A 56441-nucleotide genomic window follows, 5' to 3' on the forward strand; every position below is an offset into this window, starting at 1 on the left:
CTGCTCCTCGGCCTTCGCCTTGGACTTGGAGCCCTCGTGCAGGCCGACGCGCACATCGACCCCCGAGTCGCGCAGCGACAGCGCGTGCGCGTGGCCCTGACTCCCGTAGCCGATGACCGCGACCTTGCGGCCCTGGATGATGGACAGGTCGGCGTCGTCGTCGTAGAACAGCTCAGCCACTTCGGGTCTCTTTCCTTGTCATGGTGTGACGCTGCGGAATCGGGGGTGGCGCGACCGCCCCGCTCCGTCAGCGAAGCGCGGGCAAAGGACGGCGGCCGCCCCAGGACATGTGGTTGTCGGTTCCGGTGCCGGCCGTTTCACACGGTGGAGCGGTGTCGGCAGCCAGCGGGGTGCCCCCCAGAGGATCAGACCACGCAGGTGTAGGCCGTGGGCCACCGGGTGGGTCGATCGAGCTCTGCGGCGGCCGCCGGGCCCGGTGGGGGGCGCACAGGAGGCCCGACCTCGACCCGCGGTGGATCGAAACCCGGCCCGTGCATCCGCGGAAGCCCGGGAGCTCAACACGACTGTGACCCAGGCGAAGCGCTCGGCCGGGCCCCGGCCGAGCGCTTCCGCGAACTGCGGGCGACCTGATTCGCCACCTACGCGCCGAGACGATCGACCGTGGATCGGGCTCATACGGTGAGCGTCTCGGCCGCGCGGTCGAAGGCGGCGGTCAGTGACCGGCGCCCACCGGCAGGTCCTTCTGCACGCCCGGGTCGCCGGCGTCGGCCGTGAAGTCGGCCTTGGTGGTCTCGTCCACGCCCTCGGGGGCCTTGAGGGCCCGCAGGACGAGGGTGAGGACCACGGTGACCACGACGTTGAGCACGAAGGCGGTCAGGCCGATGTAGCCGATCTGGCCGATGACCGGGATGGTGTCGGAGGAGCCGCCGAAGTGCTTCTGGGCCGGGCTGGCCACGCCGTAGGCGACCCAGGTGCCGTAGGCCATGCCGACCGCCCAGCCCGCCAGCAGCGCCCAGCGGTGGAACCAGCGGGTGAACAGGCCGCCGACCAGGGCCGGGAAGGTCTGCAGGATCCAGATGCCGCCCAGCAGCTGGAAGTTGATCGCGACGGTCTTGTCCATGGTGAGGACGAAGACCAGGGCGCCGACCTTGACCAGCAGCGAGACCACCTTGGAGACCTGGGTCTCCTGCGCGGGGGTGGCGTCCGGCTTGAGGAAGTCCTTGTAGATGTTGCGGGTGAAGAGGTTGGCCGCGGCGATCGACATGATCGCCGCCGGCACCAGCGCGCCGATGCCGATCGCGGCGAAGGCCACGCCCGCGAACCAGGACGGGAACATGTTCTCGAACAGCTGCGGGATCGCCAACTGGGTGTTGCCGACCTGCACTCCGGCGGCGATGGCCATGAAACCGAGGGCTGCGAGGAGACCCAGCATCAAGGTGTAGAGCGGCAGGACGGTGGTGTTGCGGCGGATGACGTCACGGCTGCGGCTGGAGAGCACGGCCGTGATGGAGTGCGGGTACATGAACAGCGCCAGCGCGGAGCCCAGCGCCAGCGTGCCGTAGGCCCACTGGGCGGTCTCGCCGGGGGCCAGGGATCCGCGGGGCTTGCCCGTGGCCGGGTTGACCTGGGCATAGGCGTCGCCGGCCTTGGCGAAGATGTCGTCGAAGCCGCCCAGCTTGATCGGGATGTAGATGATCGCCACCGCGATGACGATGTAGATCAGCGTGTCCTTGACGAACGCGATCAGCGCCGGCGCGCGCAGCCCGGAGGAGTAGGTGTAGGCCGCCAGCACGCCGAAGGCGATCAGCAGCGGCAGGTCCTTGATGAACCAGTTCGACGACTCGCCGCCGCCCACGCCCATCACGTCCAGGACGGCCTGGATGCCGACCAGTTGCAGCGCGATGTACGGCATCGTGGCGAGGATGCCGGTGACCGCCACCGCCAGCGACAGGCCCTTGGAGCCGAAGCGCCCGCGCACGAAGTCGGAGGTGGTGACGTAGCCGTGCTTGTGCGACACCGACCACAGCCGCGGCAGGAAGGTGAAGATCAGGGGGTAGACCAGGATCGTGTACGGCACGGCGAAGAAGCCGGACGCGCCCGCCGCGTAGACCGCCGCCGGCACCGCCACGAAGGTGTAAGCCGTGTACACGTCACCGCCGAGCAGGAACCAGGTGATCCAGCCGCCGAAGCTGCGGCCCCCCAGCCCCCATTCGTCGAGGTGCAGGGCGTCCTCGGCCCTGCGCCAGCGCGCGGCCAGGAAGCCCACCACCGTCACGGCCAGGAAGAAGAAGATGAAGACGGCGAGTGCGACGCCGTTGACCCCGTCCTTCACTTCGCGGCCTCCTTCCGTGCCCGCTCCTCACGGCGGACCATGACGTACGCGGCGCACGTCAGGCCGGAGGACAGGAACACCCACAGCACCTGGTACCAGTAGAAGAAGGGAATGCCGATGAACTCCGGGGTCAGCTTCGCGTACGAGCCGACCCAGAGCATGGCGACGAAGGGGATGACGAGGCAGACACCGGCGATCACACGTGTGGTGGTGACCACCGGTGGCCGCCCGGAGGTTCCGGCTTGATTTTGTGACACTACGACAATCTCTATCTATAAGAATGACGGCTTTTTCGAAGAACGAACGGCCAATCCGCGCGCGGTGGAGCGGGCGACGAGGTGACCGTCGGACGGCACTTGATCCAGATTCACGCCGAGTGAAAACGGTAGTTCGGTTCAAGGTGCACGGATAGAACATCAGAGCCAACGTGACACAGCGCCCTGGACAGGCCCTGTCCTCGTGGTCGCGGTCGCGGATTCCAGCCGCAAATCCACCTCGGTCGGGACGAGTTGCCGTCGGCGGATCGCCGGTTGGGAGGGACGCTCGTACACAGCCCGGGACGGGGAGGCGTCACTCCCGTGCGGTTCACAGTGCTGTGCCCGCGTGCGCCGGGGGTGACCGGCGTCGTGATGCCGAGGCCGCCTGACCCGACAGTCTGGCGGGGCCTGGCAGCTCACCGGAGGGGCGGTGAGGTCCGCGGGCCGGGACGACCCTCGCGATGCGCCAGGATGCGCGCGCGTATGTCAGGCACGGGCGAGTCGGCTCACCGATGAGGCTGGTCACCCAAAGGAATGACGTGGCCTCTGCGGCGTCCTCAGCAGCGGCCGACCGCAGCCCGTCCGAATACTGAAGTGTTCCACAACCTCCGGCTGAGCTGGTGTGATGGAGGGTGAGTATTGCTTGGACGATGCATGTGATGCGGGTGGTCGAGCAGCGAAGCTCGAGTAAGGCCTTGAGGGGCGGCGACGGCTGGTTCGACGAGGGCCTGGGGTACCGAAAGCCACTGCTCCCACTGACAGTCGGGGCACCCGCCCGCACCATTCCGGCGGTGCCGAATGACGAAGCCCTGGGCAGACTAACGGCGAATCATGCGTCAGCCTGTCACAGGTCCCGGAGCACGGGTGTCCTGAGCAGGTCCTCCAACCCGGCCCACTCGAAGAGGCAGGCGGCCAGCACGGCGTGATCCGTGGGGTCAGGCAACTCCCACTCGCCGTTGGATGAGCGGAAGCCGGCCTCCCCTCCCTTCTCGACAAGCCGGAGGCCGAAGGCGCGCGGCACGATCCGGACGTCGATCGCGGGTCCTTCGTACATGACCGATCGGCCGGAACGCCGGAGCGCGGACGTGCCGGTGAAACGGAGCGGTTCCCCGTCCACCTCGCCCACAAAACCCTTCCGTATCCGCCACCGGAGCAACAGTGGGTGCGCCACGAGCCGGTGGACCTTGAGCGTGGTTTCTCCTTGCCGCAGGGACACCGTCCAGCTCTCCACCGCATCGGCGTGGTCCTCCGGGCGGGTCCGCGGCCCGAGCTCCCGGATCAAGGTCGCCTCGCCACGGGGAGTGATGCACTTCGCGTAGACCTCGGCAGCGATCGCCGGGTTCCTCCACTTCACGAACGACATCTCTCGACCCACACGAAACTTGCCCATATGCCCCCCGCTGGTCTTCTTGATCCGGGCCACACCATTATCACGGGCGTTCCCGCAGAACACCGAACGCGCGTGCGGGTACGCACAGGAATCCGAGCCTCGGCGGTTCCGTGCAACCCGCTGCGTGTCCCCGAACGGCACGGGACTGGTTGCTGCCGGGTCGGGCGACTGAGGTACGCCCCGAGGCACCGTGTGCGCCAGGAGGATGATCAAGGTGAGACGATCTCGCCTTAAACCGCCGTCGTCCCCGACGCCGACGGGGAGGACGAGATCCTCGTAATGGGCGAACGCCGCTTCGGCCTCACCCTGCCGCGCGACGAGCCGTCCTCACCCTGCCTCTGATCTGCTCGGAGTGAGGTTGGAAAAGGCTCACTGGCCGGTCGCCATCATGAATCTGGTTGTCGGTCCGCGCGGGCCCGGTCCCTCGTGGTCTGCGTTCGCCCCGCCGGGATTCGGCAGCAGACCGACCGTGCAAGGGGCCACCGAACCGGTAGCCGGCCCATGCACGGGATGAGGAGGGGACAGTTGACTGCTGGCGGCTTCTCTTCGAAACGGCTCGCCCGGGTACGAGAGTTGCTCGATCTTCAGGTCGAATCCGGCCGCGTCCCGGGAGTGGTGGCCGTCCTCGCCCGCCACGGCGAGGTGCACATCCACGCGACCGGCCGCCTGGCGTTCGAGGGAGCGGGTTCGACGACACCGATGGCAGGCGACACGATCTGCCGTATGGGCTCGATGAGCAAGCCGATCGTCGCCGCGTGCGCGATGACCCTCGTGGAGGACTGCACCCTTCGACTCGACGACCCGGTCGACGACCTCGTCCCGGAGCTGGCGGACATGACCGTGCTCGCCGATCCGGACGGCCCACTGGCCGACACCGTCGCGGCGCGGCGCCCGATCACCCTGCGGGACCTGCTGACCGGCACCCTCGGCACCGGGATGGTCCCCGCCGAGCCGGGAACGGTCCCGGTCGCCGACGCGCTCAACGCACTCGAACTCGGCAACCCGCCGCCCGACGAGTGGATTCGCCGGCTCGGCACGCTTCCGCTCGTACACCAACCCGGTGAGCGCTGGATGTACGACATCGCCGCCGACGTGACGGGCGTGCTCATCGCCCGGGCCACCGGCAAGTCCTTCGAGGACGCCCTGCACGAGCGGATCTGCGATCCGCTCGGGATGAAGGACACCTCCTTCAGTGTGCGCGGCGAGGGCCTGGGCCGGCTGGCGACGGCGTACGAGCGCGACAACGCCGCCGACGGCGAGCCGGTCGTCGAAGACGCACCCGACGGACAGTGGAGCCGGCCGCCGGCGTTCGAATCCGGTGGCGGCGGACTCGTCTCGACCGCCGACGACTACCTCGCCTTCGCCTCGGCACTGCTCGCCGGTGGCACCCACCACGGCGAGCGCGTGCTCTCACGGCCGGCGGTGACACTGATGACCAGCGACCACCTGACCCCGGCCCAGAAGGCGGTCTCCGGGTTCTGGCCGGGGTACTTCGACAGCATCGGCTGGGGTTTCGGGATGTCGGTCCGCACCCGCCGCACGCACCTCGGCCCCTCGTCCGGAAGCTACGGATGGCCCGGCTTCTACGGCACGGCCTGGTACAACGACCCCGCCGAGGACATGACGGCGATCTTCGTCATGCAACGGGCACACGCCGGTGACCAGCGGCTGCCGATGTGGCACGACCTCTGGACCGCCGCCTACCAGGCGATCGACGACTGAGGCGCGGCCGCCCGTCAACGAGGCGTGGCGAGGACGTCCCGGAGCACGTCCTCGAGTGAGACGCGGGACAGTTCGCGTCGCACTGTCTCCTCGATGCCGTCGTAGACGCCTTGCATCGCCGGCTGGATGCCGTGACCGATGACGCACCCGTGGTCCGGGGTGGCTCGGTGCAGCGCGAAAAGGGGGCCGGGCTCCACCGCCTCATAGACATCGAGCAGGTTGATCGACCCCAGATCGCGCGCCAGCGCCCAGCCCGCACCCACCCCCCGCCGGGACTCCACGAGACCGGCTCGACGCAGTTCGCCCAGCAGGCGTCTGATCACCACAGGATTGGTGTTCGCGCTGCTCGCGATCTGTTCGGAGGTGGCCACATCGTTGCCCTGGCGCTGGTAGAGGCCGATCCAGGCCAGCGCGTGGGCTGCGATCGTCAACCTGCTGTTGGCGCTCATGCGCCCCTCCCCTCGACGGAAACCACTTGCGTTCGACAACGCAGTCGTAACCAGTATAGTTGCGACTGTCGTAACAAACTTTGTTTCGACAGTCCCGAGTCGATCGATGAGGAGAGAAGCATGAGCAAGCCACTCACCGGCAAGGTCGCCCTGGTCACCGGCGGATCCCGCGGGCTGGGCGCCGCCACCGTACGGCTCCTCGCCGAGCAGGGTGCCGATGTCGCCTTCACTTACGTCAGCTCCGAAAAGCCGGCGCAGGCCATCGTCGACGAGCTGCGCGGCAAGGGAGTCAAGGCCGCCGCCTTCCGGACCGACCAGGCCGATACGAGCCAGGCGTCACTGCTGATCGACGACGTGATCGCCGCTTTCGGCCGGCTGGACATCCTCGTCAACAATGCTGCGATCACCGTGGAACAGGGACGCACGGTGGATGACCCGGACGCCGACACCGCCGCTCTGGACCGTATGCACGCCACCAACTACCTGGGAGTGATCGCCGTCATCCGGGCCGCCTCCCGGGTGCTGCGTGCGGACGGCCGCATCATCACCGTGAGTTCCGGGCTCGGTTCCCGCGTCGGGCTCCCCGGCCTCGCCGACTACGCGGCCACCAAATCGGGCATCGAGCGGTACACCATGGGTGTCGCCCGGGACCTCGGGCCCCGGGGCATCACGGCCAACGTCGTGGAGGCCGGACTGATGGAGAGTGGCATGGAACCGCCGGACCCCGAGACTCTCAAGGCCCTGGTCAGCTCTCTTTCCCTCCAGCGCATGGGGCGCCCGGAGGAGATCGCCGCGGCCATCGCCTTCCTGGCAAGCCCCGCCGCCTCGTACGTCACCGGGGCAGTGCTGGACGCCCACGGCGGCTACAACGCCTGACCGGCGACCCCGCCGCGAAAAACGACCCGCGGGATCACGCCCACGGTCGGCGGCCCTGGACGCCGGTGCCACACGCACTGCCGCAACCAGCGGCACACGGCCAACCCCGCGAGCTGTCCGAGCCGACGGCGTCGCGCCCGGAGAACGTCGCGCCGACACAGTCACCCTCCGTCGGACTCCCTCAGTGCACCGTCACCGCCTCCTGGTTGTCGACGCCGACGAAGCGCGCGTGGAGCTCGCCCGGCGGGACGCCGCCGATGCTGCTCTCTGCCCGAACCCGGAACGCGCCGGTCCCCCGATCGTGATCGGGGGACCGGCGCGGCGTCTACCCTTGTGCGCTCTTCACGCCCCACGAGAGTGCGGAGCGCCCCGCGAAGCGTGCCGCTCCGCCCAGCTCCTCCTCGATGCGGATCAGCTGGTTGTACTTCGCCGTGCGGTCGGAGCGGGAGAGCGAACCGGTCTTGATCTGCCCGCAGCCGGTCGCCACCGCCAGGTCCGCGATGGTGGTGTCCTCCGTCTCACCCGAGCGGTGCGACATGACGGCCGTCCAGCCCGCCTCGTGGGCCAGCTCCACTGCGGCCAGCGCCTCGGTCAGGGTCCCGATCTGATTGACCTTGACCAGGACCGAGTTGCCGACGCCGGAACGAATGCCTTCGCGTAGCAGCGTCCCGTTGGTGCAGAACACGTCGTCGCCGGTGAGCTGACAGCGGTCGCCGACGCGGGCGGTCAGCTCGCGCCATCCGTCCAGGTCGTTCTCCGCCATCGGGTCCTCGATGGAGACGACCGGGTAGGCGTCGATGAGCTTGGCCAGGTAGTCGGCGTGCTCGGAGGGAGTGCGGCGCACCCCCTCCCCCGCGTAGTCGTACACCCCTTCGCGGAAGAACTCCGACGACGCCGGGTCCATGACCAAACCGACGTCCTCACCGGGGCGGTAACCGGTGCGCTCGATCGCGGTCATCACGAAGTCGAGGGCCTCCTCGGCGGTACGCAGCCCGGGGGCGAAGCCGCCCTCGTCGCCGACGCCCGTGGAGTGCCCCGCCGCCAGCAGGTCGCGGCGCAGGGTGTGGAACACCTCGCTGCCCATGCGGACGGCCTCGGCGAAGGTGTGGGCCCCCACGGGCGCGATCATGAACTCCTGGAAGTCCAGCGGGTTGTCGGCGTGGGCGCCCCCGTTGACGATGTTCATCATCGGCAGCGGCAGGAGATGGGCGTCGGCGCCCCCGAGGTAGCGGTAGAGGGGCTGGCGGTGGGCCGCGGCGGCGGCCTTGGCGGCGGCGAGGGATACACCGAGGATCGCGTTGGCGCCGAGTCGGGATTTCGTGGCGGTTCCGTCCAGGGCGATCAGCGCGGCGTCGAGTGCCGCCTGGTCTCCGGCGTTCCGGCCGCGCACGGACGCCGCGATCTCACCGTTGACGTGGGCCACCGCGCGGTCGACTCCCTTGCCGTGCCACCGCGCGGAGTCCCCGTCACGCAGTTCCACGGCCTCCCGGGCACCGGTGGAGGCACCGGAGGGGACAGCCGCGCGTCCCAGGGATCCGTCGGCCAGGACGACGTCGACCTCGACCGTGGGGTTGCCACGGCTGTCGATGATCCGGCGGGCGGTGACGGTCTCGATGGCGGCGTCGACTGTTCCGGCTGCCTTGACGGACATGGAAGGTCCTTCCGTTGTCGTATGCCGTGGCCCCGGCTGCGACAACGCTGGCGCTGAGCCCGACAACGACAGACAATACAGCAATGCTGCGCAGTTTTGCTGTACAGCATTGCTGTGCAGGCAAGGTGCTCAGCTCTGCTGGCCAACGAGGTAAAGTGCCCTATGCCCACCCCGGAAGCCGCCGCCATCGCCGCCGACCTGCGCACCGCGATGGGCAAGCTCACTCGACGCGTCAAGAACGAGGACCGCATTCCGCTCGGCCAGGTCGCCGTGCTCGGAGCACTCGACCGCAACGGCGCCATGACCACCAGCGACCTCGCCGCCGATCAGCGCGTACGCCCCCAGTCGATGGCCCGGGCGGTAGGGCTGCTCATGGAGCAGGACCTGATCACGCGACGAGCGCACCCCACGGACGGCCGCAAGTCGCTGGTCGAGTTGTCGGACGCCGGCCGCACCGCACTCGAAGCGGAGCGCGGCCGCAGGGCCGGTTGGCTCGCACAGGCCATCGAGGCCGAACTCACGGATGAGGAGCGGGTATTGCTGGCACGGAGCGCCGCCCTGCTGGAGCGGCTCGCCACACGCCATTAGCGCCTGCTGCGAAAATCCTCATGGGGCTCGCAGTTCCGGGTCACGTCCCGAGGATATGGGCTGTGGAGGGGAAGTACAGGCTGCAGCGCCAGACACGTCGGCGGGCACGGTTTGCCCAGGTCACCGTTCATGGAGAGCCGGCCGGCGAGCCGGGCGTCGAGATGGGTATCGACGTCTTCGGGTGGCGCGGCACGTCTTACGGGACCGCGGTGCGCGCCCACGGGGCCGGTGATGAACGGATCCAGGCAGAGGCCCGTGAAGGCGCCTGGTACGCACTCATGCGTCTTCCCGTATCGGCCCGTGGGGTGCTCGTTTCCATCGTCGAGATCGTCACGGCGCCAGCGGACACAGGCCCTGGTGACGTGAAGTTCGCTGCGGCGCATGCTGTTTGGCAAGCCCTCGGCCGCAAACCGGATCAACCTCCGCGGATCGGTGATGACGGGGATCACCTCTTTCCATAGCGGCTTGGGCCGCACCACCCGTTGATGGCCTCGACCAGCACGGTCGCCCTGTAGCGGACGAAGGGCTTGTCGTGCCTGGTGGCCACCGCACGACGGCGCGCGAGGCGGTTGATCCCGCACTCCACCGCATCGGCGTCGACCCCTGGGCGAGCCGCGCTGCTCGAGGTCGGCCATCTGGTCGTGCTGCTCCGGAATCGCGCGACGGATACCGCGTCGCCGCAGGTAGGCGCGGTTCGCCCGCCCAGGGTCTGCGGCAAGGGGCTGCGACAGCATCCGCGGAACCCGTGAAGGCGTCACGGCGGAGCCGCGGGCGCCCAGGCGCTTTCCCTTTCGGCCCATACGTCGCCGGGCACCAAGCGGTGATCGCCCCTGGGGTTCCGGGGGCGATCACCGTTCGACATGGGGCTACGGGTCAGGCGCCGACCAGTCGATGCGAGGCTGGGGAAATCCAAGGGCTCAGCCGGCACATGGAGGGTGCGCCCCGTGAACGCCGGCCGGGAACTACGGCCAGTCGCCGTCGTCTCCGCGGGACTCGTCCGCCAGCGCGAGGAGTCCCCCGAGTTGGACTCCGCCCAGGACATCAGGCTTCCCGGCTGCGAAGGACGCGGGCGCAGGAGCGGCCGGCTGACGGACACCGTTGGCCGTTGTGGACCGCAAGGCCGCCGAACCACGGCGCAGCGCAACACATCACACTCGAAGCCCGCATCCATCGGCGGACAATCTGCCGCATGAAGACCGGCCACGCGTCCCGGATGCACGTGGTGCGGCCCGCTCGTTCTCGCTCGATGTGCGCGTGACACGTCCGCGAGGGCGGCACGTTCGGCATACCGCCCGCCGCGCGAAGCCCGCAGTTTCGCGGAGCACAATCCACACCGGACCCGACGACGTCCCCCTACGGCGTTGTCCGCACCGCTCGGGTCGACTGCCGCGCGTCCCGGACAACAGGCTCATCGATGCGCCCGAAGGCATCGCGGTGGGGTGCCCCGGTCAGCCGGCCAGCTGCGGGTACAAGGAGGCGAGGTCGGCTGCCAGGCCCGCCTTGACCTGGCGGGAGAGCTCGTCGGCCAGCACTTCGTAGGCGTCGGCTTCGATCCCGTCCAGCGCCTGCTCCGCGACGTCGCTCGGCGACGCCTTCGGCGCGTCGACGTGCGCCGCCAGGTCGGTGTCCACGTAACCGACGTGCAGCCCGGTGACGTTGACGCCGCGCGGCTTCAGCTCCAGGCGCAGCGAGTTGGTCTGCGACCAGAGCGCGGCCTTGGACGCGCTGTAGGAACCGGAGAGCGCGACCCAGGAAAGGACCGAGTGCACGTTGAGCAGGTGGCCGCCGCCGTTGGCCTCGATGACCGGGGCGAAGGCCCGGGTCATCTGCAGGGGGCCGTAGAAGTTGGTCTCGAACTCGCGGCGTACGTCTTCCACCGGCGAGGTCAGGAACGATGCCGCTACGGCGCCCGCGGCATTGTTGATCAGGATGGCGACGTCCGGTGCCTGTTCCACCGCGGCGGCCACCGACGCGGGGTCGGTGACCTCCAGGGCCAGCGCCACTGCCCCGGGGTGAGTGACGGTGCGGGGGTCGCGGGCGGTGGCGTACACCTTCTTCGCCCCTCGGTCGTACAAGGACTCGACCAGGGCCCGACCTATGCCCCGGCTGCCTCCGGTGACGAGAACGGTAGAGCCTGCGATTGCGGTCATGAATCTGCTCCCAGCGTGACGTCCGACGGCGGAAACCGATCGGTTTCCACCACTGTAAACCGATCGGTTTCCATGCGGCAACACGCGGCGTAGACTCGCTTCCATGACTTCCAGCGCACCCGCCCCGTCTGTGACAGCCGCGGCGACGGCTCCGACTCGCGAGCGGCTCCTCGATGCCGCGGCCGGGCTCTTCTACCGGGAGGGCGTCAACATCGGCATCGAGGCGCTGTGCCGGGCAGCCGGAGTCTCCAAGCGGTCGATGTACCAGCTCTTCACCAGCAAGGACGACGTCCTGGCCGCAAGCCTGGACCGCGCCGGTTCCGGATACCTGAGCGGGCTGCTGCCCGCCCCCGACGCCGACCTGCCGCCGCGCGATCGCATCATGCACGTCTTCAAGCAGCTCGAGTCGCTGTCCGCGTCACCGGACTACCTGGGCTGCCCTTTCCTGGCGACCGCGTTCGAGCTCAAGGACTCCGAGCACCCCGCCAGCGTGGTCGCCCGACGCTACAAGGACGCGCTCACCGACTTCTTCCGCGAAGAGGCCCGTCGGGGTGGCGCCCACGACCCGGACCTGCTCGCCCACCAGCTCACCGTCGTCTTCGACGGCTCCAGCGCCCGCGCCATGGCCCAGGCCCGCAGCCTGGGCGGACTGGCCACTGCCACCGCCACTGCCCTGGTGGACGCGGCGGGGGTGTCCTGAGCCCTCAGTGCTGCCGGACCACGAAGGCCCGGAAGGGTCGGACTCCGACGGCCGGTTCGGACGGCTCACCGCGGTTCCTGGGTGTCAACGGCCACACCCTGACCTGCCGGCCGGAGGACGCCGCGATCCTGATGCGCGGCGTCATGCGGGCGAGGTGCCCATCCGCGATATCGCGCCGCAGCTCCTCCGGTGGGCCGCGGCCTGAACCAGGCCGCCGGTCGTTCCCGTCCGGTCTCGGGCGAGGCCGCACAGAGAGGTGTCCAGGCAGAGCCGCTCCTCCCGGCCGGTGCGGTTTGCCCCGGGTGGATCCGCCCCCGGCCGCCTGGACCAGGGCGCGTCGTCGTCCGGCTCAGGCGGCCGGGACGGCGTCGTCGGCGGAGCCGGGGACGTCGGCGCGGTCACCGGCCTTCCGTGCCGGCTTGAGGAAGAGGGCGAGGACGATGCCCACAGCGAGGGTGGGGGCGATCCACAGGTATCCGGTGGCCGTGGCGTGGGCGAAGGCGTCCAGTGCGCTGTCGCGCAGGGTCGCGGGCAGCCGGCCGATGGTGTCGGGGCGGGTGGCGTCGAAGCCGCCACCCGCCGGGAGGCCGCGGGTGCGGTCGGCGAAGCCGGTGCTGAGGAAGCTGCCGAAGACGGCGACACCGAAGGCCGCGCCGATGGAGCGGGCGAAGGTGACCACGGCGCTGGCGGCTCCGAGATCGGTGGCGGGCACGCTGTTCTGCACCGTGGTCAGCACGACCATGGGCACCATGCCGATGCCTGCGCCGGTGATCAGGAAGTAGACGCTGAGCACGAGGGTGCCGGTGGCCGCCCCGATGGTGCCCAGCAGCAGCAGGCCGGCGAGGTTGGCGAGCAGGCCCGCCAGAAGGATCATCCGCAGCCGGCCGACGTGTGCGGCCCAGCGACCGGCCAGGGACTGGCTGGCGACCAGGCCGGCGACCAGGGGCAGCATGTGGACACCGGAGAGTGTGGCCGAGACCCCGTGGACGATCTGGAGGTAGGTCGGCAGGTAGACCAGCACGGCGAACATCGCGGCGTTGGCGAAGAACCCGATCAGCGAGGAGAAGACGACGGTCCGGGAGGTGAACATCGCCGGCGGCAGGACCGGGGCGGCGGCGCGGCGCTCCACCGGCACCAGCAGCATGGCCAGCGCGACGGTCGCCGCGATCAGGCCGACGATGGCCGGTGAGCCCCAGCCCCAGCGCTCGCCGAAGGACGTGACGAGAACGAGGCCCGTGGCGATGGCGGCCAGGATGGTGGAACCGGGATAGTCGATGCGGGCCTTGGCGCCCCGGGTCGCCGCGGGCAGCGACCGCGCCGCGATGAGCAGGGCGACGACACCGACGGGCAGATTGACCAGGAAGGCCCACCGCCAGGACAGCTGGTCGGTGAAGACGCCGCCCAGTAGGGGGCCGACGATGCTGGCGACGCCGTAGACGGAACCGAACATGCCCTGGTAGCGGCCGCGTTCGGCCGGGGCGACGATGTCCCCGACGAGGGCGAAGGTCAGTACGATCATGCCGCCGCCGCCCACGCCCTGAAGAACGCGGGCGCCGATCAGCTCGGGCAGGTTCTGTGCCAGGCCGCAGAGCACCGAGGCGGCCAGGAAGACCGAGGTCGCGGCCAGGTACAGCCGCTTGCGGCCGAACATGTCGCCGAGCTTGCCCCACAGCGGAGTCGCGGCCGTCGACGCGAGAAGGTACGCGGCGCTGACCCACGCTATGTCGTCGAATCCGTTCAGGTCCTGCGCTATGCGGGGCAACGCGGTCGAGACGATCGTCTGGTCCAGGGCCGCGAGGAGGACGGCCAGGATCAGCGCGCTCATCGGCGCTGCGACGCCGCGGAGCGCGGGTGATGGGGACTCGTGTGATGTCGACATCGATACGTGCCTTTCCGGGAGTGGTGCGCAGGGACGCTGTGCCATCCGCCGTTGACCAATGGAGCCCACGGGATGGCACTACCAACACTATCTGCCACAGCAATGTAGCACTTATAGCGCAGCCCTCTACGACTGAGAGGCGTTAGATGTCATAGGTTTCACACTCGGCCGTTAGACTCCTTCCGGTGAGAGCCGACGCAGCACGCAATCTGGAAACCGTCCTGACCACCGGGGCGCGCATGCTCGCCGCCGATCCAGGCGTGAGCATCGCGAGCATCGCCACCGAGGCGGGCGTGGACCGGCGCACCGTCTACCGCCGCTTCACGTCCCGCGACGAACTCCTCGCGGCCATCTACGAAGCCCGCCTTACGGCCATCGAGCACGCCATCGAGGACGCCCGGCTGCGCGAGGCCCCCGTAGCCGTCGCCCTGCACCGCTACGTCGAGAACATCATCGCCGTCAACCGCACCTGGCCCGTCGACCTCGCCCGCATGCTCACCGACGACAGCGTCCACGCGCGCCGCGAGGCCTCGGTCCGCGAGGTCGACGCCTTCCTCGAACGCGCAACCGGCGAAGGCCTGTTGCGCCCCGGTCTCGCAGGGGGATGGACGAATGCGCTGCTGCCCCAGCTCATGCACCTGGTCGCCCGGCAACTGCCCGACCTGAGCCCCGCGCAGGCGGCGGACGTCGTCGTCGACACCCTGCTGCACGGCCTCGGAGCGTCCTGACACACCGGCTGCCGCGAATCCCCGGCAGGCGATTCCGCGCGGACGCGCCACGCCCGGGTCGCCGGACCGCGCCGCCAGCACCGCGGCGGCGGCGGCGCGTCGTCTGGCGTGCCCAGGGCCGGCCGTCTGCCGTGGCCGACTCCTTCGACGAAACGCCCGGCCAGGGTCGACCCGCTCGGCGAGGGCGGCCGGAGCCCGACCCGCAAGCGGCGCACGCCACAACTTGCGCATCCACGCCGCAAGCAAGCGCGCATGTCCCACAGGGGTGGAACCTCATTCCACAAGTGCTACAGTCGAGTGACAGATCAAAAGGGGTAGCGCAAGCCTCACCCTGTCGCCCCGCAGTCGGCACCAGAACCCCGGAGGCACTCCAACCGTTCACGGCAGGGCCTGCGCGCCGGACGGCCCGCGAAGGACGACCGGCGCACACGGGCGTGCCCAACGGCCTCCCCGCAGGAGCCCGACCTCCCCGAAACACCCGCAGGCCAAGCACCCCACCAAGGAGAGACATGCCTGTCACTACCCTTGACCCGAAGCCCGCCCTGATCGTCGTCGACCTCCAGAACGGCATCCTCAAGCTGCCCCTCGCGCACCCGGCCGCCGACATACTCGCCCGGAACGCCGAACTGCTCGCGGAATTCCGTCGCCGCGGCCTGCCCGTCGTCCTGGTGAACGTCGCAGGCGGCCCTGCCGGACGCAACGACCTCGGCGCACGCTTCCCCACACCGAGCCCGGAGTGGACCGAACTCGCCCCCGAGCTGGACGCCGGCGCGGGCGACCACTTCGTGACCAAGCACGCACGCAGTGCCTTCACCAAGACCGGCCTGGACGAGTGGCTGCGCGCGCGGGCCGTGACGCAGGTCGTCATCACCGGCATCGCCACCAGCAGCGGCGTGGAGTCCACAGCCCGCGACGCCCACGAGCAGGGCTACAACGTCACGGTCGCGCTCGACGCCGTGACCGACACCGACGGCGTCGCGCACGACCACACCATCGCCAGGATCTATCCGCGCATCGCCGAGACGGGCACCACCAAGGACATCGTGTCCGCACTCGCCGCCACGAACTGAGGTCCGCCAGAACAAATTCTGAGGCTACGTCACCAAGGCGAACCTCGAGCGTGACACAGAATGCCGGCCGGCGCGCGGTAAACGAGGCGCCGGAAGGACAACGGCGCCGCTCACCCCCTGAGCCAGCCCGTGACGGTGGCAGGTCGCGAGCCTGGCGGGGGTCGGGCCCCAGCCGCCGCAGGCGTTGAAGCAGCGTTCGAATGCGTAGCCGCGCCTGCAGCTCTTGGCATCGAACGGGAGCGACGGCTGACCGACTCCGGCGCTCCGGGACGGTCGCGCCGTTGCCGTGCCGACGGCACCAGGCCACCACCGCCCCCGACAAGCACGCCTTGCCGGCGACCTCCGTCGCCAACCCCAGCCTTCACCCCCTGCGTTCGCGTCACACCTCACCCCGTCACCTGCTTAATCGGTGATACGGCCTGTCTCGGTCTTCGCCGAACCGGGCACCACTCCCCAGCCCTCCCCTTGCGCTGCCACCTCCCGCGCACCCCGAGTCACTTGAACGGAAACCCATGAAACGAGCTCTGACCGTCCTCGCCGCCTGCGTGCCGCTGGCCGCGGCGGTCTACCTGCCGACCGCGTCCGCCGAGCCCGGGAACGGCTCCGGTGCCGCGGCGCCGACCTGCGCGACGCCGTCCGTGAAGGCCCCGGCCGGTACCGCAGTGGAGTCCGTGACAGCGGCCCGCAAGGAGGGTGGCACCGTTCACGGAAGCGGACTCCTGGGCGGCACGGTCACCGGCGTGCCCGCCTACTGCGAGGTGACGGTCACCCTGACCCACCCCGGCGACAACGACCTCGCCAACGTGCGGACCTGGCTGCCCGTCACCAACTGGAACGGCCGCTTCCAGGCCCTCGGCGGCAGTGCGTACGCGGCCGGGGACAACGGCACCGGGATGGCCACCGCGGTCAAGAACGGTTACGCCGTCACAACCACCGACGCGGGCGTCGGCGACGTCCTCGACGTCAACTGGGCGCTGAACGACGACGGGCAGGTCGACATCGCGCTGCTCAAGAACTTCGCCTCCCGTTCCCAGCACGAGGCGGCGGTCGTCGGGAAGCAGGTCGTCGGCCACGTCTACGGCAAGCGCGCCGCCTACGCGTACTTCAACGGCTGCTCCACCGGTGGACGCCAGGGCTACATGGAGGCCCAGCGCCACCCCGACGACTACGACGGCATCCTCGCCAAGGCGCCCGCCGTCAACTGGGACGAGTTCGAGGTCGCCACCCTGTGGCCGCAAGTCGTCATGAACAACGAGAAGACCTACCCGACGGCCTGCGAGTTCAAGGTCTTCACCGACGCCGCCGTCAAGGCGTGCGACCCGCGCGACGGCCTCAAGGACGGCCTGGTCAACGACCCGGCCCGATGTGACTTCGACCCGCGTCGGCTGATCGGCACCAAGGTCGTCTGCGCCGGCGAGGAGTTGACCATCACGGCCGCCGACGCGGCCGTGGTCCGCAAGATATGGGACGGCCCCCGCACCCCGTCGGGCAAGAAGCTGTGGCCCGGCGTCCCGGTCGGGGCCGACCTGTCGGCCCTGGCCGGCGTCACCGGCCCCGACGCGAGCGGCGACGTCAAGGGCGCTCCGTTCCCCGTGCCCGAGTTCTGGGTCACCACATGGGTGAAGAAGCAGCCGTCGTTCGACGTGTCGACGATCACGTACGACCGGTTCACCCAGCTGTTCCGGCAGTCCGAGGCCGAGTACGACAAGGTCATCGGCACCGACGACCCCGACCTGTCCGCCTTCCGTGACTCCGGCGGCAAGCTCCTGAGCTGGCACGGCCAGGCCGACCAGTTCATCCCGGCCCAGGGCACGGTCGCGTACCGCAAGGACCTCGAGCGGACGATGGACGGCGCCAAGAAGGTCGACGACTTCTACCGCCTCTTCCTCGCCCCGGCGACGGTCCACTGCGGCCTCAACTCGGGCGACGGCACGACCGACGACCTCGGTGCGCTGAGGACCTGGGTCGAGCACGGCAAGGCCCCCAAGACGCTGCCCGCCACCCTGGTCGACTCCGCCGGGCAGGAGGTCAGCCGTGACCTGTGCAGCTACCCGGCAGTCTCCCGCTACGACGGCCACGGCGACCCGGACAAGGCCTCCAGCTTCCGCTGCGTCGCCCCGTCCCGGCACTGACCGCTCCGCGACGGCCTGAGACGGACCGAACCATCATGCGCATACGGAGAACGGCCAGCGCTCGTCCGTGCTGAGGCCATGGCGGCGAGGGTCAGCCGCATCTCGCTGAACAGGTCCGTTCCGAGGGCGTTCCCGGGGTCCGCTTCCTTGCCGTGGAGCAGCACCGCCCCGTCCACCACGCCGGCCTGGCCGAACCCGACGACCGCCCGCTCAACCCGGCCGCCCGGGCCTTCCTCGCCCAGGTACCGGGCGGCACACAGCCTCCCGGCCACGGATGAGCACCTGCCCGGCACCGTGGAGCGCTGCCGGTGGCGACCCTCCGGGTGGAGGGGCACATGCCGTCTCGGTCTCCCCGGTGGGTTGTCGGGGACCGGCCCACCCGTACCCCTGCGAGGCCTTCCCCTCGCGCAGAGGACCGCAGCCCTCTCTGGGCCGCGGTCCTCTGCGGCACTGCCTCAGGCGGGCCACGCCCGCAGCAGCGCCGCCAGGCTCTGCACGGTGCACGCCTCGTCGCGCAACTCGTCGACCAGAGCCCGCACCTCGTCCCAGGTCGGTTTCACCTCGCGGCCGGCGGCCTGCAGATACGCCACCGTCACCGCCACGGCGACCGTCATGTTCGACCGCTCCAGCCACCGCATACGCCCTAGGGAGTGCGCCAGCGCCGCCGCCCGTGCCACCGGCCCGTCGTAGACGTCCCGGTCGAACAACTGGGCCTTGTGGCGCTCCACCGCCGACAGGGGCACGCCGAAGTCGTCGGGGGCCGGATCGCCCTCCCCCGCCTGACTCGCAACGCTCAGGATCCAGCCGAGGTCAACCGCGAGGTTCACGCACGCGCTCCTCGATGAGGTCCCCGAACTCCTCGATCACGTTCGCCGCGGACGCGAGGAACGCCTTCCGGACGGGATCGGTGTCGGACTTCACCAGGTGCTCGATGTACTCCTGGAGGGACATGTGCCGGTTCCCCGCCGCCTGGCGGGCCGCCTCCACCGTGTCCTCGTCCAGCCGGACGTTCAGCTGCGTCTTGGCCATGCAGCGATGCTAGCTCCCGCTAGCCATGATCGGTAGTGCTTCTCACAGGGTTCAGGTGTGCTCCCCCGCGCCGGACCGGCTGCCACCCACGCGCCACCTCGACGGAGCCCGGCCCGGGAGATCTCCCTCACGGTCGGGGCCCGCGGGTGCAGGCTCGGCACGGAGTCCTCGCTGACGCGCGCTACTCCTCGCCTCCCTGCTTCCGAGCGCGAGGAGCCTCACTCCGCCTCGCGGACCTCCCCGTACCAGCGCCACTTCTCCACGTGCTCCCGCCCCGGGAGGTCACCCCGCCCGGTGGCCCACAGCAGCGTCGGCCACGGCTCCTCGTCGCTCTCCACATGCGGGAAGAGCCTTCCGAGGACCAGTGCGCACAGGTCGTCGGGGGCGGTGAACTCCAAGCCGAGGCCTGCTGTGATGTCGTAAGTGTGGACAAGGGTCTCGACGATGCCCATCGCCGCGAAACCAGCCGGGTCCGAGGTACCGAAGGTGTGGTGGGCGCGCGCCGACGAGGGAGTCGTGCGAGTAAGGGAGACCTGCATCGCACCGCACGCCTCCAGGACCGTCAGCAGCCCGGACGGGCCCGCCTCCCGATCGGCCTGGAGGTTGTTGAGCGGCCCTTCGGGCCGTTGGCGGTGCATCCCGAAGGGGACATAGGTTCCGGCCGGCAGGCCGGGCGTCCCGATCTGCATCCCGTAGAAGAACAGGTCGTCCGCCAGGTGCTCGGCCGTCTCCCAGCACGTCCACTCCAACGAGCCGGCCGTCGCGTCCCACAGCTCCGCCTCCGAGGGAGCCGACCGCAGCGTGGTGAGCGCGAGTTGTACGGCGCGGGCCAGGGCGTCGGCCCAGGCGTCGTTCGTGCGGGGGGCAGACTCGTCATGGTCTTCGAATGTCATCCGGGCACCGTAACGCGCACACCCGATCGCCGCACCACAGTTCGGACGTCACCGACCGCCGCACCGCGCCGCCGCGAACGGCCGTCCGAGCACCTCGGGGCCGCCGCTCGGAAGCGGGTTGTCGGCAGACCGGTGCGCGGGCCCGCCACTTCTGCGCGGATGACGCGACGGGCCTTCGGCACCCGGCATGCGTCTTCGCCGACCTCGGAGCGCGTCGAAGGGTCGGCCAGGGGCGCGGCCGACCACGCCGCGTGGCCGGCGACCTGCCGGCGGCGAGCCTCCGCGGCCGCAGCCTGCCATTCCCCGCTCTCCCGGTGGAGGAGAACGGCCGGCCGCGCAGCCACACCGTCGTCGAATTCGTCACCGACGACGTGCCGTTCCCGGTCGACCATGTCGCCTACGAGCTGTCACGTCAGCGCGATCCACGTCGCCGTCCACCCGCAGATGCCGGCGCGCCGCGATGTGACGGCAAGCCGCCGGCGTGCCGCACGACGTGCCGGTCGAGTCGTGGATCCACGTGGAGATCGACCGTGAGACCGACCGAGACGACCTGAAGCAGATCACGACGGACCGGCGACGGGCCCTTTCCGACGTCCGGGAGACCGTCGAGGACTGGCGGAAGATGCGCGCGACGCCGCGCCGGCGCACCCTGACGTCCGCTGTCGTCAGGCCTGGAACCGGCCGTCGTGGACGGCGCGTTCACTGGCAACGAGCCACCTGATCAGGTATGGCAGCTCGTCATGTTCGCCGCCTGAAGATCCTCATCGCTGCCGCGCCGACCCGTGGAGCGGGAACTCCCCCAGCCGTGGCCCCTCCGGTACGTCCGCAGCAGGGCCACCGACTCTCTGCGCCGGGGGCTGCATATCGCCATCGCAGGTCGGCGCTTCGCCGTGCCACCGGGAGTGACCGCAGGATGCCGCCGCCAGGGGGTGACAGGCGGCCATCTCGGCTGACGGAGCGTGAGGTTCGGATCTCGGTCCCGCACGACCCCCTCCTAGCCTCATCACAAGAACGGCCCACCGGCTGACTCTCGCACCTTGGCCGGTGGGCCGGGTACGAACTTGCCCGCGCCTTGACAAAGGAGTTCCTCGTGGACGGTACACCGCACAGGGCACACCACCACCGCTCGTCGAGAGGGACGGTGATTGCGATCATCGCCTCGGCCTCGGCGAACGTCGGGTTCGCCGTGGGCACGGTCGCCGGCGCGGTCGGCGAACTCGGCGCCTACTCCGCCATCTCGGCCGGGGCCGCCGCCACTGCCACTGCTGTCGTGATCGGTCTCGCCACGGCGACCTTCATCGAGAACGGGTAGCGCGGCCGACCCGGCTCACGTGCCAGAGCGCGGAGGCATGCCCAACGCGCGTGAGCACACGGCAGGCGTCGTCGACAGGTGCAGCGGGCGGGCCCGGGCCGGCGCGGTCCCGGGCCCATGCCCGGCGTGGCGATGCGGCGCCGAGGCAGAGGCCGAAGTCCACAGCGCTGCCCGAGACTGGCGCGTCCGGGCCCCCGACCAAGGCGAGGCGGCACGTCCTCGCGCAAGCGGCTGTTGCGACTAGTTATACGTGTAACTTACGATGTGCCTTCGTCGCCTGAGGGCTGCCGTGACCGTTTCCACAGGAGGGAGGCCCCGATGAACATGATCGGAAGAAGCCGCCGCCTGTGCATCTTCGGCGACCACTCCTACCGCAGTGAGTTCTACGGCTGAAGCGTTGGTTCGCATCCATGCAACCTCGTGCACCGAGTGCACGCACCAACGTTCCCATCTCACAGCCAAGGAACCTGTCATGTCCCAGTTCTCCGCTGCGCGCTTCGCGATCTCTCACGACGACACCCGGTGGGCCGCTCGCCACATGCCGCTGCTCGCCGCCACCATGCAGACCCACTCCAGCGCCTTCGCCGGCCGGCGGATCGGCATCTGCCTCCACATCGAGCCCAAGACCGCTGTGCTCGTGTCCCACCTGGCCCAGGCCGGCGCACATGTCACGCTCACCGGTTCCCCGGGCACGACTCAGGAAGCCACCGCCGCGGCCCTGCGGGACGCGGGCGTGCACGTCGTCGGCCAGCGCTCGGACAGCCTGGAGCAGCACCGCGACAACATTGCCCGTGTGCTGGACTCGGAGCCCGACCTGATCCTCGACAACGGAGGCGACCTGATCGCAGGCGTGCTCGCACGGGGCGGTCTGCCTTCCCTCATCGGAGCCACCGAGGAGACCACCACCGGCGGCCTGCGCATCCGCTCCTGGGACACCCAACCAGGCTTTCCGGTGATCGTCATCAACGACAGCCGCCTCAAGCTGCTGGTCGAGAACGAGTACGGCGTCGGGCAGAGTGTCGTGCAAGGCTTCATGAACGCCACCAACCTCATGCTCCCCGGAGCACGGGCGACCGTCGTCGGCTACGGGCCGTGCGGCAAGGGAGTGGCCGACACCCTCGCCAAACTCGGCGCCCGCGTCTCCGTGGCCGACGTCGACCCCTATCGCGCGCTCGAAGCCGTCATGGCAGGGCATGCGACGGGAGCGCTGAACGATCTCCTGCCCGAGACCCAGCTCCTCTTCCTCGCCACCGGGCATCCCGGTGTCATCGGCGCGGCGGAACTGGACGTTCTCGCGGACGGCACGGTGATCGCCGGCGTCGGGCACATGCCCTGGGAGCTCGACACCGCGGCCCTGTCCGGCCGTACGTCGACAGTCGAGCGTCTGGGAGCCGGCGGCCACGAACGCGCCGTCCACCGTCTGAAGGACGGGAGAGAGGTCATCGTCCTGGCCGACACCAAGATGATCAACCTGACGGCCGCCAAGGGGAACCCCATCCAGGCCATGGACCTCGGACTCACTCTTCAGGCCAGGAGCCTGGCGGCTCTCACCGCGGCGGCGGAGAATCGGCTGGCCCCCGGAGTGCAGGCCGTTCCGGCGCCGATCGACCGTCAAGTGGCCACCGACCTGGTCGGCTTGCTGAGTTCCTGACCGTCCACGCTGTTCCAGGGGTTCATCGTGAGTCCACGGGTGTGGCCGCGCTCGACCCGGCGGTGGGTCCCGCGTGGGGGCGGCACCGCCACCGCTTCCGCGACCTTCTTGCTGCTCGTCGGAGCAGCAGGAAGGTCACGGTGGACTGGAAGCGCGTACGGAGTCGCCGCCGGCCGGCCGGCGGCGTGAGCGACCCCGCAGGTAGCCGTCAGGCTCGACGGGCGTAGGACGCGAGGCGATCGGCGAGCGAGATGACGAGGTCGCGCAGTTCCTCGGGGCGCTCGATGACGAACGGCCGGTCGAGGGTCGCGAGTACCCGAGGCAACCAGTCGAGCCGCTCCACCCGTAGCTCGACGCGCAACCAGCGTTCGTCCGCCCGGTCCTGGCCTGCCGCGGGCTCGGGCTCGTACTCGTCCAGGTTCGCGACACTGGCGGGAAGGTGGGCGCGGACCTGCTCAGCTGTCCCGTGGACCCGCAAGATCACCTCGTGCCGGTACTCGGCCGTGGCGAACCCTGACAACACGCGGTGTGCCGGACCGGGGCCCATGGGTGCTTCGAATGAGCCGGGCAGGGGTCTCGCGTCCGCGATGCGGTCGAGCCGGAAGGTGCGGTCCTCGCCGATCCGGGCGTCCTCGCCCGTCACGTACCACCGGCCCGAATGGGCGACGATGCCGTACGCGTGCAGCGTGCGTTCGCTGCGCCGTCCGTCGCGGTCGGTGTAGCGGACCGACAGCGGTCTGCGGTGGCGCACCGCATCGGCGATGGCGAGCAGGACCTCGGCGTCCGGGGTGTCGAACTCACCGGGCTGATCCGTGAAGGCGAGAGTCTCCAGGAGGAGGTCGAGCCGACGGGCGATGTGCTTGGGCAGCACCCGCCGGATCTTCGCCGATGCCGTCTCGCTCGCCGTACGCTCCGTCGTCGTCAGCCCTGTCCGGCGGCCGGCGACGAGTCCGAGCAAAACGGCCAGCGCCTCGTCGTCGCTGAGCATGAGCGGAGGCAGGCGGTACCCGGGGGCGAGCCGGTATCCGCCGTAGCGTCCGCGCACCGATTCCACGGGCACGTCGAGGTCGATCAGCTGCCCCACGTACCGCCGTACTGTGCGGCCCTCGACGCCGAGCCGGTCGGCGAGTTCCGCCACCGTCCGGGTGCCGCCCGACTGCAGCAGCTCCAAAAGGGTCAGTACGCGGCCGGTGGGGCGAGGCATGTTCACAGCCTAGCGCCAATACAGGACCGATTCCGTCCCCTATTTCTCCTAGCCTGCGACGTGCACACCTCCAGCACGGCACAGGAGATTTCCATGGACTTCGTCTCGATTCGCATCATCACCGGCGACGTCGCGCGCCTCGTCGAGTTCTACGAGCGAGCCACGGGGGTTCGGGCGAAGTGGGCCACCCCGGACTTCGCCGAACTCCAGACCACGGGCGCCACTCTCGCGATCGCGAGCACCCGCACCGTTCCGCTGTTCGCCCCGGGCTCCGCCCGCCCGGCGGACAACCACAGCGTGATCGCCGAGTTCCTCGTCGACGACGTGGACCGCGTTCACCAGAACCTGACCGACTTCGTCACAGACTTCGTCACCGAGCCCACCACGATGCCCTGGGGCAATCGGTCGCTGCTGTTCCGCGATCCCGACGGCAACCTCGTCAACTTCTTCACCCCCGTCACCCCGGCGGCCATCGAGAAGTTCGCACGCTGACGTCCCGCACAGCCGCTCACGCGGGAGCCCTGAGATGCCAGGGCTCCCGATGAACGCGCCGATGAGCCCCGAACAATGAGCTCGTTCCTGCGAAGACGGCGGATCGCGCTCGGGCGCTCCGGCGCAAGGGCTCGGTCGGATCTCGCCGGCCGCCACATGACGGCTCGCTCGCCCCACGCCAGGGGCCTCACCAGGGCCATCCCGGAGTTGCACCGCTCCCAGGTCCGCTACCGCTTCGTCGGCGACATGGCGAAGTTCCAGGGCTGACGCCGCCCGGCGCATCATGCCGCTCCGCACACCTGTGTGGTGCGGGTACCTGGCCGGTTCTGCGTCCGGCACCGTGGGCGTCGCCGGTGACGACGCCCACGGTGCCGGGTCTCACGACGCGGGACAGGCGGCGGTCAGGATCCGATCAACGAGGTCCACGTCTCCGCGGTGCGGAAGCCGAGGCTCTCGAAGAGACCGACCGCCTCATCGGTCGCGTGGAGGTAGGCCGTGTGCGCGCCAGAGGCCCGCCCGTCCAAAAGAATCTTCTCCACCACAACCCGGGCGTGGCCCTTGCCGCGGTGCTGCGGTGTCGTGGCGACGTTGATGACGCCGAGGTGGCCCTCGACCACGACCCCCAGACCCGCGGCCACGGCGACCCCGTCCGCCTCGGCCACGTAGGCGGTGATCCCCTGCGCGTCCAGAACAGCCGGTGTGTACAGGCTGGAGATGATCACCGGAGGTGCGCCGAACCCCGCGGCCAGCACCTGGGCGAACTCGTTGTACTCGGCACCGCTCAGCGCCCGCACCCGCACCCGTCCGCCTTCCGGCGGGAGCACGGATCCGCCCGTCAGCGGCATGACCATGAAGGGCTGCTCGGACTTGCGGGTCAGCCCGTACTCACCGGCCTTGCGCACGATCGCGTCGTCCGGGCCGCCGCGCAGGCGGATGCTCCAGGGGAACCCGTGCCGGCCAGCCTCCTCGGCGGCCACAGCGGCCAGATCTGCGCACTCCCCCGCGTCCGGCTTCCTCGCCGTGCTCATCACGACGTTCAGGGCGGGTATGTGCGAGCGGGTGAGGGCGAGGAGAGTGCCCTGGGGGCCTCTGCGGCCGGTGGCGCCGGGAACAACGCCCACCAGCTTCTCCATCGCCGACCCGAAGGCGTGCGCGGCCGCATCCGCTCGGTCACCGAGAGACTTGGGATCCATGTGAACTCCACTCACGAGGTGCTTGGACACCGGCAGAACGCCGGACGGGGAAAGAAGTGATCGCGAGGCGCCGAGCGCGACTGAGGGGAGGTCGGCTCTCGGAGGTGCCCACGGTCACGGCACTGAAGTGCTGGGCGAAGTCGCCGACGGTGAAGCCCTCCGGGATGTCGTAGGCCAGGACGATGCCCGAGGTGACGTCGCCGGGGAGATCCGTCAGTACGGCCGCGCCCGGCCACGCTCACTCGATGACGTTTAGGCCACCTGGCCGGCCAGTTCCCGCCGTGGGCGCGACGGTGGCCTCGACGGTTCGGGGCAGGACAGCCCCCTGCTCGTCTCGGAAAGCCACCGGAATCCGCAGGTGGTGGTTCAGACAGGGGGTCATGTCCGTCACTTCATTGTCTGTGCGTGCGGTCAGGGGTGACCACGGTGACGAGGGCAGGGTGGCGCGCAGGGACTGGCGGACCTTGCCCTCAGTTAGAAGTTTATCATCATCTAAAACTCGCGGTCGGCAACCCGCGCACGCCTGAGGCGGCTACCGGGGCCACGGCGAAGCGCGGAACAGATGCGGGAATCGCCGCGTCAGCGCGGTTCGCTCTCCACGACGGGGAGTGGTCCGGCGGCGGGCATCGCATGTCACCGGGCGCCTGGACATCCGTCCCGTCGCCTCCGCACACAACGAACCCACACGCGACCTCGCGTGTGGGCCCCGCGGGCACGGGTGGTCCACACCATCCCGGAACGTGCGACCGCCACGGCCCCGCATGCGGCGCAACGGGAATCACGTCGTAGCGTTCCAGCAGGCGGTAGTCCGCGCGGATCGCGGGGAGCACGAGCTCGCGGAGTTCGGCGTCGGGAAACACCTCGGCCTGGCTGTCGCCCATGCGGTGAGTTCCGCGCTCAGCTCATCTTCGCCGGCCTCCGCCGGCCCCGGCTGCCTCTCCCGGCCCGGCCGGGGGCGGCTCAGGCCGAAGAACGCCGCCTCCAGTCCTCGTCCAGACGGTCGGCCAGGCCGGCGGCGGTGAAGGCGGCCTCCAGGTCGTCGCGACCCTCGGTGAAATGGGCCCAACTGTCGTGGTGCACCGGGACGACACGGCCGGCGTCAAGGATCCTGGTGGCCGCGGCGGCCTGCGCGCTGTCCAGGACGATCAGGTTGCCGTCGAAGAGCATGGGGAAGCGAGGTGCCCGGTTCCTCATGCGGACCCACGGGCGGCGCCACTGGTGCTCCACGCGCTGCGGCGACCGCGTGCGCGCCGCCCGCGCCTACGCCCGGCGCAGCGGCGCCCCGGACTGACACGCGGCCCAGGGCGCCACTCGGCGCTCATGACGGTCCCCACGTCGCCCCCGGTACTCCAGCCGTGGATCGCTATCTTGCTTTGCGGCCGCTACGGCAGGCGTCCCCGCGCGGTGCGCGGCGCTCACGGTCCATAGGCGAGATCCGTACCGCCGCCGGCCTTGATCAGCCAGGACAGCGAACCCCTGCCGAACGGCCAGCCGGTCGTGGCCACCTGAATCCAGCCGCTTCCCGGTTCGTCGGTTCCCGCGTGCCACCACCACCAGCTGCGATCGTCACCGGCCCCTTCCTCGGTCGGGTCGAAGCAGTGCAGCCATCCGACAGCGTCCAGGGCCCCTGACCGGCGGCTGCCCTCTGCTCCGGCGTCATCGCCCGCCACTGCCGCGGCCACGCCTCGGCATCGAAGGGCTCGCCAGGCTCCGGATCCTCGGGCTCGGGTGCGCACCGCTGGACGAACCACGCCGGCAGCAGCTGCGGCCACCGCTCGCACGCGGGCCAGTCGCCCATCCGCTCGACCGCGCACGTCAGCACCGCTCGCGCATCGGCGATGACCTGGCCCGGGTCCTCGGCGGTGAACCGGACCCGTACGAGAAACGGCTGCCGTCCGCCGTCCTTGGCCCGCGGTCCGGACCGAAGACGTCGCAGCTCGCCATCCATGATCTCCACGGGGAAGAAGTGTGCACCACCGGCCTCGCCACGCGCACCAGGTCGCGCGCCCTTCACGCGAGCTCTTCAGCGCATACCGTCGAGCACTTCGTCAGTCGACAGCAGCGCATGGGCGAAGAAGCCGTAATTGATGATCGCCGCCTGATATCCGTCGCCCCAGACCGGGTGCCGAGGACCGGCAGTCGCATCCCTGACCACAGCGACCTCGAATCCCTGCTCGACGAGGTGACGCATATGGGACTCGACGCACATGTTCGCCAGCATCCCGCCGAGAATAATTTTCTGCATTTTCCGCTTCCGCAGCTGCAGCACCAAGTCGTTGGTTTCCGGTCCGAATACCTTGTGCGGGCTGGCGACCACCGTTCTGCCGTCTTCGATATAGGGCTTGAAGCGGTCCAGCCAGTCCGCCCCGGAGTTCCGGAACCCCGTGAGATCGAGCTGTCCCGCCCTCGCGAACGTGTGGGTCTCGAGTTCGCTCGTCTCGAGGGGCCCGTTCATTCGCCACCCGCTGTCGGTCGGGTAGAAATAATGGGGCGAGATGAAGACCTCGTATCCACCCGCCTTCGCCGCCTCGAAAATTCTCTCCATGTTCTCGACGGTCCTGTTCTCCGTGACGCTCGCCCCCACCGCGTCCCAGGCCACTCCGCCCTCGCTCAGCACGTCGTTCTGCGGGTCGATGAACACAACCGCCGTGTCGGTATTGTTGATTTCCACCTGGCGCTCCTGACGCGATGAAAAACCCTGCAGCGGATGTCTTCCGAAGCACGTTTTGACGCCTCCGTTCCACTTTGCCCCATCGCGGCGCACTCCGCATCGGTGCATTGCTGCACCTCGGTCGCCGCCCCCGCCGCCCCAAGGCGTGAACGGCATCGACGGGCACCGGGGTGCCGAGCCTTGTCGAGGTGAAGCCGCTTCACGCACGGTGAAGTCGGGCGGTGTGCACCCGTCGGACGGGGCTCGGGCGCGGGCCGCGCGATCCCCTCGCGGTGCCGGACGCGGGACTCGGTCAGCCGCGCAACCGCACGCGACGATCACGGGGACGTCGGCGATCGTCCCCGGGGGACTGACGGCCCATGGATGAGGTTGTTGTCGCCCACTCCGAGCGCGCGATCCTGCGCGCGGTGGTGCCTGCTGCCGGCCTTGCCCCGCTCCACCCAGCAACGGACCGGTGGCCGGCCCGCACTTCGTTGCGCAGACGTCGCCGGAGTCGACCGGGTGCGCGAGAAGTGCGGCGAGTTCGCGGCTCGGTGCCCTGCAGGCGCTGCCGTCAGGAGTCGTTACCGCAGGATGTACTCCTCCTCATCCAGGTTGTCGTAGGTCTCCTGCGGGAAGCCGCGACGCTCGAACAGAGCGACCGTCTCCGCCCATGTCTGGCAGGTCGTCTCCATGGCCGACACAGTAGGCGCCCGCGCTGACAACTCACCCACCCGCCCCGGGAGAACTCCACACCCCGACGCCGAACGCCTGCGCGAAGTCCCCGGAAGGGCCGACGTCGCCTGATCTATTGGTCGTCACGACACAGGCAGAAGGGGTGGCCGGCCGGGTCGAACAGCACCCGGACGTTCTCCTGCGGCTGGAACTCCGCGATGGCGGCGCCCAGGGCGACCGCCTCGGCGACCGCCGAGTCCAGGTCGCCGACCTGGAAGTCGAAGTGCATCATCGGGCGCTGGTCGCCGTCGGCCGGTGGCCACACCGGAGGCCGATAGCCGTCCGCCTGCTGGAACACGAAGAACGGGCCCTGCGGGGAGGCCGCCACGATGGCTGTTCCCGGCTCTTCGTGCCCGATGTGCCAGTCCAGGAGTTCGGCGTAGAACCTCGCCACACCGCTGGGGTCCGGCGCTTCGATCGTCGTCCCCCACCACATGCCGCCTGTTCGAGATCGCATGCTTGAGCCTATCCGAGACCCCCGCAGACGCCGATACCGTTGGCACCGAAGGAACTCGGCCCGCACGACACGACTGGGCCTGATCTGGCTGACGCGGCGCCGACCCGTCCGTCGGCCCCAACGCTCCGGCATCGACCGCCGCATGGTCCGGAGATCTCCCTTGCCACGGGTCGTGTGCCTGGCACCCCGTCACCGGGGTGCCAGGCACACGACGGTGGCCGGTGATGTCAGTCGACCGGCATCACCCACACGTCGGCGATCGACGGGTCGTAGTCGGCGCCGGTGTCCTGGAAGCGGAGCCGTACGGTGCCGTCCGAGGTGTCGGCGGAGGGGTCCACCACGAACTGGTGGGTGATGGTCCCCTGGCCGCCCTCACTTCGCCTCAGGTCTACGCTGTGCACCACCTCGCCTTCGGCCCGGACGTCATAGGTCTTGCGCCGGGCACCGTCGAAGGTCTCGACGACGCGGACCACGAAGCGGCCGCTGGAAGGCACGGCGACGTCGAACTCCATCCAGCCGCCCGGGTAGGAGGAGTGGGTGTAGCGCCGGGTCAGCCCGGCCTCGGTGTTCGTCCCCGAGTGCTCCGACGCCGTCAACCGGTGGGCGGACTCCGACGGCCCGTCACCGAGGTCGACGTGGTCGCTCGACGCCGCAGGTGGCGTGGGCAGCGAGACCGCGATCGTGCCGGTCGCCCGCTCGGCCGCCGTCGTGCCGGTCGCCACGGTGACCGCGGCCGCTCCCTCGACGACGGTGAGCGGCACCGTCACGACGGCTTCGACCGTGGTCTCCTCCCCCGGGTTCAGGTGGTAGGCGACCGGGTCAGGCGTCGACCAGCCGTCGGGGAGGCCGAGCGTGAGCTTGCCGGACTGCGCCACACCGGTGCGGTTGGTCAGGACGGTGCTGACGGTGGCCTTCTCGCCCGGGCCGGCCGGGTCAGGCGTGGTGGACACGCCGTCGATGGCGACGCCGGGGGCGACCACCAGGCCCGCCGAGACCGGTAGCGTCGCCGTTCCTCCCCCGTACTGGTAGGACACCGAGCCGGTGAGGTCGGCCACGGACGCCTGCGCGTCCGCCGCAACTGTGACGTCGTAGGCGTGCTCGAGGGTACTGCCGGCACCCGTGGTCGACGCGTGCCGGCCCACGGACTTCACCGTCCAGCCGCCAGGTGCCTGCAGTGACGAGTCGACGCCGGTCAGAGGCTGCTTGCCGGTGTTCTTCAACGCCACCTTCACGCGGACGACGTCGCCCGGGAGGATCTCGCCGGCCGGTACCTCCAGCGTGGCCACCGCGCCGACAAGGCGCGACGACGCCCGCGAGAGGGTCTGCTCGATGCCGGTCAGCGCATCACGCAGCGCCTTGGCCGCCGTCTTGTCGATCGCGCCCTGCTCGGCGTACGTCTGCGTCCATCGGTCGAGGTCGGCCACGCCGGCGAGCGCACGGTGCACCGCGGCGGCGGTCAGCCGCTCGTCCGCGCCCTCGCTCTGCAGGCGCCACGCAGCAGCGAGCTCACTGCGCATCAGGGCGGTGCGCACCTGCAGGTGACCCTTGGCGATCTTGCTCAGACCGCGCACCTGCAGCGCGTCGACATCGTCGGAGAACGACGCTGCCTGCGCCCGGGCCGCCCCCAGGTCCCCGAGCACCTGGTCGACCGCGAACGCGTAGCGCCCCGAGCCGACCTCCAGCACCACGTCCCCGTCGGTCTCCTTGACGTACGTCACGTCGTCGACCTCGCTGATCGGCTTGCCGCCCTCGGTGACCGCCCAGCGGTTGGCCGCCGGGATGCGCACCTCGGCGGTGGTGTTCGCCGGCACGGTGACGTTGAGCTTCATCGCCCCGGACGTCGTGTTCCACGCGCTGCGCACCGTGCCGTACGGCGTCTCGTGACTGAAGTCGACGTGGTCGACGCCCTTGCCGGGCTCCGGGGCGATGAGAACCTTGCGGTAGCCCGGCTCGGCCGCCGAGACGCCCGCCATGGTGCGGTACATCCACTCGCCGACGGCGCCGTACGCGTAGTGGTTGAACGAGTTCATCCCCACGTCGTTGAAGGTTCCGTCGGGGTTGATGGAGTTCCACCGTTCCCAGACCGTGGTCGCGCCCTTGCCGATCTCGTAGCCCCAGGACGGGTAGTCCTCGTGCTGCAGCAGCCGGTAGGCGATGTCGGACCGGCCCGCCTCCGTGAGTGCCGGCAGCAGTCCGTCGACGCCGAGGAAACCGGTCGACAGGTGGTAGTCGCGGCGCTCGAGGGTCCCGACGAACTTGGCGACGACCGCGTCGCGCCGGTCGGCGGGGGCGAGGTCGTTGGTCAGCGTCAGAATGTACGAGGTCTGGCTGTCGCCCTTGACGGTGCCGTCGGCGCCGACGAACGCCGCCTGGTACGCCGACCTGATCGCCTCGTAGCGCTGCTGGTACGCCGCCGCGTCGCCGTCCCGCCCGATGGCGGCCGCCATCTGAGCGAACTCAACGGTGCTCTTGGCGACGAACGCGGTGTCGAGAACGTCGGCCGGGGTGGCGTCGTCGAGGTTGAGCCAGTCGAGATAGCCGCCGGCGGAGCGGATGTGGCCGGTGGAGTCGGCGTCGAGGAAGTCGACGTACTTCTTCATCATGTCGTAGTTCTCGCGAATGACGTCGGTGTCGCCGTACGCCTGCCACAGCGTCCACGGCACGTGCACGCCGGCGTCCATCCACCCGGCCGACTCGTAACCGCCGTCGAAGCGGCCGGGAACCACGGGGGCGACGCCGGGCAGCGAGCCGTTCGACCGCTGGGTGTCTCTCAGGTCCTGCAGCCACTTGGTCAGGAAGGACTGCGCGTCCATGTTGTAGACGGCGGTGCGGGCGAAGACGTTGATGTCGCCGGCCCAGCCCATGCGCTCGTCGCGCGCGGGCGTGTCCGTGGGGATCGACAGGAAGTTGCCGCGCATGCCCCAGACGATGTTGCTGTGCAACTGGTTGACGAGGTCGGAACTGGTGTCGAGGCTGCTGGTGAGGTCCCCGTCGGTGCCGACGACGACACCGACCAGGTCCTTGGCCGCGGGGGCCTCGTCGACGCCGGATATCTCGACGTACCGGAAGCCGTGGAAGGTGAACGAGGGCTCGAAGGTCTCCGGCTGGTCCGTGGCGAAGGTGTAGTGGTCGGTCGCTTTCGCGGTGCGCAGGTTCGCGGTGTAGAGGGTGCCGTCGGGGTTGAGCACCTCGCCGTGCCGGATCTTCACCGTCCGGCCGGGCTCGCCCTTGAGGGTCAGGCGTACATGGCCGACCATGTTCTGCCCGAGGTCGTAGAGGTGGACGCCGGCGGTCGGCGAGTCGATCCGCTTCGCGGTCCTGAGCTCCTGGGTGACCCGTACGTCGACGGCGGTCTGCGGTTCAAGTACGGTCACCGGCTCGTCGCGGACGTCCGCCCTGGCCCAGTCCGCGTCGTCGTAACCGGGCCTGTCCCAGCCGTCGACCTGCTTCGCCACCCGTGCGTCGTAGGCCTCGCCGTCGAGCAGGTCGGCCTGGCGGGTCGGACCGCCGGCGGTGGTCCAGGTGCCGTCGGTGCGGATGGTGGTGCTGGTGCCGTCGGTGAACTCCACGAGCATCTCGGCGATCACCGAGTTGTCCTTGCCGTAGACGTCGGTGCCGAACATGGCGACCTTGCCGCTGTACCAGCCCGGTGCGACCTCGGCGCCGATGACGTTCGCGCCGGCGCGGACCTGCCGGGTCACGTCGTAGGTCTGGTAGTCGATGCGTTTGTCGTACGCAGTCCAGCCGGGCGCGAGTTCGGCGCTGCCCACCCGCGAGCCGTTGAGCCGCAGTTCGTACACGCCGCGCGCCGATGCGTAGACGCGTGCCCGCGCGACCTTCTTTCCGCCGAGGTCGAATTCCTTGCGCAGCAGCGGGACAGGCTTGTCGCGGCGCAGCCAGGCCTCGCCGCCCGCGCTGTCGACGCGCAGGCCGCCGGCGGTCACGGTGCCCGACGCGAAGGTGCGGTCGCCCGTGGGGAAGGCGGTGTCGACGAGGACGGTGCCGTCGGCGCTGGTGACCGTGACGTCGCGGACCAGTCCGCGCTCCGCGCCGCTGGTGCGGAAGCCCATCGTTCCGGGGCCGCCGAACGTCGCGTCGGTGCGCTGGTCCAGCTGCTTGCCGTCGACGGTGGTGGTGATCGTGTCGCCGTCGACGGCGATCGCGTAGTCGTGCTCGGCGGCGAAGTCGAACCCGGACGGGAACGGCGTCGCCTTGAGGACCGAGTAGCCGCTGTTGCGTTTCACGTGCGGGCGCAGCGCGTCGTCGGTGTCGCTGATCTGCCACATGTAAGCGTTCTCGGTGTCCTGGCCACGGAAGTAGACGCCGAGTGCCCCGCTGATGTCGGAGGCGGTGAACTCGACCGTGTAGTCGGTCCACTTGGCGCCCAGCGCGGGCGTGTCCGCACCGATCCACGCGGCGGTCCACGGTTGGGATCCCAGAGCGGTGCCGAACGTGGCGGGCGCGCTCCACTGGGAGGCGACGCCCCGGTCGTCCCATACGCGAACAGACCAGGAGTAGTCGGTATGCGGTCTCAGCGCGGGGCCGCCGTAGCGGACGTCGACCGACTGACGGGAGGAGACCTTGCCGCTGTCCCAGACGTCCGGGTGGTCGAGGCGGCCGGCCGATGAGGCGACGTGTATCTCGTAGGCCCGCTGTGTGACGCCGCGGCGCTCGGAGGCGAGCTGCCAGCCGAGCGTCGGCGCCGCCAACGGGACACCGAGCGGGTCGTCGAGGGCGTTGACCGTCAAGTCGCTGACGCTCGTTGCAGCGGCTGCGGGGGCGGTGGCTGTGGCGGTGGGTGGACTCGCTGCCGTCGCCGTCGTGGGTGCCACCACGACGAGGACTGATGCAGCGACCACGGCGGCGATCTGCTGACGCACTGGCACTCCTCAAGAGGGGTACTGAAACGCTTCAATGACACTCTGAAGGCGATCACACCTCCATGGCAACGAGCTGGACGGATTTGATTGAACTGATTCGGGAGAGGGTTGAATCGGTTTAAGCCGACGGGGCCACCGCCCGCGTGGTTCCGCGTTGGCCGAGGGCCCGGCCCGCGAGCCCATCACCCACGCTGAAGCGGGTTGCGAGGTCCGGCTGTCGGGCCGGCGGACCGGCGGACCGGCCCAGGGGTGCTCGTACCGCGGGCGATGCGTTGATCCCGAGCGCGTCCGTCGGGGAGTGCGGTTGCGCCTGCCGCCTCGTGGAGCAGATCTACCGCGGCGCGCTCGCAACTCCCGGAACCGAACCGACGAATGATCGCCCGCACCACGAGAGGGGACGCCGTCCGCCGCCTTCCGCGGGTGTGAAAGGGAAGCCGTCACCACAGCGGACGCGCCTGCCTGGGGAGTTCACGGGTAGGCGCTCAGTTGGAGCAACCCTTCATCCCCTGGGTCCACTCGGAGGCCGAGACCGTCCCCGGCTCCCCTCCGCAACCACGCTGCGAGGCGAACATGCGAGATCGAATAGAGATGGCGTACACAGGATGGCCCGACGGATCCCCCCTGGGGGTCCTCGTCACCGTCATCGTGATGATGGTCGCGCTGGTGATGATAGCCAGGCTGTTGCGCGACAAGAAGTGACACGTCGGAGCGCCGTTCCGGAGTGAGTCAGGGCGATGTGAGCCCGCCGACGTGTCGTGGCACCATCCCCGTTGTGAATGACCGTAGCCATGAGGTGGATTGGTCCGGCCTCTGCCACGCCTCGGGCCCCGCCGGCGACACGTTGCTGCATCCGGCTGCTCTCCTCGGCGACGATGCGAAGGCCTTCCTTGGTCGCCGGGTACTCGCACCTGTGGTCGGCGACGCTTCGGCGCCAAGGTAAAGCCTGGCCTGCGACGGCGCCCACCGCGCTGCTCGTCGCCGAACTTTTGGACAATCCGCTGCTGGGGCCGGACGATCCCTCGCTGCCCGATGCCATGCTCGCCTATTTGTAGGAGGTCGGCGTCGCCGCCGACCTCGGGGACCGCGCTGCGGAGATCCGTGCTCGGGTCAGGGACCGCGCACCGGAGCTGCGGGCCTGGAGCGCCGCGTACGTGTCGACCGACGGCGACGGCAGGGCCCGGATGTGGCGGGACGGCACGGGGCCGGGTGAACTCGTCCTCGATCGGGCGGCGCTTGCCTGCTTCGACCTGGTTCCCGTGCTCCTGCGGCGAGCACTGCCGCACCTCGCGTCGGAACGCGCCAGGCGCAGGACGTGCGCCGCCGCGGCTGTCGGGTCACTGGCTCGGCATCCGGCAGCCTCCGGTCAACGCCTGCGGCTGGTGAACCAGTTGACGTCGATGGCCCGGGCCGCCGATTCCCCGCACGACCTGGCGACGATCGTGATCGCCATCGGCCACCTCAACGGCGATACGCGCCCCTGGCCGGCCGACGCGCATGCGGGCGTTCGGGCCTGCGCGGCCCTGGCGACCGACCTTCAGACCCACGTGCGCGAAGCTGTCTCCGGCTCGGCCCGCGCTGGACCGGGACATCGCCGACGCCTTGGCCGAACGGTGCCCGGCCGAGGCCGCCGAACTCCGCCGCTGCAAGCTCACAGCCAGAGGACGCTGTGCCCGCGGCGCTACGACGCGGATACCGCCGTGACCAGCGCCCGGAGCCCGGCCAGCGCCGCGCGCACCAACGCCGCGATGTCCTGGTGGTCGGCTTCGTCGAGCCAACGGCGGTAGGCGGTGCGGAAGACCGCGAGACCAGCCTGCGCGGCCAGGATGCCAGTGTCCGCTTCGACCCCGCGCCGCCCGAGGCCGTCCGCGAACGCTACCGCGAAGCCGTTGTACTTGACCAGCTCGCGCTCGGTCAGCTCGGGGCTGTCACGCAGCGGCCGTCTCAGGTCCATGACCGGCAAGAAATTCCCGCGTGCGCTCGGCACCGACTTCGCTGGTGTCGTGGAGGCCGCCGGTCCGGGCGTCACCACGTTCCGCGTCGGCGACGAGGTGCTCGGCGGCGCGCCCCTAAAGTCCTCGGGCGCGTTCGGCGACCTGGTCGTCACTGACCTCAAGACAGTGGTCAGGTAGCCGGCGAACCTCTCCTTCGAGGAGGCGGCCGCGATCGTGACGCCCGGCCTCACTGCCTTCCAGGCGATCGTACGCCAGGGCAGGCTCAAGCCTGGCGGTGCAGTCTTCGTCACCGGCTGCCTGGGCGGGGTGGGTCGCTCAGCGAGCATGATCGCGCTGGCACGCGGCGCCACTGTGGCCGGCAGCTGCCGGGCCACCTCCGCTGAGGAGGCGCGCGCCCTGGGCATCGACCCTGTCGTCGGCTTCGACTTCGACCCGGCGTCGCTAAGGGGGCGGTACGACATCGTCCTCGACGCCGCCAACGCGCTCTCTGTCACGGCGATGCGCACCATGCTCAAGCCGGGCGGGCGGGTCGTCGACATCCACCCGGCCCCGGCCAAGTTCGTCAGGAGCGTGCTGCCCGGGCCGTACAACGTGGTGATCGCCAAGCCCGTGCGGCAGGACATGGAGGAGCTTGTCGCAATCGCCGCCGACGGCAAGCTGCGTCTGCCGATCGCCCGCACCGTACCGCTCGAGCAGGCGATCCCTGCCCTCACCGAGCTCGAGCAGCACGGCACGCCCAAGGGTGGCAAGCTCGTCATCTCCCTGCTGTAGCGCCGCCCGAGCCGCGGCTCGCGGGCTTTACTGACCTCAGCTCCTCAAGGTGACGTGGGTTCGTCGAGGGTCAGGCCGGTCGGCGCACACCGGGTCGTCGATCGCGCTCACGGTGTACGGGGGCCGGCCCGGCGGCTCGTCGTTCTGGCTGTTGACGACATAGAGCCGGCAGCCGTGGCGGGCCAGCGTCGTGGGCAGGTCGAAAGGCTCGCCGGTGACGCGGTGCGTCACCGTGCCGGAGCGCAGGTCCGGGTCGAGCTCGGCGACGTAGACGCCGTTCGGTGCGCCGTAGTTGAGCACCGCGTACAGCGTCCGGCCGCGCAGCAGCATCCCGTCGGCCCCGAAGGACGCGCCGCCCAAGTCCACTTGGCCGACTTCCCGGGTGGCGACGTCCACCCGCCACACCGCCTCGGTCCCGTTGGACGCCACCAGCAGCGTACGGCCCGACCGGTCCGCCACGATGCCGTTGAGCAGCCAGTACTGCGCGGGGAACTGCGGGAAGGCGGAGCGAACGTCCAGCCACGGCTCCAGCGGGCCCAGCCGCCCGTGGCGGATGTCGGCGCGGTACACCACGGGGTTGGCCCAGTCCGTGACGTACACGGCGTCGCCGGTGATCACGAGGTCGTTCAGGTCGGACGCGCCGAGCGGCCCGCCCTGCGCCGTGCGCCTGGCCAGCAGCCGGCCGCCTCGGTCGTGGACGGTCAGTTCCGCGCCCCCGACCGAGTACACCCGTCCCCGGCCGTCGGTGTGCACGCCCAGTGTGCTCGTGCGGTCCGCCAGGCCCTCCGCGTGGAAGGGCCGCAGGCGGGTGTCGCGGACGTCGCCCCGGTACAGCGCGCCGGTGCCGTCGGAGGACACGTACATCGTGCCGTCGCGGTCGATCGCGATTCCCTCCGGCAGCACACCGGGCGCCCGGGAGACGACGTAGGTGTGCGGCAGTTCGCGCGCGGCGGCCGGGCCGGCCTGGGCGGGCATCGCCGCCAGGCCGGCCAGCAGGACGGCGGCGCCGAGCCGCGGGAGTCGGTTGGTGCGGGGCATCGTCAAACCTCCGGGGTACGTGGCGGGCGTCCCCGCGACGCGAGGACGCCGGAGAGCCTGCCGGGCCCCGGGAGCGGCCGCATCGCCTTTCACGTCTGGGCGAAAGGCTCCTCCGGGCCGATAATCGGTCGTCGTGATCCGCTTACACTTCGACACCGACGATCTGCGCCGGATCACGCTCGCCCCGGCGCCCAACGCCCTGTGGGAGGCGGTCCTCAGTGTGCGCGGCCTGCGCGCGCCGACCGCGGGGACGGGCCGCTCCCACCCCGCCGCCGGGCAGTGGCGGCGGCGGTGGAACGACGGCCTGGCCGACCGCGCGGGTGTCCTGCTCGACCTGGTGCCCCGCGACGGCTACCTGCCCGACTTCCTGCTCCAGCCCGCCGCCGGAGACCTCGCGACCGCCATCGACCTGGCCCGGCGTACGCCCGCCGACCGTCTCGCCGCCGACCTACGTGTCCTGCCCGGCCCCGGCGGGACCGGTGGCGCTGGGGAGCCGCCGAGCCGCTGGATGCTGGAGCTCGCCGCCGGGTCACCCGCCGCGCGACGGGTGCTGGCAGCCGACCTGAGCGCCTACTTCGCCTCGTCGATCGCCCCGCTGTGGCCCCAGGTCCGCACCGACGGCGCGGCGGACCGGGCCCTGCGCGCGGAAATGCTGCTGCGCGGGGGCGTCGACGCTCTGCTGACCACGCTCGCCCCCACCTGGCGCTGGGATCCCCCGGTCCTGCACTTGCCGTCCCGCTACGACTACGACGTCCCGCTGTGCGGTCGCGGGCTGCTGCTCATGCCGTCCTGGTTCGCCATGGGACCGATGATCCGCTACCAGGTCGACGAACCGACGGTGCTCGCCTACCCGATGCATGTGCCGGAGCGGGCGGGCACGCCTGCCGCCCCGCCGGGGGCGGCCCTCGGGCCGCTGCTGGGACGTACCCGGGCGGCGGTGCTCCGGTCCCTGCGCGAGCCGGCCACGACCACCGCGCTCGCCGGCCGGGTCCAGGTCTCCCTCGCGGCGGCCAGCCAGCACGCCGGGGTGCTGCGGAACGCCGGACTGGTACGCACGACCCGGATCGGCACCGCCGTCCTGCACACCCTCACCCCGCTCGGCGCGGCCCTGCTGTCAGGTGAACCGCCCACGGCGTAGCGTCGGCGCCGCGGGGGGCACGGCACCTCGGCGTGGCCCTGGACCCTGGCTGCCAAGAGGAGGCCGAGGGCGTCCGTGACGATGAACCGCTTGCGGCCCTTTGACTGCGCTGCCGTGGGGACGAGGGCGCTCAGTCACTGTCGCGGCGGTAGGCGGCAAGGAGGTAGGTCCAGATCTCGCTGACCGTCGGGAAGCAGGCGACGGCGTGCCGGAGGCGCTTGAGAGGGATCTCGCCTGCGACGGCGACGATGGCGGAGTGCAGCAGTTCGCTGATGCCGTGGCCGACGAAAGTCACCCCGAGGAGGATCTCCCGGTCGGTGTCGACGACCATCCGGGCGTGACCGCGGTAGCCGTCGGCGTAGAGGTTGGCGCCCTGGGCGGCGGTGAAGTCGAGGTCGACGACCTTGACGTGGAGACCGGCCTCCTCTGCCCGCGCGGCGGACAGACCCACCGCGCCGGCTTCGGGGTCGGTGAAGAAGACCTGCGGTACGGCGTGCTGGTCGGCCGTGGTGGCGTGGTCGCCCCAGGGGGCGTCGTCCAGGGGACGGCCGGCGGCACGCGCGCCGATGGCATCGCCTGCGGTGCGCCCCTGGTACTTGCCCTGGTGGGTCAGGAGGGCGCGGTGGTTGACGTCGCCGAGTCGACGCGGAGGGAATACGCACGGTGGCCCGATCGCTGCGAGCATTGCGCGACGCGTTGCGACGGCTCGCATCGGAGACAACCGGAGATCCGCGTTCTTCGCCGGCCTCTGTGCCGAAGCCGGACCGTCAAAAGGCGATCAGCACGCTGAACGCTCTCGCCCGGGTCTGGCCGGAACTGCGGTGGCCCGCCGACGGGCCGATCTCACGCGTGTATCGCGGTGACAGGGGCGAGGCCCAACTTGCCGTACAGGTCATCGCGCGCCAGGCCGTCGAACTCCTCACCGGGCCGGACCGCGATCACCTGCGTCCCTGCCTGGCACCCAACTGCCTTCTCTTCTTCTCCGACAGCCACGCACGCCGGGAGTGGTGCTCCCCCGTGTGCGGCAACCGCGCGCGTGTCGCCCGCCATTACCGGCGCCATCACACTTCCGGAGTTCCCTTGCGGTGAGGCACCGCCGCCGGTGCGATTCCGCTCTCCCCACCGAACGTCTTCCACCGCACGTCGCGGGGGCTCACTCCGTACGCCGCCTTGAACACCCGACTGAAGTGGGGCGCGCTGGCGAATCCCCACCGGTGGGCGATCGCCTCGATGGTCATGAACTGATACGCCGATGACGCCAGTTCCCGCTTGCACTCTTCCAGGCGCTGCGTCCGTATCCAGTCGGCGAGGGTGATGCCCGCCCGGGACAGGATCAGATAGAGCTGGCGTACGGAAACGTGATGCTCGGCGGCGATACGCGCCGCAGTCAGGTCGGGTTCCGCCAGGTGAAGGCGGACGTATTCCTGGACGCGCTGCACAAGTGTGCTGTTCAGAGGCGCTCTGGCGAGATCGTCACGGCCCACGGCCAGGCTGACCAATGCCCTGATCAGGTCGACGCAGGGCTGCGCGAACAGGGCGGTCTCAGCCTCTCCGACGTCGCCGGCCTCATCACGCGCCAGCCGGGCGAAGAGCGCTGCCGCGGCACCCACGACCGGGCGCTCCGAACTGAGCCGCACAGCTGTGACCTGGTCGAGGAGGGACGACCGCAGCCCCAGGACGTGCGTGGGAACGCGCACGAGGACCGAATGCATCGCTCCGCGGAAAAGGACCTCGTAGGGCTTCGCGTTATCGAGCACCACGAGATCTCCCGCCCGTGTGACACCCTGCCTGCCCCCCTGGCGGATCCGGGCGACTCCCGCTTCCTGGAAGTGGACGAGTACGTGCGGCACCATGTCCTCGTCCACCGGGGCGGCGGCACGGCGCAGGCGGGCCACGTTCCAGCCGATCTTCGAGACCTTCACCGCCCCCACCGCGTAGGTGGTCGCATTGGCGCGCAGGCGATCCGGGTTCCGGGGAAGGTCCACCTCGATGCGGCCGTTGAGCGACCAGGAGAACTGACGGATCGCGTCCGCGCGATCGCCCGGAGCCAGCGACGCCACATCGAGTCGATCTGTCATGCGGCTCCCTCCAGAACTGTGCGCGGGGCTGCACGCCGGGACAGACCTCCACGCTACTGCGACCGGGCGGCCCATTTTGCGACTTTTACTGTATCTTGCACCTTTTCGTACAGAGCCCCGGACGGCGGGGCCCGCTCGCCGACGTCCCCGTCCACCGGTCACGCCCCCGGCCCGCTCCCCCACGGCGTCCAGAGGCAGCGACAGTCGCGTCAGCGCGGTCCGGTACTCGGCGATGACGCGCTCCACGACCTCCACGGCCTGGGTACTTCGTGGACCAGGCCCGCAGACTGGCCGGCCTCCACCTTGCCTTCGCGAACCCGGCCGCGCAGGGCGGCGTCCTTCGGCGTGGCGCCCTGGAACTCCTTGCGTCGGACGTCGAGTTCGGCGGCGGAGTCCTTGAGCCGGCGCATTCTCGCGGTGAAGTCGTTCTCCGGCGCCCTGATGAGGCCGCGGCCGACGGTACGGGTGTCCTCCGCGCCGGCCGCGACGAGCGCCGCCTTGTAGTCGGGGTGCACCGTGGCCTCCTCAGCGGCGAGGCACCGCGTGCCGAACTGGGCCGTGCCCGCTCCCAGGGCCAGCATCGCGGCCGACCCCCAGACCGCCGGCGGCGCTGACGGCGAGGGGCAGGGCCGCACTCGACCCGCCGTCAGGGAACCGTGGCTGCGGGCGATCCACGACCGAGACTGACGTCCTGTCAGCGCCGACAGGCCGGCCATTCACAACTACTTGACGCGGCAATCAAATCCGAACATGCTTGTCACGACAAGTACTTTGCCGCCGGTTCGCAGGACGTCGTCCCGTGTCCGGCCGGCCGGATCGGCCGAAGTCCGCGGACCACGGCCCCAGAGAGGACCCCACATGGCACTTGCCGACAAGATCGCCCTGGTGACCGGCTCGACCGGAGGTATCGGCCGCGAGACGGCCCTGCTGCTGGCCGGCGCCGGCGCCGAGGTCGTCGTCACCGGTCGCCGCGCCGACCAGGGGGCCGAGACGGTGCGCACGATCACCGAGGCCGGCGGCCGGGCGCGCTTCGTCGCTGCCGACCTCGAGGACCTGGACTCTCTGCGCGCGCTCGCGGAGGAGGCGGGAGAGGTCGACATCCTGGTCAACAACGCCGCGGTCTTCCCGATGCTGCCGACCGCCGAGCAGGACGCGGAGTCCTTCGACCAGGCGGTCGCCACCAACATCCGCGCCCCGTACTTCCTCACGGCGGCCCTGGCCCCCGGGATGGTGGCCCGTGGTTCGGGGGCCATCGTGAACGTCAGCACCATGGGCGCCCGCGTCGGTCTTCCCGGCATGTCCGTCTACTCCGCCACCAAGGCCGCGCTGGAGTCGCTGACCCGCACCTGGGCGGCCGAGTTCAGCCCGGCCGGCGTCCGCGTCAACACCGTGGCCCCTGGGCCGGCCGGCACCCAGTCGGTGATCGACCTGTGGGGCCAGGAGGCCGCGGAAGGGTTCGGCAAGATCACCCTGCTCGGCCGGATCGCCCAGCCCCGGGAGATCGCCGAGGTCGTCGTCTTCCTCGCCGACGACTCCCGTTCCGCGTACCTCACCGGCGCCACGGTCGCCGCCGACGCCGGCGCCACCGCGATCTGACCGCCACCCCGCGCGCGCCCGCCGGAGCAGGGGATGCGGGCGATCAGCAGGCGGCACGCCTGACCTTGTGGGGCGCGGTCAACGCTCGGGAGGCGTACGGACCGGCGGTTCTCCCCGACCCTCAAGAGATGGCGAAGGCGTCAGATCGCCCACGTCCACAGCTCGTTGTCACACATCGGCCGGCTGTCCGGTCTCAGTAGGCGCAGCCTGCATGACAGGGCAGTCTGCGCCCGGTGCGGACTGATCACCCGTGCCGAACGGTGGCCATCGGCCCGGTGCGACACGGGCCCGGCTCACCCGAAGCGCCCGCCCCACGCAGTGGAGGCGGGCGCTTCGCGTCACGCGGTCTCGGGGGAACACCCTGACGAGGCACAGCGAGGACCTCTGCCGTACTCGGTCGGCCCTCTCCCGCCGGGCCCGGGCAGGCCCGGCTCAGACGACGATCTTGCGCGGGTTGAAGTTGCCGCCCGGGTCCACGGCCTCGAAGAGGCCCGACATGACCGCGACGCCCTGCGCCGAGATGTCCTCCTCCAGCCACGGCGCGTGCTCCAGGCCCACGCCGTGGTGGTGCGAGATCGTGCCGCCCGCGTCGATGAACGCCTGCTGGATCGCCCGCTTGACGGTGTCGTACTCGCCGAGCGGGTCGTCACCGAACACGAAGGCGAAAGTGAAGTACAGGCAGGCGCCCGAGTGGTACGAGTGCGACATGTGGCACATCGTCCAGCCCGTGCGGCCGATCTCCTCGTAGGCGCTGTCGGCCGCTTCGTAAACCGCCGCGTGGATACCGCGGAGCTTCGACCACGGACCCGCGGTCTCGCTCACATCGCCGGCGGCACCGTGGTCGAGCAGGAAGTCGCGGATGTACGGCGTGTCGAACTTCTTCTGGTCGTAGAGCGCACCGGGCCCCTTGCCGACGCCGATGCCGTGGTGCCTGCGCACGATCCGGTCGACGACCGACTTCTGGCGCTTCGCGTGCGCCGTGCCGCCTTCGAAGCCGATGAAGGAGAGGCAGATCTCGTCCAGGTCCCAGCCGCGCCGCCTGAGGTACGCCATGAGCCCGGCCTGCGCCTTCTTGGCGACACCCTTCGACTCCTTGCTCGTCGCCAGCGAGAAGCCGGTCTCGTGCGCGTCCGAGATGCGGGTGACCGAGGGCGAGACGTCGCTCGCGGCGATCTCCTGCATCGCGGCGAGGCCGTGGTCGAAGTTCTTGAAGAAGTAGGCGTGGATGCCGCGGCTCTCGGGGAGCCGGTGCACCCGCACCGTGGCCTCGGTGACGACGCCGAGCCGCCCCTCCGAGCCCACCACCATCTCCCGCACGCTCGGCCCGGTCGACGCGCTCGGAACGGCACGGATCACGAGCACGCCACCGGCCCGGACGACACGCAGACCCTTGACGATGTCCGCGATGTCGCCGTACTTGTCCGACTGCATGCCGGACGAGCGGGTGGCGATCCATCCGCCGAGCGAGGAGTGGGTGAACGAGTCGGGGAAGTGCCCCATCGTCCAGCCGCGTCCGTTGAGTTGGGCCTCGAGAGCAGGGCCCAGCACCCCGGCCTGGACACGCGCCAGACCGGAGTCGGTGTCGATCTCCAGCACCCGGCTCAGGCGACCGAGGTCGAGCGAGACGACCACCCGCGACTCGTCGGGGTGCGGTTCGAGGCTGCCCGCGATGTTGCTGCCGCCGCCGAAGGGAATGATCACCGCGTCCGCCTCGACGGCCGCGTCGACGACGCTCCGCACCTCCTCCTCGTCCGCCGGGAAGACGACCACGTCGGGACAGCGCGCGATCTCGCCGGCCCGGAGGCGGACCAGGTCGCGCAGGCTCTTGCCGTAGGTGTGGACGACCCGGGCCAGGTCGTCGACGACGGCGTTCCCCTGCCCGACGATGCCGGTCAGGGCGCCGACGAACTCTTCCGGCGCCGCCGAGGCCGGCACCGCCAACTGTGAGAAGTCGGGCTCTCGGGTGCGCCGGCCCGCCCGGAGGTCAAGACCGACGGCCTTGTGCACGAACGGCGCGAATCCGGGCTTGTCCTCGTGGTGGAAGCCGACGCCTTCCACGCCCCAGCCCCACCACTTCATGTGTCTCACCTCACCGGTGCGCATGGCGTCGGTACGGGAAGCGGGTTCGTTCACGGACGGTCTCCTTCAGCTGTTACGACGTGAGGTGGCATGGGTGCCGAGGATCCGGTCGGAGTTCTCCTCGGCCAGGCTGACGATCGCCGTGCGGATACGTTCGCTGAACTCGTCCACGGACTCTCCGGGAAGGGTGGTGAGCGGTTCGCCGAAGACCACCCCGACCGGCAGGCGGCCCGGTCTCGGCCAGCTCGATCCGCGGGGATGCGCCGCGTACGCCCCGATGACCGCGACGGGGAGCACGGGCACCTCGGCGGACGAGGCGAGTGCCGCCGCCCCGGGTTTGAACGCCCCGAGGGATCCGTCGCGCGAGCGTGTGCCCTCGGGAAAGATCAGGAGCGGTACTCCCCGGTTCAGCAGAGCCCTGGCGCTCACTCTGCGGGCGCTCGTTCCGGTGCGGTCGACCGGGAAGGCGTTGAAGAACAGGGCCGTGAGGCCGCGCCGCCGCCACACGTCGAAGAAGTAGTCGGCGGCGGCTCCCACCGCGAGGTAACGCGCCAACCGGCGGGGCAACGCGCCCATGATGAGTGGTGTGTCGAGGTGAGAGGTGTGGTTGGCGACCACCACATACGCGTCCTCGACCTCTTCCAGGCATTCGCGCCCGAGTACCGTGACGCTGGTGACACGCCACACGACGGGCTTCAGCAGCCCCCGTTGTGCGACGAAGCGCGCCGCGGCGTGAAAGCGTGAGGTGAAACGGTCGCGCGTCGTCGCGGGCATCCGCTTCCTTCCCGTGCGGGCTCGCCCGCACCGATTGTTCAGTGCGTGCGACGGTCGTTGCGGCTGGACGAGATCCGCCGCGAGATCCACCGCACCGTGTGCCGTGGAAGATGGCGTGTGAACCACATGAGCAGCCGGTACCGCAGGCTCGGCATGGAGATGACCCGTCCGCGCCGCACGTCGCGCAGACTGCTCTCCACGAGTCGATCGGCGTCGAGCCAGAGGAAGTCCGGAACGCTCGACGACCGGATTCCGGCCCGGGCGTGGAACTCCGTGCGGACCCAGCCCGGGCAGAGCGCCGTCACGGTGACGCCCGTTCCGTGCAGCTCGTTCGCGAGACCCTCTGTGAGCGAGGTCACGAAGGCCTTGACGGCCGAATAGCTCCCCATCGTGACGAAGCCGGCCGTGCTGGACACGTTGACGATCGCTCCGTGTCCGCGTTCGCGCATGGCCCGCCCGGCGGCGCCGGCGAGCACCAGCACCGCGCGCCCCATGACCTCGATCGCCCGGTCGTGCGGGGTGGTGTCGGCCGAGGTTATCGATGCGTGCACGCCAAAACCGGCGCTGTTCACGAGCATCTCCACCGGACGGGCGGGGTCGTCCACCCGGGCGGCGACGCGCTCGACGTCGGCGCGATCGGACAGGTCGGCGGGCAGCACCTCGACGGCACGCCCCCGGGATCGGAGCTCGGCCGCCATCCGGCCGAGACGCTCCCTGTCGCGCGCGACCAGGACAAGGTCCCAGCCGCGGTCTGCCAGAGCGCGCGCGAACGCCGCTCCGATACCCGACGTCGCACCGGTGACGAGTGCGACTCCCGTACCGCTCAGCATAGTTTCATATGCCATCTTCTTGGCATCCGAGCTCCCCGCTCGTAGCTGTCCCATGGGGTGGCGAGCGGGTCCACGCCGTCGAGTCCGGCAGCAGCCGATGGCTGACTGCCCGCGCCTGACACATCCTTCGTTTCCCGGCTCAGTTCGTTTGACCAAGCACGCATCAACCGTGTGACACGCGCTTGCGCACACGCTCGCGGGGACTCGGGATCCGCCCGGTGCCCACCGGCCGGCCCCATCGCTCGCCGCGCCCGCCCGGGTCGTCCCGCTGTGAACGGCCTCGCCGCCGACAGAGGGCCACCTTCCACGGTCGGGCAATTCGCCCCGAATCGTCCTATCACCCGCACCATCCGCCCCGAGCGGAGCCGGGCCATGTGTCACACATGCGCGGGTCCCCTGGTCACACGCCATAGCCACTGACGGTGTTTCGCACGCTCAGGGGCCACCAGCAAGTTGCCCCACTCCGGCCTCCAGAAAGCCCGCGCATGAACTCAAATGACGAGGCGACGACCGCGCCGCCCGGGAAAGCGGGTTTCGACGTGCGGGAGTTCGCCCGCACGGCACACGGCAGCCACCGCGGAAGGCTCGATCTCGCGTCGCTCGCCGAAGAGCCGCTCGACACCGATTCCGTCCGCCTCGTCCGCGCGCTGCGCGACATGGAACGTACGACGCTGCACCGTGTGCGCAACCTCCTCGTGACGGCGACGCACAAGGACGCCCGGGTCACCGCGTTCCTCACCACGTGGATGTTCGAGCGCTTCTGGATCGCCGACGCCCTCGACGCAGTCCTGGACGCCTCACCCGCCGCCCGCGGCCTCCCTTCGAGCGCCGGCCCGGCACGGCGGGTGATGGCGGAGCGCCGCGAGCGCCGTGGGCCTATCCGCCGTTCCCTCATCGCCAACATCACCGGTACGCAGATCGTCGCCGGGCACGTGACGACGAGCCTCGTGGACGAATGGATCACGCGGGCGGCCTACCGGCGTCTGGCCGGAGTCTCCCCCGCCATGGCGTCGATCATCGAACCCGTGGTGGAGATCAAACAGCGCCACATCCACTTCCTCGCGGAGGAGGCGGAACTGCGACTCGGGCGCTCGGTCCGCGCACGGCGCATCACCCGTCGTGCCCTGCGGCACTCCGCCTGGCCACTCGGCTCGGTCGACCGCTCCCGGCACGAGCGCACCTTCTTCGAACGCCATGTCTTCGGCGACCCGAGCGGAAGGGCCGAGGCGGGCCGGATCCGCGCGATGGTCGCCGCGCTCCCCGGCATCGGTCCCGGTGTCGCGTCCACCGTGGAATCGAGGCTCCTTCCGTGATGCCGCACACCGCCGAGACCGAACTCGGCACCGCGCACGTCCTGCTCACGGGCGCCACCGGCTTCGTCGGCCAAGCCGTGCTGGAGCGGCTCCTCACCGATCACCCCGCCACCCGCATCTCGCTCCTCGTGCGCGGGAAGGGCGGACAGACCGGGCAGGACCGGCTCCGGCGGCTCCTGCGCAAGCCGGTGTTCGGGACCTGGCGAGAGGCCGTGGGGGCCGAGGAGGCAGACCGTGTCGCCGGTGAGCGGATCACCGTGCTCGACGGCAGCATGACCGGCATCCCGGAGCTGCCCTCCGACCTCGACCTCGTCATCCACTCGGCGTCGACCGTCTCGTTCGACCCTCCCATCCACGAGGCGTTCGACACGAACGTCAACGGTGCCGTCAGCCTCTACCAGGCGCTCCTCGCCTCCGGTTCGGACCCGCACGTCGTCCACGTGTCGACCTGCTACGTCGGGGGACTCCGCCGCGGTGTGGTGGCCGAGGGCAAGCTCGAGCACGACGTCGACTGGCGCACCGAGTGGCGCTCCGCGACACAGGCCCACGAACGCACCGAGCTGACGTCGCGGGAACCGGCGCGGCTCGAGCGGTTCATGTCCCGCGCCCGCGGCGACCACGGCAAGGAGGGCCCGATCGCGGCGGCCCGCGCGAGTGAGAACGCCCGGCGCGAGTGGGTACGCTCCCACCTCGTCGACGCCGGCCGAAGGCGCGCCCAGAGCCTGGGATGGACCGACGTCTACACACTGACGAAGGCACTCGCGGAACGCGCCGCCGAAGACCTCTGGGGCGAGGCCGGACACCGGCTCTCGGTGGTCCGGCCCGCGATCATCGAGAGCGCCCTCCGGCATCCGTTCCCCGGCTGGATCGACGGCTTCAAGGTCGCCGACCCGCTGATCTTCGCCTACGGCCGCGGCCAGTTGCCCGACTTCCCGGGGCTGCCCGACTCGATCCTCGATGTCATCCCCGTCGACTTCGTCGTCAACGCCATCCTTGCCGCGGCCGCCAATCCGGCACCCGCCGACGAGCCGGCGTACTTCCACATCGCCTCGGGCGCGTCGAATCCGCTGCCGTTCCACCGCATGTACGAGAACGTACGCGACTACTACACGCGCCACCCGCTGCCCAAGGACGACGGTTTCGTCGAGGTACCGACCTGGAAGTTCGCGGGCGAGCGCAAGTTCAACCGACGTCTTCTGCTCGCCAAGAAGAAGGCCGACCTGTGGGACGCCGGGCTGCGGATACTGCCGAACGACGAGCGGAAGCGCGCTCTCGCGGCCCAGAACGCCCGACTGCGCGCCGGCATCGCCACCCTCGGCAACTTCACCGACCTCTATCGCGCCTATGTGCGGACCGAGATCATCTTCGACGACCGCAACGCCCGCGCGCTGAACAACGCGCTTCCCGCCGGGGTGCGGGAGGACCGCGGCTTCGATGTGCGGCGGATCGACTGGGAGGAGTACCTGCAGAAGGTGCACCTCCCCTCCCTGAGCAAGCTGACGGCCGCCCACCGCCGCCGGAAGACCGCGGCCGCCCGGCCGGCGGGCACCTGCCCGAAACCGGAGCTGCCACGGCGGACCGACGTGCTCGCCGTCTTCGACCTCGAACGGACCGTCCTCGACTCCAACCTTGTCGAGCAGTACCTCTGGGTGCGTACCTCGGGCTTCCGCAAGGCGGCCTGGCCGAAGGAGGTCGCGGACCTGCTCGTGGCGCTGCCCGGCTACCTGCGCGCCGAGAGGCGCGACCGCGGCGAGTTCATCCGCGCGTTCCTGCGCCGCTACCGCGGCATGCCCGTCGCCCGTCTCGAGGAGGTCGTGGGACGCGGCTACGCCGACACGATGCTGCGGCACACGTGCGCGGACGCTGTGGCGCGCATCCGCGAGCACCGTGCGGCAGGTCACCGCACCGTCCTGGTCACGGGCTCCATCGGCCTGCTCGCCGCTCCGCTCGCCGGTCTGTTCGACGAGGTCGTCGGGAGCTCCATGCACGTGAGGGACGGTGTGCTCACCGGCTACCTGACGAAGCCGCCGCTCGTCGACGAGGCGAGGGCCGCATGGCTTCGGCGGTACGCCGAGGAGGGCGGCTACGACCTCGCGGCCTCCTACGGCTACGGCGACAGCCACTCCGACCTGGCGTGGCTGTCGCTGCTGGGCAAGCCCTCGGCGATCAATCCCGACGCCGAACTGACGCGTGCGTCACACAAGAGGAACTGGGACATCCACCGCTGGAAGAGGGGCGGTTCGGGTGTACGCGGCGAGGTCCTCGCCGCACGGCCGACGATGCCGCGCACCGACGAGAAGAGCGACTGATGGCTTTTGACATAGACAAGTACGCGAAGAACTCCACCGGAGTGCAGTGGGCCGACCTCGACTTCGACGAGTTCGAGCGCGACCCGCTGCCCGAGGGGACACTGCGCACGCTGCGCTACATGTGCGACATCGAATACCACACGGTGTGCTACATGCGTGATCTGCTGACGACCCCGTCCCACAACGAGCCCGCGGTGGGCACCTTCATGACGATGTGGAACCGCGAGGAGTTCTGGCACGGCGAGGCGCTCGCGGCCGTGCTCGAACGCCACGGCGTCCGCATCGACTTCGACGAGCTCAAGGCGACCCGTCTCAAGCTCGGCTGGAAGGACCGCTTGGGGACGGTGAAGCAGACGGCGATGAGCCGCCTCATCGGCCCCGACTTCGTCGCGGTGCACATGGCCTGGGGCGCGGCGAACGAGTGGTCGGCCACGGCGGCGTACCAGCGGCTCGCCGCGTTGGAGAGCCACCCGGTGCTGGTGCCGCTGCTCAAGCGGATCGCGCAGCAGGAGACGAAGCACGTCGCGTTCTACGCGTCGCAGGCGCGTGATCGGCTCGCGGCGAGCCAGAAGGCCCGCAAGGTGGCCCGGTTCGCGCTCGAGAAGGCCTGGGGCCCGGTCGGCTCGGGCGTGATGTCGGAGAGCGAGGTCACGCACGTCATGACCCACCTCTTCGCGGGCCCAGAGGGCCGCAGGCTCATCCGCGACATTGATTCACACATCGCGAAGCTGCCGGGGCTCGACGGGCTGCGCATCGTGGAGGACTCCATGGACAAACGCGGGATCGCCGCCTGAGCCCGCCCGTCCCCGTGCCTGGCCTGGCCTGGCCTGGCCTGGCCTGGCCTGGCCTGGCCATGATCAGCACGCCGTGGCATCATCTGCCGATGCCTGGTCACTGGACTGGTTCGGTCGTCCTCGTCCTCTTCGCCTCGGGATGCCTCGGGATCGCTGTCCGTGAGGCGCAGCGCCGTGCGTGGATCGCGGCGGTCCGGTCCGGCTTCGGCGCATTGGGCTTCGCCTGTTTCGCCGTCGCCAATGAGGGCTTCGGGTTCGCCAGGCACGGGGCGACGCTGTTCTTCGGCATCTCGATCGCAGCGGCCCTGTGGCGCTCCCGAAGGACCAGGGCCTGACACCTTTTCCGCCTCGCAGTGCACGGTCAGGGCCGGCGCAGCCCGCGGCACCCGCGGGATGGCGACCGAGGAGCGTCGTCGCCGGCGAGCGGCGCACCGAGAACGTGATCGCAGGCACCGCGGAGCGGTGCTCCCGCAGCCGGTCAGGCCAGGACCGTGCCGTAGAGGGCGCAAACGCGAGTGCTGTAGGTCATGACCTCCGCGCTTGACCTTCACACTAATGTCAATCTTTAGCTTCGGTCAGTAGCTGAAAGCCAGCTGAACGGCGCAAGGAGACATTGCCATGTCCAAGGCTCTGACAGGACGGACTGCGCTCGTGACCGGAGGGTCGCGAGGTATCGGTGCGGGGATCGCTCGTGAACTGGCGCGCGGGGGCGCGAACGTCGTCATCACCTACCGAAAGTCGCGCGAGCAGGCGGAAGAGGTCGTCGCCGACCTGCTGGACCTCGGGGTGAAGGCACTCGCCGTCCAGGCGGATCAGTCCGTTCCCCACGAGGCGTCGACCGCTGTCGAACACGCTGCCGAGTTCCTGGGCGGCCAGATCGATGTGCTGGTGAACTCCGCCGGAGTCGCCGTCATGGGCACCGTCGACCAGTTGGACCTCGAACTCCTCGACGGGGTCCAGCAGATGATGGCCACCAACGTGATGGGGACCGTCGTCACCACGCACTCCGCATCGCGCTACCTGCCCGACGGCGGGCGCGTCATCCTGGTGGGAAGCATCGTCGCGCACCGCATTCCCGCCGCCGGCGTCGCCGAGTACGCGGCGAGCAAGGCTGCGATCGACCAGCTCGGCCGCGGGTGGGCGCGCGACTTCGGCCCGCGCGGCATCACCGTCAATGTCGTGCAGCCCGGGGCGACCGACACGGACATGAACCCCGCGGACGGACCGAACGCCGCCCCGCAGGTGGCCATGACACCCCTGGGACGCATGGGGACCACGGAGGACATCGCGAAGGCGGTCGCCTTCCTCGCCAGTGACGACGCCGCCTACATCACGGGGGCGCGGTTGACCGTCGACGGCGGATTGAGCATCTGATTCGGGAGCATCACCCATGACACGCGGGGCTCCGGTGCCAGGACGGCGCTCGACGGGACCGGAGCCCCGCCACTGGGGAATCCGTGCGCTGCGGCGTTCTCCAGCCCGCCTTCGCCTCACCGGCGGCATGAGCCTGGCACCTCCGCCATACAGCGCCTCACGGTAGGTAAGCGCCCGACCGCGCGAGTCTCGCCGCTGTCACTCCGCGACCAGGACCATGACGCCGTCCGCGGTCGTGGGCACGGGGGCCTCGGCGTCCTCCTGGAAGCGCAGGTATGCCTCGATCGCGCGCTGATTGCGCTGCAGCACGTCGATGCGCCGTTTGATGCTGCCGAGTTGACGTCGCAGACCGTCCAGGTCCTTGGCGTCCGGGCACTCCCGGGCGTGCGCATCGCCGTCGGCGGACCCGAGACAGGGCAGGACCTCGCGGATCATCTCCGTCGTCAATCCGACTTCGAGGAGTTCGCGGATCTGGTGGACGCGGTCGATGGCCGACTCGCCGTACGTGCGGTATCCGTTGGGGCTCCGGAATGGCGTCAGGATGCCGACCTCTTCGTAGTACCGAAGCAACCGCGGTGCGACACCGGTCTTCGCGGCCAGTTCTCCGATCTTCACATCGCCCTCCCCTTGCCGGTCATCCGTGCGGACGGTACGCCTCGTCGTCGCCCAGAAGGCGATCGTGCCTTCGGCCGCTCAACCTTCACACTACTGTAAAGGTCGGCTTCTTCCATGGCCCTGGCGAGGGGGGTACGGACGATCATCCAGGTCTTCAGTGAGGGTGATCGCGGCCGGCGTCGTCCCGTCGGCCGGGCGCGGTCCGGCTTCCTGTCAATCCCCTGTCGCCGGGGTGCGCCGTTGTCGCAGGACGGCCAGGGCGTCCTCGACGCGGCCGAGGTCGATGAGGTAGCCGGCCAGGTCATGGCTGTTCTCATGGGCGTGCTCTTCGAGGACGGCGACAGCCTCCTCGACGCGTCCGGCGCCGGCCAGCAGCTCAGCGATGTGCGGCGCCGCGTGCGAGGTGGCGCCCTCGGAATGGGAGCGGGCCTGTGCGATCGCTTCGTCCACGCCGTCACGGGCGGCGATCAGCGGCAGCCGTATCCAGTACAGCTCCCACTCCACCTCGCCCCCGCGGGCAGCGGCAAGCATGTCGAGGTGTGCCAGGCCGTCCCCGGGGTGACCCTGCTCCAGGCACAGCTCGGACAGAACATGGAGCACCCCTTCGTCCCCGTTCCGGCCGTCGGCCTGGACACGCATCACGTCGACGGCTTCCTTGCCCCGACCGTGCCGGGCCAAGAGCCGGGCGAGCTGGAAAGCCGAGTCGGCTCCGTGGGCCACCGTTCGGTCGGCCTGCCGGTACGCCGCGATCGCCCCCTCCACGTCGCCGCGCTCCTCGAGCAACCACGCGAGCCGGTCCACGACGCACCCCGACTCGTCGTTCGCCGCAGCCGCCCGCAGATCGCCGAGCCGGCCCTGCAGCGCCAGGAGCGCCGCCCATTGCTCACGGTTGCCGCGAGGCATGGTGCCGCCGTCGGACAGCAGAGCGATCGCCTCGTCGGTGCGGCCCTGACGCTCGCGGATCGTGGCGATCAGCGCGATCACCGTGTCGCGGTCGAGCCCTCGGCAGCACCACGGAAAGTCGGAACACCGGTGCCCGGTGAGGGGGACGAGCAGCTCGGCGGCTTCCTCGTCACGGCCGGCCGCGGCTGCGACATCGACCAGAGCGACGGTGAGGGACCGCTCACCGAGGTACGGACGCAACAGGGTGAACGCTTCCTCGGCGCGCCCGTGCCGGGCAAGCAGCCGGGTGTAGAACTCCAGCGCCATCGGATGCCCGGCCTTCATACGGGCCAGGGTGATCTCGATGGCCTCCTCGACGCGACCCCAGCCCTCCAGCAGATCGGCCACCGCCACGACGGCGGTCCACCAGCCGGTTGCCCGGTACGGGGCGAGAACCTCCAGCGCCTCGGCCTGCCGGCCCCGCTCACCCAGCAACCGCGCCCAGGCCAGGGCGCAGTTCCACTCCCCGCGTCCCGCCTGCTGCTCCACGACGGCGACATGGCCGCGTTCGAGGAGCCGCGAGACAAGCTCCGGCGGGATGCAGCCGGACCGCGTCCAGGCCCGGTAGTCATGATCAGTGGCGTCCACGGCCACGGACCCTAACGCCCGCCGCCGACATCACGGGCGGCTTCGAATCCAGCACAACCGAGATGACGCTCCCCCGCCGGTCGGTGCCTCTCCATCGACCGCGCCGCAGCGAAGGACTCACGCCAACCACCTCCGACATGACGCCGCGCCACCCGCGGCAGGCCACGGGGTGCTGGGACTTCGCCGTTGCCGTCACTCGCGTCTGCCCCCTGCTCCACCAGGCGAGTTCTCGCCGTCAGGCGGTCGAATAGGGTGGGCGGGTGACCCGTAAAGGGATTTACTCCGCGTCCGTAGCCGCCCGGATCAGTGGAACCAAGCGGCATTCAACACGCGTCGTGCTAGCCCTACCCGGGGCACACCGTCATCCGTTCGAGACCGGCGTCATCGCTGACATGGCCCGAAGGGTCGCCACTCTGGGCGACTTCCTGGCACCGGGGGCAGGGGTCGATGCCTGGATGTACACGTCACAGACGCACCGTCTCCCCGAGCTCCGGTTGTCCCAAGCCGCAGGGTGGATAGCGGACTGGGCGGTCCTCCCACGCGAACCTCTGCTCTCTCACGACGCTGCGCGGGGGAACCGGCTCACCCACCACACGGCCCCCTACGAGCTCTTCGGCCCCGAGGATGCGGCTGAGGCGATCAGGGGGATCACACGAAGCCTCCGCGCGGACGAAGGACCGACGCTCGTGTTGTTCTTCGTATGGGGGTTCCATGCGGAGGGTCCCTATCTGGCCGATGAACTCGAAGCGGCGTCCGGTGAGAACGTCTTCTGGCAGTTCGTCGGCGACACAGGCGTAGGGTCTTCCGTTCTCGATCACCTGGACAGGCTTCAGGCCGAAGCGCCGCACATCTCCAACGTGAACCTTTACCGAGGTTGGGACTCGATTCAGGACACGCCCGACTATCTCTTCTTCCGTGGCGTGCTCAAACCTTTCGTCCGCTGGCGGAAGGCGCTTCCTCGGGTGCGGAACTAGGACTTGCCCAGTCGGCCGTATCGGTGCGTCGTGTCCGAGACGTTGATGCGCGTACGAGGCGAGGTGGTGATCTGAGGGGGAGCGGCTACGGCTGCTCCTGCTGGTCGGCAACAGGCCCATCAACAGCTGCCATCGGCGTCAGCCGGTCGCGGCCCGAGAGCCGAGGCAGCCTGCTCGGATCGGTCAACGGCGCACCTGATAGCGCAGGTGAAGCACCCGGTTGCCCTGAATCACCACGTCAGGATCCTCCAACATGTGCTGCGTGTCGACCGACCCGAAGTAGCGCCTGCCGCACCCGAACACCACGGGTACGACGTCCATACGCACCTCGTCGACCAGTCCCGCGGCAAGCACCTGGCCACCGACGTCGCCCGCGGCGACCTCGACCGTGCGGTCACCCGCAAGTTCTTGCGCCTTGGCCACGGCTGCCTCGACGCCGTCGACGAAGTGGAACGGCGCCTCGGGGTGCCAGCCCTCGGGCCTGCCTCTGTGGGTCACGACGACGACGTGGTCGATCCCGCCCGGAGGCTTCCCTTCCCAGCCGTCCGTCATGTCGAAGACGCGGCGGCCGACGACTGTCACCCCGATCTCGTCCCAGTACGGCCGGGTGTGATCGTAGGACGTCTGCGACACCTTCAACTCGCCGCTCTCGTCCAACGGGACGTCACCGCTGGACAGCCAGTCGAACAGCGGTCCGGGCTGGTCGTTCTCGTCCGCGACGAAGCCGTCCACCGACACCGAGCTGTACATCACCACCTTGCCCACAGGGCTCTCCTCTGCTTTGGGGTGCCCCCAAACTAGTAGACTGTCGCAGCTAATGTGTGGGGTATAGGTGGCGGAGTTTGGTGCGTGCGTCGTGGGTGGTGAACTGCCAGTTCACCTGACGTTGGTCGGT

At 70.1% G+C, this 56441-nt stretch carries 51 protein-coding genes and 5 pseudogenes; 26 read left to right on the forward strand and 30 right to left on the reverse strand.

Features of this window, described 5'->3' with window-relative positions:
* From PV342_RS36020 to PV342_RS36035, 4 genes and pseudogenes are all read right to left on the reverse strand, one after another.
* Positions 1 to 180, reverse strand: a pseudogene (locus PV342_RS36020) (ketol-acid reductoisomerase); the annotation flags it as partial.
* A 493-nt stretch (positions 181 to 673) separates the two neighbouring features.
* Entirely contained in the window at positions 674 to 2293 is a 1620-nt protein-coding gene (gene mctP / locus PV342_RS36025; RefSeq protein WP_500320373.1) for a monocarboxylate uptake permease MctP, read from the reverse strand.
* The gene (locus PV342_RS36030; RefSeq protein ID WP_500320375.1) at positions 2290 to 2511 is read right to left on the reverse strand and encodes a DUF3311 domain-containing protein; all 222 of its coding nucleotides are present in this window, start codon (positions 2509 to 2511) and stop codon (positions 2290 to 2292) included. The genes mctP and PV342_RS36030 overlap by 4 nt, the downstream gene beginning before the upstream one ends.
* 883 nt (positions 2512 to 3394) lie before the next feature.
* On the reverse strand, positions 3395 to 3973 hold the full coding sequence (locus PV342_RS36035; protein ID WP_500320376.1) for a hypothetical protein: 579 nt from the start codon (positions 3971 to 3973) through the stop codon (positions 3395 to 3397).
* A gap of 540 nt (positions 3974 to 4513) precedes the next feature.
* Between PV342_RS36035 and PV342_RS36040 the strand changes: the two genes are divergently transcribed.
* A complete protein-coding gene (locus PV342_RS36040; protein ID WP_500320378.1) occupies positions 4514 to 5662 on the forward strand; it encodes a serine hydrolase domain-containing protein in 1149 nt (382 codons plus the stop codon).
* 14 nt (positions 5663 to 5676) lie between these two features.
* Here the strand turns inward: PV342_RS36040 and PV342_RS36045 are convergent, their stop codons facing one another.
* Entirely contained in the window at positions 5677 to 6111 is a 435-nt protein-coding gene (locus tag PV342_RS36045; RefSeq protein ID WP_386995599.1) for an Rrf2 family transcriptional regulator, read from the reverse strand.
* A gap of 120 nt (positions 6112 to 6231) precedes the next feature.
* Here PV342_RS36045 and PV342_RS36050 point away from each other — a divergent pair, with 120 nt between their 5' ends.
* On the forward strand, positions 6232 to 6987 hold the full coding sequence (locus PV342_RS36050) for an SDR family NAD(P)-dependent oxidoreductase (protein ID WP_400806163.1): 756 nt from the start codon (positions 6232 to 6234) through the stop codon (positions 6985 to 6987).
* Positions 6988 to 7312: 325 nt separating this feature from the next.
* Here PV342_RS36050 and eno read toward each other — a convergent pair whose 3' ends face one another.
* Positions 7313 to 8638: a phosphopyruvate hydratase gene (eno, locus tag PV342_RS36055; protein ID WP_500320381.1), complete on the reverse strand. Its 1326-nt coding sequence runs from the start codon at positions 8636 to 8638 to the stop codon at positions 7313 to 7315.
* 162 nt (positions 8639 to 8800) lie between these two features.
* Here eno and PV342_RS36060 point away from each other — a divergent pair, with 162 nt between their 5' ends.
* Positions 8801 to 9226: a MarR family winged helix-turn-helix transcriptional regulator gene (locus PV342_RS36060; RefSeq protein ID WP_386995605.1), complete on the forward strand. Its 426-nt coding sequence runs from the start codon at positions 8801 to 8803 to the stop codon at positions 9224 to 9226.
* A 62-nt stretch (positions 9227 to 9288) separates the two neighbouring features.
* Positions 9289 to 9687: a hypothetical protein gene (locus tag PV342_RS36065; protein ID WP_400806158.1), complete on the forward strand. Its 399-nt coding sequence runs from the start codon at positions 9289 to 9291 to the stop codon at positions 9685 to 9687.
* Positions 9688 to 10674: 987 nt separating this feature from the next.
* On the opposite strand, the gene PV342_RS36070 is transcribed toward PV342_RS36065, so the two are convergent.
* Positions 10675 to 11376 (reverse strand): SDR family oxidoreductase, encoded by a 702-nt coding sequence (locus PV342_RS36070; protein ID WP_500320383.1) that lies wholly within the window; start codon positions 11374 to 11376, stop codon positions 10675 to 10677.
* Positions 11377 to 11506: 130 nt separating this feature from the next.
* Between PV342_RS36070 and PV342_RS36075 the strand changes: the two genes are divergently transcribed.
* On the forward strand, positions 11507 to 12076 hold the full coding sequence (locus tag PV342_RS36075) for a TetR/AcrR family transcriptional regulator (RefSeq protein WP_433428750.1): 570 nt from the start codon (positions 11507 to 11509) through the stop codon (positions 12074 to 12076).
* 349 nt (positions 12077 to 12425) lie between these two features.
* Here the strand turns inward: PV342_RS36075 and PV342_RS36080 are convergent, their stop codons facing one another.
* Positions 12426 to 13901, reverse strand: coding sequence for an MDR family MFS transporter (locus tag PV342_RS36080; RefSeq protein WP_500320385.1), 1476 nt, complete (start codon positions 13899 to 13901; stop codon positions 12426 to 12428).
* A gap of 293 nt (positions 13902 to 14194) precedes the next feature.
* Here PV342_RS36080 and PV342_RS36085 point away from each other — a divergent pair, with 293 nt between their 5' ends.
* From PV342_RS36085 to PV342_RS36100, 4 genes are all read left to right on the forward strand, one after another.
* Positions 14195 to 14683, forward strand: coding sequence for a TetR/AcrR family transcriptional regulator (locus PV342_RS36085; protein WP_392613016.1), 489 nt, complete (start codon positions 14195 to 14197; stop codon positions 14681 to 14683).
* 509 nt (positions 14684 to 15192) lie between these two features.
* Positions 15193 to 15753, forward strand: coding sequence for a cysteine hydrolase family protein (locus PV342_RS36090; RefSeq protein ID WP_500320387.1), 561 nt, complete (start codon positions 15193 to 15195; stop codon positions 15751 to 15753).
* A 512-nt stretch (positions 15754 to 16265) separates the two neighbouring features.
* Positions 16266 to 17885 (forward strand): tannase/feruloyl esterase family alpha/beta hydrolase, encoded by a 1620-nt coding sequence (locus PV342_RS36095; RefSeq protein WP_500320388.1) that lies wholly within the window; start codon positions 16266 to 16268, stop codon positions 17883 to 17885.
* Between the two features lie 152 nt (positions 17886 to 18037).
* Positions 18038 to 18163 carry a hypothetical protein gene (locus PV342_RS36100; RefSeq protein ID WP_500320390.1) on the forward strand — a complete coding sequence of 42 codons (126 nt, stop codon included), beginning with the start codon at positions 18038 to 18040 and terminating at the stop codon, positions 18161 to 18163.
* Between the two features lie 177 nt (positions 18164 to 18340).
* Here the strand turns inward: PV342_RS36100 and PV342_RS36105 are convergent, their stop codons facing one another.
* The 3 genes from PV342_RS36105 to PV342_RS36115 form a co-directional block, all read right to left on the reverse strand.
* The gene (locus PV342_RS36105) at positions 18341 to 18712 is read right to left on the reverse strand and encodes a fic family toxin-antitoxin system, toxin component (RefSeq protein ID WP_386995615.1); all 372 of its coding nucleotides are present in this window, start codon (positions 18710 to 18712) and stop codon (positions 18341 to 18343) included.
* The gene (locus tag PV342_RS36110; RefSeq protein ID WP_018559404.1) at positions 18696 to 18914 is read right to left on the reverse strand and encodes a DUF6364 family protein; all 219 of its coding nucleotides are present in this window, start codon (positions 18912 to 18914) and stop codon (positions 18696 to 18698) included. The genes PV342_RS36105 and PV342_RS36110 overlap by 17 nt, the downstream gene beginning before the upstream one ends.
* Before the next feature lie 218 nt (positions 18915 to 19132).
* Positions 19133 to 19807: a hypothetical protein gene (locus tag PV342_RS36115; protein ID WP_500320392.1), complete on the reverse strand. Its 675-nt coding sequence runs from the start codon at positions 19805 to 19807 to the stop codon at positions 19133 to 19135.
* Between the two features lie 314 nt (positions 19808 to 20121).
* Between PV342_RS36115 and PV342_RS36120 the strand changes: the two are divergent.
* Positions 20122 to 20435 (forward strand): annotated as a pseudogene (locus PV342_RS36120) (hypothetical protein); the annotation flags it as partial.
* A gap of 462 nt (positions 20436 to 20897) precedes the next feature.
* Positions 20898 to 21119 (forward strand): hypothetical protein, encoded by a 222-nt coding sequence (locus PV342_RS36125; protein ID WP_361006664.1) that lies wholly within the window; start codon positions 20898 to 20900, stop codon positions 21117 to 21119.
* Here the strand turns inward: PV342_RS36125 and PV342_RS36130 are convergent.
* Positions 21032 to 21238 carry an SWIM zinc finger family protein gene (locus PV342_RS36130; protein ID WP_400806141.1) on the reverse strand — a complete coding sequence of 69 codons (207 nt, stop codon included), beginning with the start codon at positions 21236 to 21238 and terminating at the stop codon, positions 21032 to 21034. The genes PV342_RS36125 and PV342_RS36130 overlap by 88 nt on opposite strands.
* Before the next feature lie 353 nt (positions 21239 to 21591).
* Here PV342_RS36130 and PV342_RS36135 point away from each other — a divergent pair, with 353 nt between their 5' ends.
* Positions 21592 to 22770 (forward strand): adenosylhomocysteinase, encoded by a 1179-nt coding sequence (locus PV342_RS36135; RefSeq protein WP_400806138.1) that lies wholly within the window; start codon positions 21592 to 21594, stop codon positions 22768 to 22770.
* Positions 22771 to 22978: 208 nt separating this feature from the next.
* Here the strand turns inward: PV342_RS36135 and PV342_RS36140 are convergent, their stop codons facing one another.
* Positions 22979 to 23974, reverse strand: a complete 996-nt coding sequence (locus PV342_RS36140; protein ID WP_500320394.1) for a helix-turn-helix transcriptional regulator — start codon at positions 23972 to 23974, stop codon at positions 22979 to 22981.
* A gap of 93 nt (positions 23975 to 24067) precedes the next feature.
* On the opposite strand from PV342_RS36140, the gene PV342_RS36145 reads away from it, so the two are divergent.
* A complete protein-coding gene (locus PV342_RS36145) occupies positions 24068 to 24466 on the forward strand; it encodes a VOC family protein (protein WP_500320396.1) in 399 nt (132 codons plus the stop codon).
* Between the two features lie 401 nt (positions 24467 to 24867).
* Here the strand turns inward: PV342_RS36145 and PV342_RS36150 are convergent, their stop codons facing one another.
* On the reverse strand, positions 24868 to 25659 hold the full coding sequence (locus PV342_RS36150; RefSeq protein ID WP_500320398.1) for a GNAT family N-acetyltransferase: 792 nt from the start codon (positions 25657 to 25659) through the stop codon (positions 24868 to 24870).
* A 960-nt stretch (positions 25660 to 26619) separates the two neighbouring features.
* Positions 26620 to 26841 (reverse strand): annotated as a pseudogene (locus tag PV342_RS36155) (MBL fold metallo-hydrolase); the annotation flags it as partial.
* 1 nt (position 26842) lies between these two features.
* Here PV342_RS36155 and PV342_RS36160 point away from each other — a divergent pair.
* A pseudogene (locus PV342_RS36160) lies at positions 26843 to 26950 on the forward strand (CGNR zinc finger domain-containing protein); the annotation flags it as partial.
* A 124-nt stretch (positions 26951 to 27074) separates the two neighbouring features.
* On the opposite strand, the gene PV342_RS36165 reads toward PV342_RS36160, so the two are convergent.
* The 4 genes from PV342_RS36165 to PV342_RS36180 form a co-directional block, all read right to left on the reverse strand.
* Positions 27075 to 27341, reverse strand: coding sequence for a hypothetical protein (locus PV342_RS36165; protein WP_500320400.1), 267 nt, complete (start codon positions 27339 to 27341; stop codon positions 27075 to 27077).
* Positions 27342 to 27682: 341 nt separating this feature from the next.
* Complete coding sequence (locus tag PV342_RS36170) at positions 27683 to 28330, reverse strand: cysteine hydrolase family protein (RefSeq protein WP_400806125.1); 648 nt, start codon at positions 28328 to 28330, stop codon at positions 27683 to 27685.
* A gap of 787 nt (positions 28331 to 29117) precedes the next feature.
* Complete coding sequence (locus PV342_RS36175) at positions 29118 to 29501, reverse strand: VOC family protein (RefSeq protein ID WP_400806122.1); 384 nt, start codon at positions 29499 to 29501, stop codon at positions 29118 to 29120.
* 227 nt (positions 29502 to 29728) lie between these two features.
* Positions 29729 to 34381: a family 78 glycoside hydrolase catalytic domain gene (locus PV342_RS36180; protein ID WP_500320402.1), complete on the reverse strand. Its 4653-nt coding sequence runs from the start codon at positions 34379 to 34381 to the stop codon at positions 29729 to 29731.
* Between the two features lie 887 nt (positions 34382 to 35268).
* Between PV342_RS36180 and PV342_RS36185 the strand changes: the two genes are divergently transcribed.
* On the forward strand, positions 35269 to 35433 hold the full coding sequence (locus PV342_RS36185; RefSeq protein WP_400806120.1) for a hypothetical protein: 165 nt from the start codon (positions 35269 to 35271) through the stop codon (positions 35431 to 35433).
* 626 nt (positions 35434 to 36059) lie between these two features.
* On the opposite strand, the gene PV342_RS36190 is transcribed toward PV342_RS36185, so the two are convergent.
* On the reverse strand, positions 36060 to 36332 hold the full coding sequence (locus PV342_RS36190; RefSeq protein ID WP_400806117.1) for an acyl-CoA-like ligand-binding transcription factor: 273 nt from the start codon (positions 36330 to 36332) through the stop codon (positions 36060 to 36062).
* On the opposite strand from PV342_RS36190, the gene PV342_RS36195 reads away from it, so the two are divergent.
* Entirely contained in the window at positions 36331 to 36510 is a 180-nt protein-coding gene (locus PV342_RS36195) for an alcohol dehydrogenase catalytic domain-containing protein (protein WP_400806116.1), read from the forward strand. The genes PV342_RS36190 and PV342_RS36195 overlap by 2 nt on opposite strands.
* Positions 36511 to 36546: 36 nt before the next feature.
* Positions 36547 to 37104 carry a zinc-binding dehydrogenase gene (locus PV342_RS36200; RefSeq protein WP_500320405.1) on the forward strand — a complete coding sequence of 186 codons (558 nt, stop codon included), beginning with the start codon at positions 36547 to 36549 and terminating at the stop codon, positions 37102 to 37104.
* A 36-nt stretch (positions 37105 to 37140) separates the two neighbouring features.
* On the opposite strand, the gene PV342_RS36205 is transcribed toward PV342_RS36200, so the two are convergent.
* Positions 37141 to 38142: an SMP-30/gluconolactonase/LRE family protein gene (locus PV342_RS36205; protein ID WP_400806113.1), complete on the reverse strand. Its 1002-nt coding sequence runs from the start codon at positions 38140 to 38142 to the stop codon at positions 37141 to 37143.
* 133 nt (positions 38143 to 38275) lie between these two features.
* On the opposite strand from PV342_RS36205, the gene PV342_RS36210 reads away from it, so the two are divergent.
* Positions 38276 to 39280: an ArsR/SmtB family transcription factor gene (locus PV342_RS36210; RefSeq protein WP_500320407.1), complete on the forward strand. Its 1005-nt coding sequence runs from the start codon at positions 38276 to 38278 to the stop codon at positions 39278 to 39280.
* A 130-nt stretch (positions 39281 to 39410) separates the two neighbouring features.
* Here PV342_RS36210 and PV342_RS36215 read toward each other — a convergent pair.
* Positions 39411 to 39920: pseudogene (locus PV342_RS36215) on the reverse strand (oxidoreductase dimerization domain-containing protein); the annotation flags it as partial.
* A 23-nt stretch (positions 39921 to 39943) separates the two neighbouring features.
* On the opposite strand from PV342_RS36215, the gene PV342_RS36220 reads away from it, so the two are divergent.
* Positions 39944 to 40369 (forward strand): CGNR zinc finger domain-containing protein, encoded by a 426-nt coding sequence (locus PV342_RS36220; RefSeq protein WP_400806110.1) that lies wholly within the window; start codon positions 39944 to 39946, stop codon positions 40367 to 40369.
* On the opposite strand, the gene PV342_RS36225 is transcribed toward PV342_RS36220, so the two are convergent.
* Positions 40342 to 41358: a helix-turn-helix domain-containing protein gene (locus PV342_RS36225; RefSeq protein ID WP_500320409.1), complete on the reverse strand. Its 1017-nt coding sequence runs from the start codon at positions 41356 to 41358 to the stop codon at positions 40342 to 40344. The genes PV342_RS36220 and PV342_RS36225 overlap by 28 nt on opposite strands.
* A 209-nt stretch (positions 41359 to 41567) precedes the next feature.
* On the reverse strand, positions 41568 to 41939 hold the full coding sequence (locus PV342_RS36230) for a nitronate monooxygenase (protein WP_500320410.1): 372 nt from the start codon (positions 41937 to 41939) through the stop codon (positions 41568 to 41570).
* Between the two features lie 277 nt (positions 41940 to 42216).
* On the opposite strand from PV342_RS36230, the gene PV342_RS36235 reads away from it, so the two are divergent.
* Positions 42217 to 42954: an SDR family NAD(P)-dependent oxidoreductase gene (locus PV342_RS36235; RefSeq protein WP_386995647.1), complete on the forward strand. Its 738-nt coding sequence runs from the start codon at positions 42217 to 42219 to the stop codon at positions 42952 to 42954.
* A gap of 432 nt (positions 42955 to 43386) precedes the next feature.
* Here PV342_RS36235 and PV342_RS36240 read toward each other — a convergent pair whose 3' ends face one another.
* From PV342_RS36240 to PV342_RS36250, 3 genes are read right to left on the reverse strand one after another with little or no spacing between them, the layout of a single operon-like run.
* A complete protein-coding gene (locus PV342_RS36240) occupies positions 43387 to 45087 on the reverse strand; it encodes an FAD-binding oxidoreductase (RefSeq protein ID WP_500320412.1) in 1701 nt (566 codons plus the stop codon).
* A gap of 12 nt (positions 45088 to 45099) precedes the next feature.
* A complete protein-coding gene (locus PV342_RS36245) occupies positions 45100 to 45897 on the reverse strand; it encodes a lysophospholipid acyltransferase family protein (protein ID WP_500320414.1) in 798 nt (265 codons plus the stop codon).
* Complete coding sequence (locus PV342_RS36250; protein WP_500320425.1) at positions 45846 to 46637, reverse strand: SDR family NAD(P)-dependent oxidoreductase; 792 nt, start codon at positions 46635 to 46637, stop codon at positions 45846 to 45848. Before PV342_RS36250 ends, PV342_RS36245 begins: the two co-directional genes overlap by 52 nt.
* Positions 46638 to 47122: 485 nt before the next feature.
* Between PV342_RS36250 and PV342_RS36255 the strand changes: the two genes are divergently transcribed.
* From PV342_RS36255 to PV342_RS36275, 5 genes are all read left to right on the forward strand, one after another.
* Entirely contained in the window at positions 47123 to 47950 is an 828-nt protein-coding gene (locus tag PV342_RS36255) for a hypothetical protein (RefSeq protein ID WP_392612897.1), read from the forward strand.
* A complete protein-coding gene (locus tag PV342_RS36260; RefSeq protein ID WP_500320427.1) occupies positions 47950 to 50259 on the forward strand; it encodes an HAD-IB family phosphatase in 2310 nt (769 codons plus the stop codon). Before PV342_RS36255 ends, PV342_RS36260 begins: the two co-directional genes overlap by 1 nt.
* Complete coding sequence (locus tag PV342_RS36265) at positions 50259 to 51053, forward strand: ferritin-like domain-containing protein (protein ID WP_500320416.1); 795 nt, start codon at positions 50259 to 50261, stop codon at positions 51051 to 51053. Before PV342_RS36260 ends, PV342_RS36265 begins: the two co-directional genes overlap by 1 nt.
* Positions 51054 to 51142: 89 nt before the next feature.
* Positions 51143 to 51388 (forward strand): hypothetical protein, encoded by a 246-nt coding sequence (locus PV342_RS36270; RefSeq protein ID WP_500320418.1) that lies wholly within the window; start codon positions 51143 to 51145, stop codon positions 51386 to 51388.
* A gap of 283 nt (positions 51389 to 51671) precedes the next feature.
* Positions 51672 to 52427: an SDR family NAD(P)-dependent oxidoreductase gene (locus PV342_RS36275; protein WP_400806096.1), complete on the forward strand. Its 756-nt coding sequence runs from the start codon at positions 51672 to 51674 to the stop codon at positions 52425 to 52427.
* Positions 52428 to 52625: 198 nt separating this feature from the next.
* Here the strand turns inward: PV342_RS36275 and PV342_RS36280 are convergent, their stop codons facing one another.
* Positions 52626 to 53042: a MerR family transcriptional regulator gene (locus PV342_RS36280; protein ID WP_500320420.1), complete on the reverse strand. Its 417-nt coding sequence runs from the start codon at positions 53040 to 53042 to the stop codon at positions 52626 to 52628.
* A 213-nt stretch (positions 53043 to 53255) separates the two neighbouring features.
* The gene (locus PV342_RS36285) at positions 53256 to 54572 is read right to left on the reverse strand and encodes a tetratricopeptide repeat protein (RefSeq protein WP_500320422.1); all 1317 of its coding nucleotides are present in this window, start codon (positions 54570 to 54572) and stop codon (positions 53256 to 53258) included.
* A 260-nt stretch (positions 54573 to 54832) separates the two neighbouring features.
* On the opposite strand from PV342_RS36285, the gene PV342_RS36290 reads away from it, so the two are divergent.
* On the forward strand, positions 54833 to 55546 hold the full coding sequence (locus tag PV342_RS36290) for a VWA domain-containing protein (protein ID WP_400806088.1): 714 nt from the start codon (positions 54833 to 54835) through the stop codon (positions 55544 to 55546).
* 183 nt (positions 55547 to 55729) lie between these two features.
* Here PV342_RS36290 and PV342_RS36295 read toward each other — a convergent pair whose 3' ends face one another.
* Positions 55730 to 56311: a dihydrofolate reductase family protein gene (locus PV342_RS36295; RefSeq protein ID WP_400806085.1), complete on the reverse strand. Its 582-nt coding sequence runs from the start codon at positions 56309 to 56311 to the stop codon at positions 55730 to 55732.
* Positions 56312 to 56441: the final 130 nt, after the last annotated feature.

The organism is Streptomyces sp. PA03-3a (assembly GCF_033792735.1).
GTDB lineage: Bacteria > Actinomycetota > Actinomycetes > Streptomycetales > Streptomycetaceae > Actinacidiphila.

Excerpts from the sequence above, each read along its gene's own strand:
- PV342_RS36260 (WP_500320427.1), top strand. The coding sequence starts at position 47,950 with ATGCCGCACACCGCCGAGACCGAACTCGGCACCGCGCACGTCCTGCTC.
- PV342_RS36115 (WP_500320392.1), bottom strand. The coding sequence starts at position 19,807 with ATGACATTCGAAGACCATGACGAGTCTGCCCCCCGCACGAACGACGCC.
- PV342_RS36230 (WP_500320410.1), bottom strand. The coding sequence starts at position 41,939 with ATGCTGGCCCTGGGAGCGGGCACGGCCCAGTTCGGCACGCGGTGCCTC.
- PV342_RS36110 (WP_018559404.1), bottom strand. The coding sequence starts at position 18,914 with ATGGCCAAGACGCAGCTGAACGTCCGGCTGGACGAGGACACGGTGGAG.
- PV342_RS36050 (WP_400806163.1), top strand. The coding sequence starts at position 6,232 with ATGAGCAAGCCACTCACCGGCAAGGTCGCCCTGGTCACCGGCGGATCC.
- PV342_RS36205 (WP_400806113.1), bottom strand. The coding sequence starts at position 38,142 with ATGCCCCGCACCAACCGACTCCCGCGGCTCGGCGCCGCCGTCCTGCTG.
- PV342_RS36235 (WP_386995647.1), top strand. The coding sequence starts at position 42,217 with ATGGCACTTGCCGACAAGATCGCCCTGGTGACCGGCTCGACCGGAGGT.
- PV342_RS36135 (WP_400806138.1), top strand. The coding sequence starts at position 21,592 with ATGTCCCAGTTCTCCGCTGCGCGCTTCGCGATCTCTCACGACGACACC.
- PV342_RS36190 (WP_400806117.1), bottom strand. The coding sequence starts at position 36,332 with ATGGACCTGAGACGGCCGCTGCGTGACAGCCCCGAGCTGACCGAGCGC.
- PV342_RS36140 (WP_500320394.1), bottom strand. The coding sequence starts at position 23,974 with ATGCCTCGCCCCACCGGCCGCGTACTGACCCTTTTGGAGCTGCTGCAG.
- PV342_RS36195 (WP_400806116.1), top strand. The coding sequence starts at position 36,331 with ATGACCGGCAAGAAATTCCCGCGTGCGCTCGGCACCGACTTCGCTGGT.
- PV342_RS36150 (WP_500320398.1), bottom strand. The coding sequence starts at position 25,659 with ATGGATCCCAAGTCTCTCGGTGACCGAGCGGATGCGGCCGCGCACGCC.
- PV342_RS36070 (WP_500320383.1), bottom strand. The coding sequence starts at position 11,376 with ATGACCGCAATCGCAGGCTCTACCGTTCTCGTCACCGGAGGCAGCCGG.
- PV342_RS36085 (WP_392613016.1), top strand. The coding sequence starts at position 14,195 with ATGCTCGCCGCCGATCCAGGCGTGAGCATCGCGAGCATCGCCACCGAG.
- PV342_RS36250 (WP_500320425.1), bottom strand. The coding sequence starts at position 46,637 with ATGCTGAGCGGTACGGGAGTCGCACTCGTCACCGGTGCGACGTCGGGT.
- PV342_RS36095 (WP_500320388.1), top strand. The coding sequence starts at position 16,266 with ATGAAACGAGCTCTGACCGTCCTCGCCGCCTGCGTGCCGCTGGCCGCG.
- PV342_RS36090 (WP_500320387.1), top strand. The coding sequence starts at position 15,193 with ATGCCTGTCACTACCCTTGACCCGAAGCCCGCCCTGATCGTCGTCGAC.
- PV342_RS36130 (WP_400806141.1), bottom strand. The coding sequence starts at position 21,238 with ATGGGCCCGGGACCGCGCCGGCCCGGGCCCGCCCGCTGCACCTGTCGA.
- PV342_RS36255 (WP_392612897.1), top strand. The coding sequence starts at position 47,123 with ATGAACTCAAATGACGAGGCGACGACCGCGCCGCCCGGGAAAGCGGGT.
- PV342_RS36080 (WP_500320385.1), bottom strand. The coding sequence starts at position 13,901 with ATGAGCGCGCTGATCCTGGCCGTCCTCCTCGCGGCCCTGGACCAGACG.
- PV342_RS36045 (WP_386995599.1), bottom strand. The coding sequence starts at position 6,111 with ATGAGCGCCAACAGCAGGTTGACGATCGCAGCCCACGCGCTGGCCTGG.
- PV342_RS36225 (WP_500320409.1), bottom strand. The coding sequence starts at position 41,358 with ATGACAGATCGACTCGATGTGGCGTCGCTGGCTCCGGGCGATCGCGCG.
- PV342_RS36060 (WP_386995605.1), top strand. The coding sequence starts at position 8,801 with ATGCCCACCCCGGAAGCCGCCGCCATCGCCGCCGACCTGCGCACCGCG.
- PV342_RS36270 (WP_500320418.1), top strand. The coding sequence starts at position 51,143 with ATGCCTGGTCACTGGACTGGTTCGGTCGTCCTCGTCCTCTTCGCCTCG.
- PV342_RS36275 (WP_400806096.1), top strand. The coding sequence starts at position 51,672 with ATGTCCAAGGCTCTGACAGGACGGACTGCGCTCGTGACCGGAGGGTCG.
- eno (WP_500320381.1), bottom strand. The coding sequence starts at position 8,638 with ATGTCCGTCAAGGCAGCCGGAACAGTCGACGCCGCCATCGAGACCGTC.
- PV342_RS36265 (WP_500320416.1), top strand. The coding sequence starts at position 50,259 with ATGGCTTTTGACATAGACAAGTACGCGAAGAACTCCACCGGAGTGCAG.
- PV342_RS36145 (WP_500320396.1), top strand. The coding sequence starts at position 24,068 with ATGGACTTCGTCTCGATTCGCATCATCACCGGCGACGTCGCGCGCCTC.
- PV342_RS36175 (WP_400806122.1), bottom strand. The coding sequence starts at position 29,501 with ATGCGATCTCGAACAGGCGGCATGTGGTGGGGGACGACGATCGAAGCG.